Below are 41,988 nucleotides of genomic sequence, written 5' to 3' on the forward strand. Positions count from 1 at the left end.
AGCGACTCTGTCTGGAGGTGAGAAACAAAGAATATCAATAGCGAGAGCAATTTTAAAGGATTCCCCGATAATACTACTTGATGAAGCAACATCTTCACTTGATCCTGAAAATGAACTTATTATACAAGAGGCAATATCAAATTTAATTAAAAATAAAACAGTTGTGGTTGTAGCTCATAAATTAAGAAACGTAATGGGAGCTGATAAAATTGTTGTTTTAAACAAAGGAAAGGTAGAGGAAGTTGGGAAGCATGAAGAACTTATTAAAAATGAAGGACTATATAAAGACCTATGGAATTATCAAGAAAAGTCAAGAGAATGGAAGATTGTAGAGTAAGAATTATTTTAAAGGAGGAAAATAAAATAAAAGATTAAAAAGTGTGGAAGTTAAGAGCTTTTAGGATATTATAATAAATCTTGAAAGCTCTTTTGTTTTGAGATTACCCTAATAATTCTAAAGAGTTTTTATTAACTTTATAAGTATAAGATTAGTCTATTAAAATCAGACAGGCTAGCAAGTTTTCATGACAATCTTAAGTGTTGGAATCTTTAAAAACTTTCTTAATGCCTTTTCAAATAAGCATCTAATTTTTATTGATCGTGTTCATTATAAAATTTAAAAATAATGAATTGAATATTCAAACAATAATTGAATAGAAGAAGATTTTTGAATAGAAAAGATTAAAAAGATATGCTACCATATAAATGATAAAAAATATCAATAACAATTAGCAATAAACGCAATATTTATCTATTTATTTTAAGGAGGTTTAAATTTGAAATTATACAAGAAATTATTTTCTTATATGCCAGAGAGAAAAATGCATGGATTTTTATCTGTAATTTTAACTATGGCAGGGATTATAATGCAATTTACAGCTTATTATTTAATATGGCTGCTACTTAAAGATGTTTTTTTAGGAGAAAGTCTTGAGGAAGCTTTAAAAATTGCTACGATTATTTTACTTTTGTTTGTTTCTCATGGACTTTTATATCTTGCAGGAACGTGGATGAGTCATCTTGCGGGATTTAGACTGGAAACAAGATTAAGAGAAAAGGGTATAAGACATCTTTTAGAGGCTTCAAATACTTTTTTTGATGTACATAACTCGGGAAAAGTCAGAAAAATAATAGACAATAATGTGGAACAGACTCACATGATTGTCGCCCATCTGATTCCAGATCAAACGGCTGCTATTTTAACACCATTATTGATGCTGGCTTTGGTATTTACACTTGATATATATCTTGGAATATTTTTTGTGATTATTGTTTTTATATCTCTAATTATAATGAAAAAGATGATGGGAGAAACCCAATTTATGGATGCTTACATGAAGAAACTTGATGAGTTAAACGCAGGAGCAGTTGAATATGTGCGCAGTATGCCCGTAGTGAAGATTTTCAATGCACCAGTCATCGGATTTAAAAAACTATATGATTCAATAATTGAGTACAAAGAAATGGTATACAAATATTCCATGTCTTGCAGAATTCCCTATGTGGCTTTTCAGTGGATTTTAAATATTTTTATAGTAAGCCCTGTTTTCATAGCTTTATTTATGGTTTCACGAGGGGATAGTCCGGCGTTGTGGAGTGCCAAGGTTTTATTTTTCACTCTTTTTATGGGACTGTTTTTTTCAAATACTATGAAGATAATGTATGTATCCATGTACCAATTTCAGGCAAATATGGCAGTTGATAATCTTGAGAATTTATTTAAAGAGATGGAGCAAAAGAAGATAAACTTCGGACAAGATAGGGAAATGAAAACTACGGATATAGAATTTAGGAATGTAGATTTTTCTTATGACGGAGAAAATAAAATACTCGAAAACTTTTCTCTTAAATTATCGGAAAACAAGGTCTATGCTTTGGTAGGCTCATCGGGAAGCGGTAAATCGACGATTGCTAAACTAATCTCCGGACTTTATCCGGTGGACTCCGGTGAAATTAGGATAGGAGATAAAAATATTTCTTCTTACGAGAAAGAGTATCTCATGAACAAAATAGGAATCGTTTTTCAAAACCCAAAACTCTTTAATGGCGTTACAATCTTTGACAATGTAAAACTTGCAAGAGAAAATGCATCGGACGAAGAAGTTTATGATGCTCTTAAAAAGGCAAGATGCAATGAATTTATTGATAAATTTAAAGATGGCTACAAAGCTGTTATAGGAGCGGAAGGGATAAATCTATCAGGTGGTGAAATTCAAAGAGTTTCAATTGCTAGAATCTTTTTAAAAAATCCAAAAATTATCATATTGGACGAGGCCTCAGCTGCAGCAGACCCTGAAAATGAATACGAACTTTTACTTGTTTTTTCAGAGCTAATAAAAAATAGAACAACTATTATGATAGCCCACCGACTTTCATCTGTGCGTGGAGTAGATGAAATACTTGTTGTAGAAAAGGGAAAAGTCATTGAAAGAGGAAATCACAAGGAACTCATGGAAAGGGAAACTCGATACAGAGCTTTTGTCGATTTATACGAATCTGCAAATGAATGGGAGGTTAGTGTATGAAAAATTATATAAAAAATAGATTTGCATTGACTGAAATAGGTGCTAAAGGAACAATTGTTGCGATAAAATACTCTGCCTTGAAGAGCCTATCCTATATGATGCCCATTATGTTTTTAATGTATGTCATTCAGGGACTTCTCGGATTAGGAAATTTTGACTTTAAAATATCAATTATTGTTTTTGTCGCAATCGGACTTTTTATGATTTATGTAATTAACAAGGATTATATAACGACATATAACGAAACTTATAAAGAATCGGCAAATCTTAGGATAGAAATATCCGAGAGAATAAAGGATCTTCCACTATCTTTTTATTCAAGGCATAGTCTAACAGACCTGTCGCAAACTATAATGAAGGATGTGGAAACTGTTGAACATGCCATGAGTCATGCCATTCCGGGATTTTACGGTTTTATGATAAACTTCGCCATTATAGGAATTTTGCTTCTAGTGGGAAATATAAAACTTGGACTTGCGGTGATGTTTCCAATTTTGGTGTCCATGCTTTTAAGTTTTCTTTCAAAAAAAAGGCAGACGAGGGCAACTGAAATATATTATAAAGAGCAAAGAAAATCGTCTAAAATGTTTCAGGAATTAATAGATTTATCCACAGAAATAAAATCCTATAATTTATCTGAAAAGAAGAAAAAAGATGCACTGGAATTTGTAAGAGAACTTGAGAAATATCATATTTCTTCAGAAATCGGACAAGTTGTGCCAATAACTTTAACCGGAATTGTAGGGAATTTTGCTCTCGGATTTGTGGTATATTTTGGACTTACTGAATTAATCTCAGGTAATATTAACATACTTTATTTTGCAGGATATTTATTTGCGGCAGCAAGACTTATTGACGGTATCGCAGCATTTAATCAATATTATGCGGAAATGATGTATATCGACTCTCCTGTTGAAAAAATAAGGAAACTTAAAGAGGCTCCAACTCAATTAGGAAGTGCTAGTGAGTTAAATCAATTCGATATTTCAGGAGAAAATGTGAAATTTTCTTATCTTGACGGGAAAAAAGTAATAGATGATATTTCTTTTAAAGCACTTCAAGGAAAGACAACAGCTCTTGTAGGGCCTTCTGGGTGTGGAAAGACCACTCTTTTAAGATTGGTGTCCAGACTTTATGATTATGACAGCGGAAAAATAATTATTGATGGCAAAGAAATACAAAAAATAAGGACAGAAGATTTATTTAAGCATATATCAATAGTATTTCAAGAGGTATTATTATTTAACGGCTCGGTAATGGACAATATTAGAATAGGCAATTTGTCCGCATCTGATGAAGAGGTAATAGAAGCGGCAAGACTTGCCAATTGTGATGAATTTGTAGAAAAACTGCCTCAAGGGTATGACACATTTATAGGAGAAAATGGTTCAAATCTATCAGGAGGCGAAAGACAAAGGATTTCTATTGCAAGAGCATTTCTAAAAGATGCAGAGATTATTTTACTTGATGAAATTGCGGCAAGTCTTGATGTAGAAAATGAAAAATATATTCAGCAGTCATTAAATAAACTTACAAAAAATAAAACCGTCATGATAATTTCTCACAGAATGAAATCAATAGAAAAGGTAAATCAAATCATTGTGATGAATAATGGGAAAATTGAAGAGTCAGGTGTGCATGAAGAACTACTGAAATCAAGCAGGACATATAAAAAGATGATAGACTCTTCAAGAAAATCGGAAGAATTTGTATTTTAAGGAGGAAAAATGAAAAAATTTACAGTCCGTGATTTAGTAAATGCAGGAGTATTTTCATTGCTAATAATGGCAGCCACATGGATCGGAGGTATGATTGGTTTTATTCCCGTTGCCATGCCAATTGTACCATTTTGTTGCGGCATAATATCAGGTCCTGTATTTATGCTTTACTCAACGAAGATAAATAAATTTGGGATGATTTTGATTATGGGAATAATTTTTGGGCTGGTGTTTTCAATGTCAGGTCATGGAGCCATTGTATTTCCACTTATTATAGTATTTTCACTTATCTCCGAATATATTATGAAAAAGGGAGACTATAAATCTATAAAACACGCAAGACTTTCTTATCTAGTATTTATGTTATTTGCGGCGGCAAATCTTATTCCGCTATATTTTGCAAGAGATGCCTATATACAGTCTTTAATTGCACAGGGTTATGGAAAAGAATACGTAAATAAATTAATGAGCGTCATGCCGATGTGGTCCTTTTTACCGATTGTTATTCTTGGAATGATAGGAGGCTACTTGGGTTGCACTATCGGGATTAAAATTTTGAATAAGCATTTTAAAAAAGCGGGAATGGCTTAATGAAACTGGATTTCAGGACAAAGTTCATATTAACCATAGTACTTGGAATTGTTGTGGTAGAAGGTTCCGTAAGTCAAAAATATCCTTTCCTTGGTATTTTATTAGTTGTATTTCCTTATATCTTAGCACTTTTTGACAGAGAAAAGTCCCTATTTTTCAAGGGACTTTTCTATACAGTAATTGCTTTATTGGGGCAAAAGTTTTTGCCACATTTTCAGGGGAATTTTCTTGCTATGGTACTTACTCTCTATTGTGGAATAATACTTAGAATTATTCCGGGCGTGATGATGGGGTATTATGGAGTGACAACCACAAAGATGAGCGACCTTGTATATTCTCTAACAAGGATGAAATTTCCCGATTTTATTATAATTCCGATTTCTGTTATGTTTCGATTTTTCTACTCCATTAAAGAAGACTATAAGGTGATTAACGAGGCGATGTATATGCACGGGCTTACATTAAAAAATTTTTTTAAAAATCCGGCAAGAATTATAGAATACAAATTTGTTCCACTTCTTATGATAACTTCTCAAACAGCCGATAATGTATCAATATCTGCCATGACAAGAGGTATGAGAGTAGGGGAAGAAAGAAGTAGTATTTCAAATGCAAGCCTAAAGTTTTATGATTATATACTAATTTTATTTTCTTTGTTTTTGACGATTTTGTTTATTAAGGTGAAGCTATGTTAGAATTTAAAAATTTGACTCTGGAATATGAAAATGATGAGGGTAAAAATTTAAAAATCCTAGACGATATCAATTTAAAATTTGAAAAAGGTAGCATAAATGTAATAACGGGAGAATCAGGTTGCGGTAAATCTTCTCTTATAAAATTAATAAACGGCATAATCCCAGAGATAACAAGTGCAAAAATATGTGGGGAAATAAAATTAAATGGCGAGAATTTACTGGAAAGTGATATTACAAAAAGAAGCGAGAAAATATCGACAGTATTTCAAAATCCAAAAAATCAATTTTATGCAATAAATTCCCTTGATGAAATAGCCTTTGCCTTGGAAAATAGAAAAATGGAAAAAGAGGAAATTTTTAATAGGATAGAATACTATACCAAACTGCTTTCGACAGAAAAACTTCTGAATAAAGATTTACTTAAATTATCAGGGGGAGAAAAACAATTAGTTGCCATAACTTCTGTTTCTGTCATGGATAACGAGATTTACCTATTTGACGAACCTTCCGCATCACTGGATAGGGAGTCTATAAACAGGCTTTCTGAAGATATAAAGATTTTAAAAAAACAGGGCAAAATTATAATAATTGCAGAGCATAGGCTTTATTATTTAAGGGATATTTTGGATAAAATTTTTGTAATTGAGAACAACAAAATTTTTTCATATGACAAAAATAATGTAGATGATGTTTTGATAAAAAAGCATCATCTCAGGATTTTACAAAATATAGAAGAAAGGGATTTTAAAAATGATAATTATACTGAAAAAAACCTATTTGACAAATCATATAACGAGGAAGATGAATTAATTTGCAAAGATTTTTATTGTAAATATAGCGGAGGAAAAGAAATATTTGATTTTTCAATATCTTTTAGCAAGGGAAGTCATTTTATAATTGGAGAAAATGGAATCGGAAAATCTTCTTTTATTAGAAATATTTGCGGACTGAATAAGGGGCAAAAAGGAGAAGTATACTATTGTAAAGAAAAAATAAAAAATCACGGCGACAATATATCCCTTGTGATGCAAGATGTAAATTATCAACTTTTTACAGAATCGGTATATAGCGAGATTTCCATTGTATCAAATGATGAAAAATTAAAAGAGGAAACTTTAAGAGAATTTGGACTTTGGGACAAAAAAGACTTTCACCCTCAGAGTTTATCGGGAGGAGAAAAACAAAGGCTTGCTCTTGCACTTGCAAAGGCAAGTCCAAAGGGTATTGTAATATTAGACGAGCCTACATCGGGGCTTTGTTTTAAAAATATGAGAAATTTGATAAAAGTAATAAAAGAAATGAAAGAAGATGGAAAAATCATTATTATAATAACTCATGACTATGAGTTTATAAAAATGGTGCAAGAAAATGTGGTGAAATTTGTAAGTGGATAAAAAAGGATATGAAAGTTGGGGGTTTAAAGTATCGCCAACAGAGGATAAAAATATTTTTGATTATGAGGGAATTGAATATCCAGAAAATAAAATGAGATCCTATGCCATATTTCCAGGCATTACTGTATTATTTATAGATTTTAAGCATAGATATATGGCTGAAAATTCGGAAAGCGAGGGCACATATGGATATAGAATTGGATATTCATATGAAGGCAATTATTATACTCATATAAATAACACAAGAGTTTTGATAACAAGGGAAATATTTGTGGGAAAATCCCTTCCCAAATCATTGGAGTCCTATTGTACAAGTAATAAGACTATTGCCTTTAATATAGCAATATCGCCAAAACATATAGATCACAAAGACAAGAGTTATAAAATAATCTCAAAATTTTTAAAAAATGTAGAAAATATTAAAGACTTTGGTTATACTTTCAATAGCAGGGAACTAATATTTCTTGCCAATCAATTAATAGAAGCCTTAAAAAATAGAGATGTGATTTTAATAACTCTAAAAATATTGGAACTTATGTATAGGATAGCAAATGAAAAAGTTACAGAAAACAGGACAAAATATTACAAAGAGGATGCGATGAAAGAAGAGATTTATCAGATAGAAAGCTACCTTAAAACTCATATGAAAGAAGACATCGATCTAAATAAAATTTGCAAAGAATTTAAAATTTCAAAATCATACCTAAACAATAGGTTTATGCGTATATTTCAGTATACTCCCATGAGATATTTAAATAATATGAGATTAATTAAAGCAGAGGAAATTTTAATATCAACAAATAAAAATATAATTGATGTGTGTGAAGAAGTGGGATTTAAAAACCCTTCTAATTTCGCAAGGTCCTTTAAAAAATTCACAGGTCTAAGCCCAAGTAAATATAGAAGACATAATAAAATTTGAAATATAAAATAAGACTTGGTGAAATTAAAGAAGGATTAAAAATTAGAGGCTTTAAAGTTAGCATATTTCATCCTATAAAAGCATTTGAATTGTATTTTGTACCACTCCTATACAAATCCCAACAATTAAAGGTGAGTGGAGTCATATTAATATGGCAATGAAGACTAGAGGAATCAATTTTAATTTAAAGAATTTATTGAAAAACCTCTTCTAATTATGGAATATTTTTTTATACCTCTTTTTGCAAGTGTTTTAGAAATAGGAGACGAATTGTCTCAATCAGCTATCGTGAGAGGTCTTGATGCTCCTGTTGAAAAAACAAGTAGACATCTTATTAAGTTTAGAAAAAATGATATTAGTGTTTTAATTCTTATGGTTTTAAATTTATTAATAGTAATATTTATGAAAGAATCAGGGTGGGATTTATGATTGAAAGGGATAAATGATAATTAGTATTGATTTTTTTGTAGATAAAAAGTATAATCAAGCTATATAACAAAGTTATCTGAATAAATTATGCTAATGGATGGTGTTTAGTTTGGAAGTATTAAATACGAAAGAAAAAATTATAGAAAGTGGTAAGAAACAGTTTTTAGAAATAGGATTTGAGAATGCAAATTTAAGAAGAATTTGTAAAGATGCAGGTGTAACAACGGGAGCGTTTTATAAATATTTTTCTAATAAAGAAGAATTATTTGAGTCAATGGTGGGACAACTTGCTTATGACATTCTTAATTTGTATAAAAAATATAAAGACAAGAGTTTTATTAAGTATAATTCAGATTGCCCTATTAGCGAGAAAATAATATTAGAAATCATAAAACTGAAAGAAGAAGCTTCAATTCGTTCTGTATCATATTTTTATGATAATAAAGAAAATTTTCAATTGTTAGTATTTTCATCTTACGGGACTAAATATGAAAATTTTATTGAAAAAATTGTAGGCTTTGAAGATGATAATCATAAAAAGATTTTAAATATGATTCATAAAGACGGTTATAAGAGCGTTATTACAGATGAAGGTCTGCATCTTATTAATCATGCTTATATTTATGCTCTTGCGGAATTAGTTGTTCATTCTAATACTAAAGAACAAGCCATGCAAAATGCAAAAATTATATCTAGTTTCTTCAATGATGGTTGGAAAAAAATGCGAGGTTTATAACCTCAAATTTTTTAAACAACAGATAACTTAGTTATCTACAAAAGGAGGTTTTTATGAAAAAAGAAAGTCCATTAAAAAGATTATGGAATTTAGCAGAAAATGAGCATAAAGAATTGCGACTCGCCATTTTGTTTGCAATTATAGGAGTAATTGGTGGAATTATACCCTTTATTTCTGCTGGCAAAATTATCGCTGCTTTAATAGGCGATGTAAGAAAAATTGATTTTTATATTAAGTGGTTTTTGATAGGATTTATAGGTTATTTAATTAAAGTTATTTTCTATAACATAGCCTTATCCAAATCACATAAGTCTGCTTATAGTTTGTTAGAGGAGATTAGATTAAAGATATTAAAAAAGTTGCCTAAGTTATCTCTTGGAAAAGTTGTAGATACGCCCAGCGGAAAAATAAAACAAATAATAGTTGACCAGGTAGAAAGTTTAGAAAGACCTGTTGCCCACTTAATACCTGAACTTACTGCCAATATAATCGGACCAATACTTATTTTAATTTATTTATTTATCCTTGACTGGAGAATGGCACTATTATCGCTTGTATCTTTTCCAATAGGTATGATTTTTATGAAGAAAATTATGAAAGGATATCCAAAGCAATTTGCTGGAGCTGTTCAAGTTGGAGGAGAGATGAACTCTTCTATTGTAGAGTACATTGAGGGAATCGAAGTAATAAAAGCTTTCAATCAAGGAGATGAACAGTATCGAAAGTTTTCTGAAAAAATAAAGGCAAATGCAAATTATTATTGCAAATGGATGAAAGATGTACAATTTTTAATGTCTATGTCAAAATCTGTTATGCCAACTACTTTACTAGCAGTGTTACCTGTAGGTTGGATATTTTTTAAAAATGGAAATTTACAAGCAGAAACATTTTTAATGGTCATAATTTTAGCCTTTAGCATTTCGGGTCTTTTAACAGAAGCAATGAATTTCGTAGATAGTTTAGCAAGAGTAGGAACTATTTTAGATTCAGTGGATAGTATTATCTTGGAAGAAGAACAAGATCATGCATCAAAGGAATTTATGTTAAAGAACTTAGATATAGAACTTAATGATTTGAGATTTTCTTATAATAATGAAGATGAAGTAATTAAAGGCATTAGTATGTATTTAAAAGAAGGCAGTTTTAATGCTTTTGTAGGTCCTTCTGGCGGCGGCAAATCAACACTTGCTAAACTCATTGGAGCTTATTATGATCCAAGTCAAGGAGAAATAAAACTTGGGAACGTGGAATATAAAAATATTCCTCTTAAACAAATTTATAATTATATATCTTATGTATCTCAGGACAATTTCTTATTTGATGAATCTATAAGAGAAAACATTCGAATGGGGAAATTAGGTGCAAGTGATGCAGAAGTTGAGAAAGTTGCAAAAGAATCAGGATGTCATGAATTTATTACAAACTTGGAAAAGGGATATGATACGAAAGTTGGCAGTGGTGGAGGGCACTTATCTAGTGGTGAAAGGCAGAGAATTGCAATTGCTAGAGCTATGTTAAAAAATGCACCAATTGTAATTTTAGACGAGGCAACAGCGTATATCGATCCTGAGAATGAGAGATTGGTACAAAAAGCAATATTTAAACTATTAGATGGAAAAACTGTTATTGTAATTGCTCATAGACTATCTACAATTAAAGATTCTGATCAAATCTATGTTATTAAAGACGGAAAATTAGATAGCCAAGGAAGGCATAAAGAGCTTTTAGAAAAAAGTAGTTTATATAAAGATATGTGGCTGGCACACATTGGAGCAAAAGAGGTGATTGAAAATGATTAGTGCATTAAAAAAAATTTGGAACTTTGCAGGACAAGAAAAAAATAACATTAATAAGTCACTAGTAATTTCTTTTGTATATGCTATTTTTCATATATTTCAGATAAGTGCAGTATACTTTGTCCTTTTAGGAATTGTCGAAAAAAACAATTCTCTAAAACCAGGACTTTTGGCATTAATCTTTTTAATAGTAAGTATATTAGGAAGAGCTGTTACAAATTATTTTTCTCAATTAAAACAGACACACGCTTCCTATTATATGACAGCTGACAAGCGAATAGAAATAGGCAAAAAAGTTAAAAGCGTACCTATGGGATATTTTAATGAGAATAGCGAAGGGCAAGTTGTAGGAATTATGACTACAATTATGTCAGATATTGAAAATACAATTCCAATTGTTCTTATTAATATGATGAGTGGATTTTTAAATTCTATTGTATTCACACTAATTATATTAATTTATGACAAAAGAATAGGGATAGTTGTTATTTTGACAAGTCTTTTATATCTATATATTACATCGTTGATGGAAAGAAAATCTGCTCAGGTAGCTCCTAAACGACAAATTTCTCAAACAAAATTAGTTGAAACTATTTTAGAGCAGATCAAAGGTATGCATATCATAAAGTCTTTCAATTTAACTGGAAAAGGAGATAAAAAGGTTCAAAATGCTATTAGAGAAAATAAAGGAGCTAATTTAAATATAGAAAAGTCTTTTACACCATATAATATGGCACAGGAATTAGTGCTTCGCATAGGTTCTATTGCAATAGGATTTTTGGCTGTATATCTTTATTTTAACAATTCAATGAATTTAGTTGATACATTGATGTCTATTATTATTTCCTTTATGGTATTTGCACAAATTGAATCAGCAGGGTCATCAATGGCTGTTTTAAGAGTAGTAAGTTCATCCATAGATCAAGTAGAGGAGCTAAATAAAATGCCACAACTTGATATAAATGGAGAAAATATTGAAACAGAGCATATAAATATTGAATTTAAAAAGGTCAATTTTTCTTATGGAAATAAGAAAATTATAAAGGATTTAAGTTTGTTGATTAAGGAAAATACGACGACAGCAATTATTGGACCATCTGGGTCTGGAAAGACGACGCTATGTAATTTAATTGCTAGATTTTGGGATGTCAACTCTGGTCAAATTTTGCTAGGAGGAAGAAATATTAAGGATTATAGTTTAGAGTCTTTAATGAATAAAATTTCTATGGTATTTCAAAAGGTGTATTTATTCGAAGATACCATAGAAAACAATATTAAATTTGGTAATCAAGAAGCTAGTCACGATGAGGTTATAGAAGCAGCGAAGAAAGCTTGCTGTCATGATTTCATAATGAAATTGCCAGATGCTTATCAGACTATGGTTGGTGAAGGAGGAGCTAATTTGTCCGGTGGTGAAAAACAAAGGATTTCTATTGCCAGGGCAATGTTAAAAAATGCACCAATTGTAATTTTAGATGAAGCAACTGCAAATGTTGATCCAGAAAATGAGGACAAATTGCAAAAAGCAATTAATGCCTTAATGAAGGAAAAAACCGTAATTATGATAGCTCATAGATTAAAAACTGTACAAAATGCTGATCAAATTATTGTACTAGATAGAGGAGAGATTGTAGAAAAAGGAAATCATGAAGGATTATTAGAAAAAAAAGGGTTGTATTATGACTTTATAAAAATAAGAGAAGAAACAGAAAATTGGAAATTATAAGGAGGATTATAAAATGAAATTAAAAGATGTGGTAAAAATTATAGTATTTTCCATTATAGGATTTGTTTTAACAATGGGATTAGGTTATGCTACAGGAATGTTGGGAGTTGCACCAAGTTTGTATATATCATGTGCCTTTGCAACTATTATTGGAGCACCAGTATTTGTAATATTATCTAGATCAGTAGGTAAAAGAGGAGTTGCTTTTGTTTATTTCTTTCTAATTGGAGTGTACTATACTTTATTGATGGGAATGTGGCCAATCCTTATTATTAATATAGTAGCAGGCATATTAGCTGAACTTGTTATGGGAAGAGAAGTAAATTATAGAGCAGCAAATAAAAGAGCTGGTTATGCTTATGGAGTTGGTATGTTCATTTATTCATTTCATGCTATGGTTATAACTTATTTCTTTGGAACTAATCCTTCCATAGTAAAAATGATGACACCTGAATATATTTCATTTTTAAAAAATTTCTATACACCAATTAACATAGGTATATGTGATTTGATTTCAGTGATAGCATCTCTAATTGGAGCCAGCTTTGGGAATTACATTTATGAAAAATTTTTCGCAAGTAAAACCAAGAAAAGCAATTTGTAAAGTGAATAAAGAAACCAAAAAAAATGTTAGAATTAACCCAAAAACAATATTTGGGCTAATTCTCATTTTTTCAATAATTTTATTAATAGGATCTACAAATGTATATTATATATGTTTAATTGTAAGTTTTTTGTGCTTAGCTAGCACATCTATAAAGTACGCACTTAATTTTTTAATAGGCATAGCTACTATATATTTTTTGTCAAGAGGCTTAGAATACATTTCTGGTGGAATTTTTGTAGGGTCTATATACTCAATGCTAAAAATAGGATTAAGACTTTCACCTATATTTATTTTGGCTAAGATTATATCTTTTTATAGCACATCTTACCTTATCGCAGTATTAAGAAGCATGGGGATAAAAGGAAACTTAAATATTGCTGTGGCACTTTTGTTTAGATTGCTTCCAGAAATAAAAATAAGACTTGGTGAAATTAAAGAAGGACTAAAAATTAGAGGCTTTAAAGTAAGCATATTTCATCCTATAAAGGCATTTGAATTGTATTTTGTACCACTCCTATACAAATGTATGCATATTAGTGATACTTTAACCTGCTCAATACTCACAAAGGGAATTGAGTATGATGGCGAAAAATCAAGTTTTCATGAGATAAGTTTTAGTAAATTTGATTCTTTGCTTTGGATATTAGGAATTATTTTATTGGGAGTAACGATATGGGAACTATTTTAGAAGTTGATTTAAAATCTTTTGCCTATGATGAAGATAATATATTAGAAAACATAAATTTAAAGATAGAAAAGGGAGAGATTATATTATTAACAGGAAATTCTGGCTGTGGTAAATCAACTTTGTTACGTCTAATGAATGGTCTTATTCCAGAATTTTATGAGGGTAAATTAATAGGAGAGATTAAATTAAAGGGAAAACTGTTAAGCAAATACAAGAAGGGTGAACTGGCTAAATATATTGGCAATGTTTTTCAAAATCCAAAAGATCAATTCTTTTGTACAATAGTCGAAGATGAGATTGCCTTAGTTGGCGAAAATATGGGAATGCCTAGACATGAGTTAATAAAAAGAGTTGACGAAGTATTAGATTTATTAGAAATTGAGCATTTGAGATATAAATCTATTTTCGATTTATCGGGAGGAGAAAGGCAAAAAGTGGCAATAGCTTGTACTCTAGTTTATGATACAGACTTGATATTTTTTGATGAGCCATCATCTAGTTTAGATTATAAAAGTATTGAAAACTTAAAGGAAATTTTTTGTATTCTCAAAAATTTAGGAAAAACAATTGTTGTAGCAGACCATAGAATTTATTACTTAAAAAGCTTATATGACCGCCTTATACTTATGGAAAGAGGTGAGATAAAGTCAATTTATAAAAATGGAGAGTTAAGGCCTGAAATGTGTTCTGGTTTAGGATTAAGAGTCTTAGATGAAGGATTTTTAAAAGCAGAAAAAAATCCAATATATACCAAAAATGTCATAGAATTTAATAACATAAAAGTTATGCAAAACAAAGAAAAAATTATGAATGAAGTTTCCTTTTCACTACGAGAAGGGGAAGTAATGGGAATAATAGGAAAGAATGGAACTGGAAAAACAACTTTAGCTAGGACAATAACAGGGTTAACTGGAAAAAAACAAAATACAAATCTTGGTCTAAATGAAAAAGAAAGATTAAAAAATTCATATTATGTACAGCAAGATGTTGATTCACAAATATTTTTAGATACAGTTGAAAATGAACTATTAATAACAAGTAAAAATCAGGATAAGAATTTAATCAAAAGACTTCTGAAAACATTTGGGCTTTGGGAAGAAAGAATTTCTCATCCTCAAAAACTTTCAGGTGGACAAAAACAGAGACTAGCTGTTATTACTGCACTTTTATCAGGAAGAGAACTAATAATTTTAGATGAGCCTACAGCAGGGTTAGATTATAGAAATATGGAAGTTATGGCAAACTTACTAAATGAATTTTCAAAAAGATTTCCTATAATAATTATAACTCATGACACGGAACTTTTGTTTAAGTGTTGCCATTATGTTTTACTTCTTGACAAAAACACAAATAATAAAATAAAAGTTAAAGGTAATGAGTGTAAAATATTTGAATTTATAAAAGCTTAAAAGATATTTTATGATTTGCTTGTAATAAAAAATAATTTTGTTTGTGTATTTCCAAGGGAGTGTAAATTGGAAGAAAAAATATTATTTATGAATTCAATTCTTCAAATCCAGAATATTCAAATATCCAAGGATCACATCTTTATTTCTACTAATATTAGTGGAACATTGTTTTTCTATTTCTAACTTATCTTTGTTAAAGATTAGTATTGTAAAAGCTATTTTCATAGAAAAAAGTAATAATGACTTTAAACACAAAAAAATAGCAACAAATATGATTTTGTCAGTTTTTAATGGAAAATACAAGTATATTTGCAATCTATAAGGGAATACGTTATACTAATCTTGAATTAAGATAGGAAGGTTTAAAATGTTTTGAAAATGGAATAAAACAAATTATGAAAGAGAGGGGATTAACTTAACAACAAATAACTAATGAGCTTAGTGTAAGATAATACATTAGTATTTTATAAAGAAGAAAAGATCAAGCCACAATTCTAATAAAAGATTGGGAAAACTTTTTAAACTAAAGATAAATATTTTTCTAGGATTTGGGAATTGCAAAAAATTTTAATGTTGTTTTAAGAATATGAAATATTTGAAAAAACAATATCTAGCTATGATGTATTTGAAAAAAAGTGATAAAGGTGCAATGTCAGCTAAAATATTAAAACTACAAGAAATGAGACTAATGAAAGCAAAATAGCTTCTAGAAAGTCTAGCCAAAATACTAAATTTCAATACTAGAAGTTTAGTGGTTATTGCTTTGCAGTTAGTTCTAAATGATGAAAGAAACTATTTAAAAATAAGGCCTCTTTTAAATTAATTATAATTTTAGGAGGTCTTATTTCTTATAACGGGAGATGATTCTATGGAGGTTATTAAAGTAAAAAACCTTTACCACACTTTTGATGGAAAAAATTTTATTTTAAAAGACATATCTTTATCATTGAAAAAAGCTGAATCAATAGCGATTATGGGACCTTCTGGTTCAGGGAAGTCTACACTTCTTTATTGTTTATGTGGCATGATAAAGGCTAGTAGTGGAGAGATTTTATTTTTAAACAAAGATATTAGGACACTTTCCACGAAAAAGTTAAATGAACTGTATAGGAAAAATTTTGACTTTATCTTTCAAGATGTTAATTTAATTCCTGTTTTAAATGTAGAAGAAAATATTGAGCTAAAAAGCAGTCTTAACAAAAGAAAGTTAAATACAAATGAGTTAAAAGAAATTTTACATCTATTAAATTTAAGCGGTAAAGAGAAGTCTTATCCAGCAAAATTATCTGGTGGGCAACGACAAAAGGTTGCTATAGCTAGGGCTCTTTTATTTAAACCAGATCTCATTTTTGCAGACGAACCCACAGGATCACTAGACACCAATTCATCTTATAGTGCTTTGGAGGAAATGAAGAAATTAAATGATATAGGTACAAGCACTATAGTTGTAACTCATGACCCTAATGTAGCTATTCAAATGGATAGAGTATTATTTTTGCTTGACGGTCAGCTTCGCCAAGAAATTAACAAACCAACTATCAGCGAGATTTTAGAAATCTTTACCAAGCTTGAAGAAAACAAGAAAATAAGGGGGTAAGATTAAGATGAAAGTGAAAATTGCCATAAGGATGATTTGGAAAAACAAGATAGTTAACTTATGGATGTTTATAGCTATGACCTTAATCTCAATGGCTCTAAGTGTAACATCAGCGTGGTATTTAGCTACAATAAACCCAAATGATGACTTGATTTTTCTACATTTGGTGGGCAAAAAAATAATCTTATACTTGGGGATATAGTGAATGGCTCTCAACTTCAACTTTTAATGATTTTATTTTTTGGTTTTCTTCTTTTATTAGGGACAATTTATTTTTCAATAAAACAGGAAGATAAAGATTGGGCTCTTTTAAAACTCAATAGTCTAAATAATAAGGAAATTACTGGTATTCTTTTATTTAGGACTTTATTTTTAAATATTATAGCTTCAATTTTTGGAATATTTTTGTCTAGGTTTTTTATGGAGGCTTATGTAAAGTTTTTCTTTTATTTTATTTTTAAACCAGGATATGATAGTCTCCTAAAGGTTAATCTAAGACCAGGATTACAATCTAGCGCAATAAGCTTAGTAGCTATTTTTATTATGGTTATTATAGCGAGTCTAACAGCGAGTATAAATATTATAAAAGCAAGACCTTTAGACCTATTTATTGAATCAAGGGAAATAACAACTCTTAGCAAGAAAAATATAATTCTAAGATCTATTATTGGTTTGGCTTTATTTTTTGTTTTTTTATATTACACTTTAATTAAACCAGTAGAGACAGGGACTATAATAGATATTCAAGGAGTTGGAGTTTTAGCAGTAGCTCTTGTTATAGTTGTGTCCCCTTTATTGATTCCAAAGATTTCTAGTTTAATAACAAAAGTCTTAGTGTTAAAAAACTCAGCATTAGCTTCTTACGCTAGAGGTCAAGTTCTAATGAATGCACAAAAAAATCTCTCAGTGGCTATACCCATTCTTTTGGCAATCATAATACCTTCGATATTTGCCCTTTTTTCAGAGGCAAGTGTAGTAAGGATGAATAGAGAGTATAATGCTCAAAATAAAAAAATGGGAGAAGGAATATACGCCATTATAAATCCAACTAGCATAAATGCCAATATTCAAGAAAAGCTATTAGAGATTAAGGGGACACAAGATTTAATAATTACAAATACTTTAAGCTATTATGATGCAGCAGAAGATGATCATTATGTAGGAGTGAATTACATTAATGATAAGAGTCTTATGGTTAATTTAGATCTCGAGGCAGGAAGTATAGATAATATATCTAAAAACAAGATTGGTGCAAGTAATGATTATGAACTTGGAGATGAAATAAAAATAACTTATTATAATGGAGAAGAGAAAACATATGAGGTAGTAGCAATTTTTGGATCCGTACCTTATCTGTTATTACCAAAAATATATCTCGACTACAATTCTAATGATTTTTTGCCAGGACTTGAAAAGATAGATAATAAGATATATATAAATAACTCAAGCCTTGGAAAAGATGAATTAGAAAAGGAAATTGTAAAAATTTTACCTAATTCAAAAATTTTAACAGGTTCAGAAGATGTAAATGAATACTTGAAAAATTTTTCTAATCACGAATTTACAACAATAAAATTTCTTTATTTTCCTTGTATGATTTTAGCATTGGTAATTATTGCTCAAAACATAATATCTTTAATATCTTTTAAAGAAGATGATTTCAAATTATTATTTAGGCTGGGTTTTACTAGAAGGGAAATAATTTTAGAAAATTTGGTAGAAATCTTGGCTATTATTCTTTCTGCCAATATTATGATAATTATGGTACTTTCTATAATGTTGATTAAATTTATTAAGGAATTTAGTATGAATGAAATAACCATAGGTGCAAATCTACCAATTAAAGTGAGTCTATACCTAAATATATTCTTCATTTTGATATGCATTGTTATCACTACTATAGTTTGTCTGTTGAAAACAGAAAGAAATAAAATGTTGGATAGATAAATATAAATTAAGGATTAGTGGTTATATTTTCTTTTCTTGGAAGTAGAAAATTTGTAAAAAGTGATTTATAAAATTTTATTGGGATATATGTAATCGATAATAAGTCGATACATGTATCCCTTTTTTATTTTTAAAACATTTAAAATTTAACATAAAAAAAATTACATAAAAAATTTTAAATAATTGACAAAGTATAAGGAATGATATAAAATAATTAAGTAAAATTTTTTAACTAATTGGAGGAAGAAAATGAATTTAGAAAATTTAAAAGATATTATTGCTAGTAATTTTGGAATTAACAAGGATGAAATTAAGATGGAGTCAAATTTACGAGATGATCTTGGACTAGATTCTCTTGATGCAGTTGAATTGACTATGGCGATAGAAGAGGAAACAGGAAAGGAAATTCCTGATGATGTATTTGAAAAAATTGTAACCATAGAAGATCTAATTCAATATTTGGATAAATAAAATGGAAAAATATTTAGAGGTTACGGAAAAACTCATTAAGTCTTTGGAAGATTCTTCGCTTAATGTTCTTGAGTTTAAATTAGATAATTTTTCTTTAAAAATTGGAAAGAGTCCTTTTTATGAAAATAACTCACAAGTAATGGATCAACAAAACAAGAAAAATATTGAATCTAAGAATTTAATAATTGATAAAAAAATTGAAAATAAAGATGAATTAAAAGAAGAAACAAATATAAAGGTTTTAAAGGCTCCAGTTCTTGGAGTTTTTTACTCCTCTAAAGGTCCAAATGAAGATCCTTTTGTAAAAATTGGAGATAAAGTAAAAAAGGGAAGTACTTTGTGTATTATTGAGGCGATGAAGATGATGAATGAAATAAAAGCTCCTTATGATTGCAAGATTGTTGATTGCCTTGTATCCAATGAAGACTTTGTTGAATATGATGCTGAAATCTTTAAGTTGGAGCAATTATGATAAAAAAAGTTTTGATTGCAAATCGTGGCGAGTGTGCACTTTCTATTTTAAGAAGTGCTAGGGAATTAGGGATTGAAACTCTAGTTATTTATTCAAAAGCTGATGCAAATCAATCTTATATTTATTTAGCCGACGAGGCAATATGTATAGGAGATAAGTTCTCAAAGGATACTTATCTAAATATGGATGCCATTATAACTTGTGCTAAAGAAAAAAAATGTGATGCAATTCATCCAGGGTATGGATTTCTATCAGAATCTCACGAATTTGCTAAAAAAGTTACTGATGAAGGGATTATATTTATAGGACCAGATCCCGATGTAATAGAGTTAATGGGCGACAAAATTCAAGCTAAAAAACTTATGGAAAAGATTGGAGTACCTGTCGCAAAGGGAATTCCTATTGACAAGCAAAGAGATGAAGAAATTTTAAAAATTTGTGAAGATATTGGCTACCCAATTCTCCTGAAAGCTAGAAGTGGCGGAGGAGGAAAGGGAATGAGGAGAGTTGATTCTAAAGAAGAAATTTTTCATTCTATAAATTTAGCTAAGGCTGAAGCAAAGGCATCTTTTGGTGATGAAAAAATATTTATTGAAAAATTAATTGAACAACCAAGGCATATTGAAGTTCAAATTTTATCTGATGGAGATAAAGCTATACATTTGTTTGAAAGAGAATGTAGTTTGCAAAGAAACAACCAAAAACTTTTAGAAGAAGCTCCTTGTAATTTTATATCAGAGAAATTAAAAGAAAAGCTTTATAAAGCAAGTCTCGATTGTGTGAAAGCTACAAAATACACTGGTGCAGGAACTATTGAATTTTTAGTTGACAATGAGGAGAACTTTTACTTTTGCGAAATGAATACAAGACTTCAAGTGGAGCATGCAGTAACGGAGATGATCACTGGCATTGACATAATCAAGGAACAATTTAAAATTGCATCTGGTATTGGTCTTTTAATAAATCAAGAAGATGTAAAATGCTCTGGTCATTCAATTGAAGTTAGAATAAATTCAGTTGATCCATTAAATAATTTTATGCCATCAAGTGGAAGAATAGATTTTCTTTTTACTCCTGGTGGTATGGATACTAGATTTGATTCAGCTATTTATAAAGGATTTGATGTTCCTATTTTTTATGATTCTATGATAGGAAAAATAATCGTAAAAGATAATAAAAGGCTAAATGCAATAAAAAAACTTAGAAGATCTATTGAAGAAACAATGATTGAAGGAATAAAGACAAATCTAGGATTTATGTATGCACTTTTATTTGATGTAGATTTTTTAAAAGGCAGAATTCATACAAATTATATTAAAGACAAGGAAGAATACTTAATAAATAAGATGAAAGAGGTAGCTAAAAATGTCCATGAAAGATCTTAAAAATAGAAAAACTTTGCTTGGTACAATAAAAAATCTTAGCAAACTTGCAAAGGATTTTTCATTAAAGAAAAATAGTGAAAAGATCTTGGTTTGTAAAAAATGTGGAAGAGCAAATAGATTAGAAGATTTAAAAAAAGATTTATTTGTTTGTCCACATTGCTCTTCATATTTTCCGTTAACTGGGATAGATAGGTTTGATATGCTCATGGATAAGGGATATAAAGTAATTGATTATAATTCAAAAAAAATAAACCCTATAAGTTTTCCAAATTATAGAAATGAGGAAGAGGATAAAAAATCTGAAGCAGTTAAAATAGCAAGGGGTAAAATTTTAGGGAATCCAGTTTTAGTAGCTTCGTTAATTGACACTTATATGTTAGGAAGTCTTGGAACTTATGTTGGTGAAGAAATCACAAGTATGATAGAAGAAGCAGAAAGGAAAAAACTTCCTATTGTAATTATTTCATTAAGTGGTGGAGCCAGAATGCAGGAGGGGATTTTTTCTCTTATGCAAATGGCAAAGATTAGTTCAGCTATTTATTCCTTTGGAGAAAAGGGAGGACTTTACATAAGTCTTTTAACTAATCCTACTATGGGAGGAGTTAGTGCTAGTTTTGCTGCTCAAGGTGATTACAATATAGGAGAGCCGGGTGCTTTAATAGGATTTGCTGGTCAAAGAGTAATAAAAGAAACTCTTCGCGAAAAGATTCCAGAAAATTTTCAAAAGGCAGAAAATCTCGAAAATTTTGGATTTCTTGACATGATTGTAGAAAGAAAAAATCAAAGAGAAATGATTGGAAAAATTTTGAGGATGCATAGGAGGAAATATGGACGCTTATGAGAGAGTTATAAATGCAAGATCTAAAGATAGAAGTGTATCTAAAGAAATTATAGAGGATTTATTCGAAGATTTTTATTATGTAAAGGGAGATAGGGCTTTTGGAGACGCCAAATCAATAATAGGTGGAGTAGGAGAGCTTGATGATTATACAATAACTTTTATAGGCATACAAAAAGGTCGCAGCATGGAAGAAGCAATAGAAACAAATTTTGGAATGCCAGAACCTCATGCATATAGAAAAGCTATAAGGCTGATGAAATCAGCCGAAAAGTTTAAAAGACCAGTTATTACATTTATAGATACACCTGGTGCATATCCCGGAGTTAAAGCAGAGGAAATGGGACAACATCAACTTATTGCTGATTGTCTTATTACAATGGCTGGATTAAAAGTTCCTAGTCTTGCATTTATAATTGGTGAAGGTGGCTCAGGAGGAGCTTTAGCTCTTGCTCTTGCAAATAAAATTTATATGGGAGAAGGAGCAGTTTTTTCAATTTTGTCGCCTGAAGGTTTCTCGTCAATTTTATATAAAAGTAAATCTAGGGCAAGGGAGTCCTCTGAACTAATGCGACTAACTTCACACGACTTACTTGAAGATGGAATTATTAATGGTATTGTAAAGGAAAATAAGAATAAAACTTCAATTTTAGATTTAAAGAGGATTATTGTTGAAGATTTGAAATATTATTCAAAATTTTCTTCAAAGGAAATTGTTAGAGATAGACATAATAAGTTTAGAAAGATAGGTGTTAAGTGGGTTTAAAAATCTTAGAAGCTCATAAATTTGATATAGAAAAATTTATAGAAAATAAATATTTTGAACAAAATCTAGATACAAGTTCAGAATGGATTGAAAAAAGAACAGGAATTTTTACTAGACAATTTTCAGATTATGGAACTGATGTAATGGCATTAAATTTAACAAAGAAATTTAAAAATAATATGGAAAATCTAGACTTAATAATTTGTGCATCTTTTTCTTCTAAAAAAAGAATGCCATCAATTTCAAATTTAGTGAGAGAAGAACTTAATAATAATCCACACTGCCTTTGCTTAGACATTAATCTTGCATGTAGTGGATTTGTAGCAGCTTTACTTATTGCAGAGTCCTATCTTTTAGAAGGAAGAAAGGCTTATATTTTTGCAAGTGAAAAAATATCTGACTTTTTGGATATGAATGATAGAAAGACTGCTATACTTTTTGGAGATGGCGCTGGCGGAGTCTTGGTAGAGAAAAATGATAAGTTGTGGGAAACAGATGTAGCATCCTTTCCAAATGAAAATTCATTGAATTTAGATGAAGACTCCATGATAACAATGGATGGAAAAAAAGTTTATAGATTTGCGATTGAAGAGGTTTTAAATTCTATAAAAAGACTTTTTAACAAGAATAATTTTTCAGGAAAAGATATTGATAAAATGATTTTGCATCAGGCTAACAAAAGAATAATTGATCATGTGGTGGAAAAAATTGGAATGGATGGAAAAAATTGTCTTTCAAATTTACAAAAATATGGAAACACATCTGCTGCATCAATTCCTCTAGTCCTTGCAGAAAATTTTTCTTCGATAAAAAGTGGAGAAAAAATAATTTTATCTGGTTTCGGTGCAGGACTATCTGTTGTAAGTGTTTTGATGGAGTGGTGAGATGGATTTAAAAGAATTACTTGGTATAAAATATCCAATATTACAAGGCGGAATGGCACATATTGCAAAGGGTGAGTTTGCTGGAGCAGTTTCAAGTGCTGGTGGTTTAGGCATTATTGGATCTGGTGGAATGGATACTTATGCACTAAGGGAAAACATAAGAGCATTGAGGAAGGTAACAGATAATCCCTTTGGAGTAAATTTGATGATGCTTAGACCTGATATAGATGAGCTAGTCAAAGTGCTTATAGAAGAAGATGTAAAGATTATAACTGTTGGAGCAGGAACATACGAAAAATTTGCTGACAAATTTATAAGTAAAAATATTAAAGTCTTGCCAGTAGTATCATCTCCAATTCAAATAAAGAGATATGAAGCACTTGAACCTCTCGCATTTATAGCAGAAGGCTTAGAGGCTGGAGGACATATTGGTCAAATGACAACTATGACACTTATTCCTCAAGCTATAGCAGAGACTAAAAAACCTATTATAGCGGCAGGAGGTATAGCTTCAGGCAGAGAAGTTTTTGCAGCAGAAGTTTTAGGAGCAAGTGGAGTCCAAATTGGAACAGGGTTTTTATTCACAAAAGAATGTCCAGTTCATGAAAATTATAAAAATATATTATTAAAATCAAATTCCTCCAAGGTAACTGTAATTGGCAATATAAATGGAATACCAATGAGAGTATTAAAAAATAAAATGACAAGAGAATATCAAAAACTTGAAAGAAATAATTCTATTTTAGAACTTGAAAAATTCACTCTTGGCAGACTTAGGAAAGCTGTAATTGAAGGCGATGTAGAAAATGGATCTGTAATGACTGGCTTAACAGTAGGTTCCTTTAATTCAATAATATCTGTCAAAGAATATATTGAAAAGTTAATGAGTGAATATAAAGAGATAAAAAATGAGTATAAAAATAAAAAATAAAAATATAGAAATACCAATTATTCAGGGAGCTATGGCAATTGGTATGTCAAGTAAAAGCTTAGTAGGAGCAGTAGCAAGTAGAGGTGGAATAGGCACTTTATCAATGGTAAATCCTGGCTATGCACAGGAAGATTTTTTGAAAAATCCCTTTGAGGCAAACAAGAGAGCCTTTATAGAAGATTTAAAATTTGCAAGAGAAAAGTCCAAGGGAAGAGGTCTCATACTGACAAATTTAATGCATGTTGTAGAGAGATTTGATGAATATTTAGAGTTTTTAAACAGTACAAATGTTGATGGTGTAGTCGTAGGAGCAGGACTTCCCCTTGAATTGCCAAAATATATTTCAGAAGAAAAAATAATTGGTCCCATTGTATCGTCAGCAAGAGCATTAAGAATTGTCATGAAAAAATGGGAGAAATACAAAAGAAAACCTGATTTAATTATTTTAGAAGGACCTAAAGCTGGTGGTCATCTAGGGTTCAAAAGAGAAGATTTAGACATAAATATTCTTGATGAGTTGCAAAAAATCATTAATTTAGGTGAAGAAATTCCAGTTTTTGTTGGAGGAGGCTTTGGTACTCCACAAGCTATGAAAGAAGCTTTAAAAATGGGAGCTAGTGGAGCTCAAATAGGAACAGGATTTTTGTTTACAGAAGAATCAGGTATGCCAAAAGCTGCAAAAGAAAAAATTTTAAGTGAAAAAAATAAGGGAAACCTTAAAAATGTAATACTGGAAAGTCCTGTCGGTTTACTAGCAAGAGGTATGGAAAACAATCTTGTCAAACAAATGAAGTTGGAAAAAATTCCACCTAAGCATTGCTTTTCATGTATTAAAACTTGCAAAAGAAAAGATACAAATTATTGTATAAGCGAAGCTCTTATAAATGCTGTAAAAGGTGATATAAATAAAGGATTATTTTTTGCGGGAACTGATATCGAAAATATTGAAAAAGTTAGGTCTGTGGATGATTATATAGACTGGTTATTGGAGGAAAAATGACAAAGACAGGAGTTGTTTTTGGAGGTCAAGGCTCTCAATATGAAAATATGGGAAAAGTTTTTTTAAACCATCCAAAAACAAAATATATATATGAAAAAATTTCAGAATATGAAAAATTTATTTTAAATGGAAATTTAGAAGAATTATCAAGGACTAAAAATCTTCAACCTATAATGCTTGCTTTTCAAATTGCTGCACTGGAATTTTTAAAAAAGGATGAGAATATAGTTGCAACTTGCGGTTTAAGTCTTGGAGAATACGCAAGTCTAGTATTGGCGGGCTCTTTGTCATATAAAGATGCACTTTTTCTTGTTAAAATAAGGGGAAGCCTTATGCAAAATGAAAGTCAAAAATACGATACTAAGATGCTTGCAATTTTGAATAAAAATGAAAATGGAGTAAAGGAACTTATTGCAAATTTTTCTTGTCCTGATGAAATCCATATTTCAAATATAAATAGTCCAAAGCAAGTTGTAGTTGCTGGAGATAGTGGGAAAATATCTTTATTTAAAGAGTTTTTAAACGATAAAAAAATACGATCTATTGAAATGAAAGTAAGTGGAGCTTTTCATACAAATTATATGGAAAATGCTGGAAAAAAATATTTTGAAGAGCTAAAAGAAATAAAATTTGAAAAACCTAAGATAGATTATTATTTGAATCTAACAGGGAAAAAATATAATGGCGAAAATTTGAGAATAGTTTTATCAAAACATATATATAATCCTGTGAGACTTTTTGATGATATAAAAAATATGATAGATTCTGGAGTGGATAAGATTATAGAAATAGGTCCAGGAGATGTAATTTCTAAGATAATCAGAAAAAACTTCAAAGAAGTTCAAGTAATTTCTTTAAAAAACGAAGAAGAAATAATTAAGAGGTGAGTAATGGAAAATAAAAAATACGCATTAATAACAGGAGCTAGTGGAGGTATTGGAAGTGCAATTGCGAGAGCACTTGCTAATGATTATAACTTGATTCTCCATGCAAGAAGCAAAAAAGATAAGATAGATAAATTAAAAAATGAATTGAACACAGAAGTTATTTGTGTAAGTGCAGACCTATCTAAACTTGAAGATTGTGAGAAAGTTTTTAATTTATGCAAAGAAGGAAATCTTGAAGTAGAAGTTCTTGTAAATAATGCTGGCATGACTTCAGATAATTTAATATTTAGGATGAAGGAAGAAGAATTTATTAAAGTAATTGAAACAAACTTATATTCAGTTTTTTATCTTTCAAAATTATTTGCAAGACCAATGATGAAAAGGAAAAGTGGAAGAATAATAAATATTTCATCTATAAGTGGAATTAGAGGTAATGTTGGTCAAACTAATTATAGTGCATCAAAAGCTGGAATTATTGGCTTTACTAAATCACTTGCCAAAGAACTTGCAACAAAAAATATTTTAGTAAATGCAGTTGCACCAGGTTTTATAGATACAGAAATGACAAATAATTTAGACGATGCAGTTAAAGAAGAAATTTTAAGAGATATTCCCTTAAAAAGATATGGAAAAGCTGAAGATGTAGCTGACCTAGTTCATTTTTTATCCAGTAAAGAATCTTCATACATAACTGGTCAAGTTATTTCAGTTGACGGAGGAATGAATATATGAGAGTTGTAGTTACAGGTTTTGGTGCCTTAACACCAATAGGCTCAACGAAAGAAGAACTTATAAGTTCTATGCGCAATTGTAGATGTGCTATTGACGAAATTACACATTATCCCATAGAAAATAGAGAAGTTACACTTGCAGCTGAACTTAAAGATTATGATGCAGAAAAAGAATTTACTAGAAAAGAAATAAATAGGCTAGATAGAGTAAACCAATATGCCCTAATTGCTGCTAAAAATGCCATGGTGGATTCAAAACTTTCAAAAGAAGAAATTGAAAATAAGCGAGTTGGAGTTTATATAACTTCAGGAATTGGCGGACTTAGAACAATTGAAGAAGATTATTTAAGAGGAATGAATAGGAGTTTTGATAAGTTAAGTCCTTACTTCATACCAAAGGCAATAATAAATTCAGTTGGTGCAAATGTTGCAATAGAACTGGGAGCACATGGTTCTTGCATATCTATGGTAACTGCTTGTGCGTCTTCTACAAATGCAATTGGAGAAGCTTACAGAGCAATAAAAGCGGGTTACGAAGAAATTATATTCGCTGGAGGAAGCGAAGCATCAATTACTGAACTTGGAATTGGTGGATTTACATCAATGAAAGCTCTTAGCACATCTAAAGATAAAAATAGAGCATCAATTCCTTTTGATAAGGATAGAAACGGTTTTGTAATGGGAGAAGGAGCAGGTGTTTTAGTTCTAGAAAGTTTGGACTCAGCTTTAGGAAGAGGAGCAAATATAATTGCGGAACTTGTGGGATATGGAGTTAATTGTGATGCCTATCATATAACATCACCATCACCTGACGGAAAATTTGCAACAAAAGCAATAGCCGATGCTATAAAAGATGCTGGGGTAAGTGCAGATGAAATTGACTATATAAATGCTCACGGAACTTCCACATTTTTAAATGATAAACTTGAAACACTTGCGATAAAAAATGTATTTGGAGATAGAAAAATTAAAGTATCTTCATCAAAATCTCAAATGGGACATTTGCTTGGCGGCTCTGGTGCTGTTGAATCAATACTTTCAATTTTAGCGATGAATGAAAACTTTTTACCACCATTAATAAATTTAAAAAATAGAGATCCAGAATGTGATCTTAATTTTGTTCTAGATGCTGAAGAATATCCTATAAATTATTTTCTCAAGAACTCACTTGGTTTTGGTGGTCATAATGCAGCACTAATTTTTAAGAGGTATTAATATGGAAATAAATTTTAATCAACTAAAAGAAATCTTACCACATTCCTATCCCTTTATAATGATTGACAAGATAATTGAAATAGACAATAATAAATATGCAAAGGGAATTAAATCAGTATCAGGTGGAGAATACTATTTTCAAGGGCATTTCCAACAAGAAGCTATAATGCCAGGAGTTCTTCAAATAGAAGCAGTTGCCCAAGTTGGAGCAGTAGCACTTTTAAGAGAAAATCCAAAAAGACTTGCTTTACTTGGTGGAATAAAGAATGCACGATTTTATAAGCCAGTAAGACCAGGAGATTATTTAGAAATAACTTGCGAAATGGTAAAAGTAGTAAAAAACCTTGGTATTGGTAAGGGTAATATTATAAGAGATGGAGAAAAGGTGATGAGTTGTGAAATATCCTTTGCATTAATATAGGAGGAAAAATGTATAATAATTTGGAAAAAATATTTGATGAGGTATATGAAAAATTTAAGTTGAATTTATATAAAAATATGTTTGCCAACTTACAGGATAGGGAGGCAACATTGACAGCAACTGAAACTTTTACCATTGAAGTTATACATGCACTAAATAGACCAAGGGTAAGTGATGTTACTGAATTTCTTGAATGCTCTCATCCAAATATAGCTTATAAAATATCTGCACTAATAAAAAAGGGCTATCTTAAAAAAATTCAATCTGAAGAAGACAGAAGAGAATATTATCTAGAATGCACAGAAAAATTTTATGAGTATTATAATATGAAAAATTCTTATATAGAAGTGGTTTTAGATAGGCTGAGAAAAAGAGTTGATAAAAAAGACATAGAAACCATGGAAAAAATTCTTGAAATTATGAGTGATGAACTTATGCCAGAAGTAACTAAATTTATAAATTCTAGAAAAGATGACAATACTCCAATTGATGAAAAATAGTTAAATAAATTAGATTAATATATTTTAATTCAAAGGTCAAAACATGATATCATATATATGATAAAAAATATCAATCGGAGGATATCATGTTTAAAAGTTTCTTTGAAAATGTTATTAAACCAAAAGATAGTTTTGCTGGCAGATTTATGTTAAAAAGCATGAACAAAGGTCATGAAAGATTGGCAAAATGGGGAAGAAGTTTTTTACAAATTGATAAAGAGGATATCATCTTAGATTTAGGATGCGGCGGAGGCCGCAACATAGAGTATTTTTTGACAAGGGCATATAAAGTTTATGGAATAGATTATTCAAAAGCAAGTGTAGAAATGGCAAGTTTTCTAAATAAAGATGCAATAAAAACTGGAAGATGCAAAATCATTGAAGGAAATGTACAAAAAATCCCTTTTAAAGAAAAGTCCATAGATATAGTTACTGCTTTTGAAACCATATATTTTTGGAATAACATTGAGGATTGTTTCAAAGAAATCTACCGTGTATTAAAAGATGATGGGCAATTTTTAATTTGCAATGAAGGTGCATTTAGAGAACAAAAAAATATCAAAAAATGGGCGAATATGTTAAATTTTGAAGTGTATTCACCTGAATATTTAACAAGAATTTTATCGCAAATAGGATTTATTTGTGAATATCATTTGGACAAGAAAAGGCAATTAGCTTTTATAGCAAAAAAATAAATATCCTTAATATTCATTAGCATCTACAAAAGTAGTTGCTATTTTTTTATTTTGTAATAATAAATGTAATTTAAAGATATTAAATTTATAGAAATTTAAGAAAAGATCAATGCAAAAATTTTTATTGGATTTAAGTGAAAAGTACAATAAAAAATAAATAAAATAATTTTTTAAAAACATTTTAAATTAAAATAAATTTTACGAGGCTAATTTTTCTATATAGAGTCTGTTTATAATATAAGTTATAATTAATATTATTCAAGGATTGTAGAATAAATGAACAAGCACAATTTATATTATATAGATAGAATTAATTCCTAAAGTAAGAGGAGTAAGTAGTGAAACGTATTTTAATTATAGAAGATAATAGAGAAATTGCTTTACAAATGAAAAAATATTTAACAAATGAGGGCTATGCTGTGAATATCGCATCTTCATATTACGAAGCAATCTATAATATGAATGTTGATGTAGATGTAGCTCTTTTAGATATTAATCTTCCAGATAAAGATGGTCATCATTTAATAAAAAAACTAAAGAAAAAGGATATAAGAGTAATAGTTACTACAGTAAAAAATGATGAAGACTTTATTATTGCCTCGCTAGATCAAGGGGCGGATGATTATTTAGTCAAGCCCTTTTCTTTAGCTATTCTTAGAGCAAGAATTGATGCTGTACTTAGAACCATTGTCTTAGCTGAAGATGAATCTATTACATATAAAGACATAAAAATAGATTTAATTAAATCAGAGGTCTACTTTAAAAAAGAACTAGTAGAATTAACAGCCCTTGAATATGAGATTCTTTTATTATTTATCAAAAATCCTCACAGAGTCTATACTAGAAGTCAACTTTTAGAAATGTTTTGGGAAGACAGGGATAAGTTTGTCAATGACAATACTCTAACATCAACTATCAAAAGAATAAGGGAAAAGTTGGATAAGGAAGTAATAACAACTGTTAGGGGAATAGGATATAGAATGGATTGAAATTTATAATTTTAATAGATAATTTTTTACAGTATATATTATAGGAGAACTTATGAAATTAATTAGACCACATAGGAAATTTATCCAAAGTTATATTGAAGCAATTGAAGAAGATGAGTTATTTAGACCAAATGCTGAAATGATTTTTAGTGAACCCGAGACAATCATAGAGCGTTCTTATAATTTTGAACATGGTATAAATTTGCCTATAAATTATGTTAGAGCAACTGCATTTTGGCTGATAGACAAAGAAAAATTTATTGGTGAAATTAATATTAGACATGAATTAAATTCTTTTTTAATTAATTATGGTGGAAATATAGGATATGAAATTCGACATTCTGAATGTTTTAAGGGATATGGAACAAAAATGCTCTCTATGGCACTTATCTATTGCAAAGAAACATTGAATCTAAATAAGGTTTTGATTACATGTGATGATGATAATATTGGATCAATAAAAATTATAGAAACTAATGGTGGAATTTTGGAAAATAAAGTGAAAAATAGTTTATTGAGAGGAAATGTTATAACAAGAAGATATTGGATTAATATTTAAGAAAAAATCTATTTTAGTCTGTGACAATATTTAGAGAAATTGGATATAGGAGATATTAAGATGGTATATTTATTTTGGGCAATTAGTCTTTTATTTCTTTATTATATCTTAGAAAATAAAAAGAAAAAGAGAATTAATGAAATTATAAACTTAATTGACAAGATGAAAAATCAGGACTATAAAATTCCAATGAAGCAAGATGATTTTTCGATTTTAGAAGATAAAATTTACAAGATATTTATAGAAATAGTAGAGGCAAAAGAGACAATTAATAAAAATAGCGAAAAACAAATTGAATATTTAGAAGATATTGCTCACCAAATAAAAACTCCTATCACATCAATGCTTTTTTCCATAGAAAACTTGGAAATGGACTATCCTAAAAATGAAGATATAAGGATCTTAAAAAGACAAATTCTAAGATTAAACTCTCTTGCTGATATTTTACTAAAACTTTCGAGTTTAGATGCAAATAAGGATATGATGAAAAACGAGAAATTTAGCTTGCAGGAATTAGTTGACTATGCTTTGGATAGTTTTACTTTAAAGAAAAATATTACATTAGAAATTGATGAAACATTAAAGGAAAATATAATTTGTGGCGATTTTTATTGGTTAGCAGAAGCTCTTATAAATATCTTAAAAAATGCTAATAATAGAATGGCTTGTAATAAAATTGTTTTAAGCTCATCAAAAAATCCTCTTTATACAAGTTTTGTAATTTCAGATAATGGTGGAGGAATAGAAAAAGAAAATATGACGAAAATATTTAAAAGATTTTATAAAACACCAGACTCTAATGGATTTGGGATAGGACTTGCCATGGTAAAAACTATTGTAGAAAAAAACAATGGAGAAATTTCTGCAAGAAATACTGAAAATGGTGCAAGTTTTGAAATTAAATTTTATAATGTCACCTAAAAATCACTTTAATTTTATACACTTGCCACAAGTTTACAGAAGGAGGCAAGTATGGAAATATTAAAAGTTGAAAATTTAAGAAAAGAATATGGAGAGGAAAATAATAAGGTCGTAGCCTTAGATTGTATTGACTTAACAATTGAAAGAGGAGAATTTGTCGCAATCGTAGGACCAAGCGGGTCGGGTAAATCCACACTTTTACATATCATAGGTGGAGTAGATAGTCCTGATGATGGCAAAGTATATATTGATGGAAATGATATTTCAAAGTATTCATCAAAAGAATTAGCTTATTTTAGGAGAAGAAAAGTAGGCTTAATTTATCAATTTTATAATTTGATACCAAATTTAACAGTTAGACATAATATAGAACTTCCGCTAAAGCTTGATAAAAGAAAAATAAATCAAGATGAATTCCTAGATATTGTCAGAAAACTGGGAATAGAAAATAAGTTAGAAAGCTTTCCAAGTGAACTATCAGGAGGTCAACAACAAAGAGTAGCCATTGCTAGAAGTTTAATATATAGTCCATCAATAATTTTAGCAGACGAACCCACAGGAAATTTAGATAGGAAAAATTCTAAAGAAATAATAGAGATTTTTAAATATTTTAATAAAACTTTAAAACAAACTATTATCCTAATCACTCATGACGAAGAAATAGCCTTACAAACAAATCGTATTATTACAATAGTCGATGGAAAAATTATAGGAGATGAGAGAAATGAATAAGAAGAATTTTCCTATTTTTATTTCCTTATTTATTGTAAGTCTGTTCTTCACTGTAATTTTTTACTATGGATATACAAATATGAGGGCTAACTATGGTTATTACATGGCTTCAAGTTTTTATCATGGGGAGATCAAAGAAGAACTCTCAAATGAAGATATTGAAAAACTAAAGTCCATTGAAGATATAGATTTGGTCGGAAAAATGTCTCTTAATCCTGACAACGGAAAACTTGCAGACGATTTAGTCGTTATCAACTACCAAGACCAAGCAATCAATAAGATGAGGGAGTATTCAAGATTAATTGAAGGCAGATTTGCTACAAAGGAAGACGAAATTGTTTTATCTGAAAGCCTCGTAGAGAAAAATAAACTTAAAATAGGCGACAAGCTAGAACTTGATTTGGGCAAAAGGTTTCTGAATGGCGAAGAGATAGGTCCCACAAGTGCAAATACTGACAGGGAAAAATTTGAGAGTCAAGGCTCTAAAAGCTTTACTTTAGTTGGTGTTTACGGAGATGTCTACAACAAGTACAGTAAACTAAGTTTTGCTCTAGGGCTACAAGATAAAATGGTCACCTTCAGAACCTTTGTAAAATTTCATTCATTTGAAGAAGCTTACAAAAATAGAGATAAAATTCAAGCAGAAATCAACCAGACTTTGGACAAAAATGTTACTTTAGAATTTTCTGAAAGTCTTATGAACTATTATGGAGTAGAAAATGAACCCTTACAAAATATAATGAGCAAGGCAGTTCTTGTTCTATCAGTTATTGGATGCATAGCAATATTTGTGTTTTTTATAAAAAACATATTTTGGGTTTGGGGGCTAAGGAAGATTAGAGAGCTTTCCATCTATAAATCTATTGGATCTACCAATGGACAAATTTATCTCTTACTTCTAAAGGAAGGACTTGTTACAACTGCAATTCCAATACTCTTAGGACACATTGCAGGATTTTTCTTTATGTATTGTTTGTATAAAAACATAACAAAAGGTGAAGGAGTAAGTGCCTTTGAAGTGATGAAATTTAATCCCTTATTAAGTTTGGCAATACTTGTAGTTTCCTTTGTGATTGTAGCATTAGCTATTAAATCCCCTGCGAAAAAGATTTCTAAAATAAATATTATAGACGGCATAAGAGGGAATATAGATTTTTCAAAATCAAAGAAGAAAAGAGCCAAAGATTTTTGGAAGGAATTAAAACTCAACAACTTAGCTTCAATAAAATCACAGAGATATATTTCTGCCATAGGAATAATAATTATTTCAGTGTTTATAATCATCATAGGTATCTCAAGTTACTACAGAGATTTTTTGTTTTACGATGATGGCTATAATTTCTCTGTTTATTATTTTAGTGAAAAGAATCAAGTACCAAAAATATTAAAAGAAATTGTAGATAAAATTCCTAACGAGAAGTCTTATATTTCAAAAGATAAGTATGTTCAAGTGGAAAACACAAATGAATTTTCAAAAGAAGCAAAGGCAGCTGGTTTAGATGAGGAAGCGAAAAAGAATATAGAAAAATATAAGGCAGAGGGTATGGATGGATTTATTATCGCCTTGGAAGAAAGTGACTTTAAAGAACTTGGAGGAAAGAAGGGTGAATTTGTCCTCTACAATACAATTCAAGAAGATTCTTCTATTCCAATAGCCAAGGCAAAGAGGATTCCCTATTTCGAAAACCCACAGACTTTAGATATTAACTTAAATGATTATAAGAAGACGATTAAAATTTCAAAGACTATAACAGATTTGGGGAAATTTAAGTCGAAAACAAGACCATTCGATGTAAAAGTTTATACAGATTTTGACACTTATTTTAAACTTATGGAAGAGTCCGGAGATGAAAAATATACAAACTATGCTTATACATTAAATATGAAGGTAAAAGATTCGGATACCAAAGATGTAAAAGAATATGTAGAAGCCATGATCAGGGAACAAATTTCACCTGAAGATAGATTTAATATTATTGCTGGTGATGAGCTAGAAGAAAAAGAGTTTAAAAGCTTACAAGCTCTAATTAAAATAGTGGTAAGTATTGGATTTATAATTTTTGTACTAAATATTACCAACGGCTACTCTTCAATTAATTTAAGTCTAATGAGCAGAAAAAAAGAAATCGGAAGTCTTTACTCTTGTGGTATGGACGTAGATGAGTTAAAGAACATCTATCAAAAAGAATTTATTGGAGAACAGGTAAAATCCTTTATAATTTCTATTATGGTGAGTTTAGCTGTAATGCTTATAATATCATTAGTAGCCCCTAGTTTAAGGATGAGTACTTTAATAAAATATTATGACTATAAAAGTTTCTTAGGATTTTCATTAGTCGTCTATGGTATTAATCTAATTATCTATCATTTCTCCTTAAAGAGAATACTAGAAAGACCAACCATTGATTTAATTAGAACAATTTAATTTTGAAAAGTATTGGTAGCTATTAGAAAAAGATGAACCTGTGAATCTAAACTTATGATGTTATATTAATGTTGACGAGTTTATTGTTTTAATATTTGGGTATAAAATTATAGAATGAATTTAAAAAACTTTTGAAGTTATATTTAGATTTATTTTAAAGGAGGATTTTATGAAGCTTTATTATGCACCGGGTACATGTGCTGTATCCATTTGGATTGCTCTTCATTGGTTAGGAGCAGATTTTGAGACAGAAAGAGTTAAGTTGGGATCTTATGAATACAAGAAGATCAATCCCTCTGGAGCGGTCCCTGCTCTTGATACGGGAGATGGAAATATAAAAACCCAAGCAGGTGCAATATTATCATATATTGCAGATAAGTACAAAGAAAAAGATTTAGGACCAGACGAAGGTCTTGAAGATGAATTTTTATTTAATCAGATTTCAGCATTTTTGTCTGCAGACTATCATCCAGCTTTTTGGCCAATGTTTGGCCCTAAAAATTACACAACAAGTAGAGATGAGAAAGATTTAGAGAAGGTTGTTGAAGCTGCATATAAAAAAATTGATAGCGTTGCAATAATTTTGGACAATATGCTTGAGGGAAAAACTCATATTTACAAGAATAAAAGAACAGTTCTTGATGCCTATGCTTATATTTTAAGCCGTTGGCTTTCAAAGACACCAAAGTCTTGGACTGAATATCCAAATTTAAAGAAGTTTATGGAAACTATGGAAAATGACGAGGAAGTTCAAAATATTATAGAACTTTCTACAAAAGAAATTTAATAGGTCTTTAAAAGACTTTTTACTAGGTTTTAGCATGATCTTTTAAAAAATTAAACTTAAATTCATGCTAAAAATTTTTACAAAAAATAAACATCTAATTAGATGTATTTAAGGATGGTTTTATGAAAATTGGATTAATTGTAGGTTCTTTAAGAAAAGAATCGTGGAATAAGTTGGTAGCATTAACAGCAAAGGAATTATTTCCAGAGGATGTGGAAGCAAATATTATTGATATTTCAAATGTTCCACTATATAATCAAGATTTGGACGAAGACGAGCCAAATGAAAATTTTAAAAAAATAAGAGAAGAGGTAAAAAAATATGATGGTTTTATTTTCTTCACACCAGAATACAACAGAAGTTACACACCTGCAATAAAAAATGTAATTGATGTAGTATCAAGAGATCCAGAAGGCAGTGGATTTAAGAAAAAGCCGGCAGCAGTTTTTAGTGCATCCATTGGTGGATTTGGAGCGATGGCAGCAAATCACGCACTTCGTCAATCCTTTATTTATGTGGATTTGATTCCTATGCAACAACCAGAAGTTTATCTATCAAAGGTTCAAGATCTTTTTGATGAAGACAAAAAAATGGTAGAAGGAACTAGAGAGTTTTTAGAGAAGGCTGTTCTTAGTTTTGTTGAGCACGCAAAATTAATAAATAGAAAATAATTATATTAATAAAAGTATCAATTTATTTAAATTAATTAAAAAGCTTTAGCAAAAGTTATTAAAAAAGCAATTTATGCTTTAAATGATAAATATTTAAATTAGTGAAATTCAAGGAGGATATTATGAATTCAAAAAAAATTAGAGATCAAAAAGTCGATCATTTACTAACACCAGAAAACGCAGCTTTTATAGCAATAGACTATCAACCTATTCAAGTTAGTTCTATAAAAAGTATGGATCAAGAAGAACTTGTAAAAAATATTACAAAGACTGCAAAGCTTGCGAAACTTTTTAAACTTCCAACAGTTTTAAGCACAGTTAATGTAAAAAATGGTGAAAATGAACCTCAAATAAAAGAAATTGGAGAAGTTTTCCCAGATATTGAACCAGTTGATAGAACTACAATAAATTCTTGGGAAGATGAGGAGTTTTATGATGCTGTAAAGAAAACTGGAAGAAAGAAGCTTATTATGACAGCACTTTGGACAGAGGCATGCCTTAGCTTTCCAGCACTTGATGCTTTAAAGGAAGGGTATGAGGTCTATGTTGTAGTAGATGCCGTTGGAGGAACAAGTGAAGTTGCACACAAAGCTGCACTTAGACGTATGGAACAAGCTGGAGCAAAACTTATTAGTTTCGCACAACTTGCTTGTGAACTTCAAAGAGATTGGAATAGGGAAGAAACAAAAGAAGAATTTGCAAAAATTTTGTTTAGTAAATAAGAGGCTAATTTAATAAAGCTCACTTTGTAAGAAAAGGATATTTGTTTTAAATTATTTTTGATGGCAATATATCCAGTTAGATTATTGAGGGAGTATATGGATATTTCGTTAAAATTAATAGTAGCACTTCATAGATGCATTGATAAGATCGATAAGAAAACCATGAAACTTGCTCAGGAGGAAGGTTTGACCTTTGGACAGTTTGAAGTTTTGGAAGTTCTTTATAGTAAGGGAGATATGAGCATTGGAAATGTAATGAGAAAGATTTTAAGCAGTGTTGGAACTATTTCTGTTATTGTAAACAATTTGGTAAAACTTGATTATATCGAAAAAATTCCTTGTGAAAGCGACAAGAGAGTTTGCATTTTACACCTAAAGGACAAGGGAAGAGATGTCATTGAAAGGGTTGTTGTTAGAAATACAGAAATGTTAGAAGAGTCTTTTTTAATGTTAACAGAAGAAGAAAAAGAAAATTTGCTCATAATTTTAAAGAAAATTGGAGGTATATATGGAAAGAAAAGTAATTAAAAAAGTACAAGGTTTTAGAACGAAAGACGGTGCAGGAGTAAGCCTGGTAAGAGTTTTGGGGCATGAAACTGTAGAGGATTTCGATCCAATCTTAATGCTTGACTCCTTTGACAGTACAAATCCAGAGGAATATACTGCAGGTTTTCCAATGCATCCACATAGAGGAATTGAAACAGTTAGCTATCTTTACAAGGGAAAAATGGTTCACAAAGACACTCTTGGCAATGAAGATGGAATTGGCGATGGAGAGGTTCAATGGATGAATTCAGGATCTGGGATTGAACATGAGGAAATGGTTCCAGCATCCGATAGACTTCTTGGTGTTCAACTTTGGCTAAATCTACCACAAAAGGAAAAGATGAGTAAGCCAACTTATAATAAGATTCATAGAGATGAGATTGAAGAAATTGATATTGATAGTGGCATGATTCGCTTGCTTGCTGGAACTTACAAAGAACATCGTGGTTTTGAGGGAGAACACTTGCCACTTGATTATTATGATATTCACTTGGAGCCAAACAAAGAATTTACAATTGAAACAGATCACAATAAATCTGTCATGATTTTCACACTTATTGGAGATGTTTATGTTGGAGATGAACATATAGAAGAAAAAACAGCTGCAAAACTATCAGAAGGCGACAAGTTAACAATTAAAAATGGAGACAATAAGGCACAAGTATTGTTCATGAGTTCTGACAAACTTAATGAAGAAGTTGCATGGGCAGGTCCTATTGTAATGAACACTTCAAAAGAAATCAGACAAGCTTATGAAGATCTTAGAAATGGAACATTTATAAAGGAAAAAATTGAATTTAATGCCGATTAAATTATAGAAGTGAGTTTTAAGCTCACTTTTATAATTTAAAAAGAGTTTAAAATTTTTAAGATTAGGATGTTTTTTATTAGTATAAAGGAGAAATAATGAGAGTAGAATTTGAAAAAAATAGAAATAGAGCGGCACTTTACGATGAGAAAGACAACCTTGTTGGAGAGTCTACATTTTCACCTTCAGATGCGAAATGGATTATAGATCACACATATGTGGATGAAAGTTTAAGAGGCAAAGGATATGCTTCAAAACTTGTAGAAAAGATAGTTGAAAATGCAAGAAAAGAAAATGTAAAAATTATTCCGCTATGTCCATATGCAAAAAAAGAATTTGAAAAAAAACTTGAATATAATGACGTTCTTTTTTAATCAGGAGGTAGATTATGAAGGTAAAAAACTATGTAGAACTACAAAGGGCTTTAAATTCAAAGGAAGATTTAATTGAAATTTATAATTCATTTACAATTCCAAATTCAATCACATTGAAAAAAGGAAAGAAACTTGTTGGTAAAAATAAAGATGTTCTTATAAGTTTTATGAATGGTGAAGGAATTGGACTTGAAGGCGATAATGAGATTAAGAATCTTGCAATTCAAACATCACATAAGGAAAGAGCCATCTTTATAAATTCAGAATTAGAAGATTTAAAAGATATATCCCTAAAAGATCTTACAGTTACAGGTGTAGTTCAAATTCTTACAAGAGGGAACAATAAGTTTTTAAACTTAAATGTTGAAAACCTTGATATTGTTGCTGCTGATGCAAGAGGATTTGTAGAAAGACCTATGAAATATGGCGTAATTGTATACCAAGGAGCATTTACAATTTATAACTTTAATCCATCTAAAGATAGCGAAATAACAGCAAATATTAAGGGATTAAAAATAGGAAGAGAACTTTCACCTGTCTTTGGAAGTGGAGTTTTTATATCAGGCTTTAATGACGAAGGTGGAAAAGTTACAGTAAAGGAACTTGAAACAAAAGAGATATATTCAAATGGAATGATTCCAACGGGTCAACCTAATTTAATTACAGGTGCTATATTTATTGTCTATGGTGCTCATGCAAATAAAATTGTTTCAAATGGAGTTGTTAAAACATATGGAAACAACGATATGGTTCTTGATGTATGGGGAGTTGTGGATGATTGGACAACAAATGAAAAAGTAATTAGCTATGGCTCAAGTGGTATCGGATTTGTAAATTTTGGAACAGTTAAAAAGTTCCTTGCAAACAAAGCAATTGAAACTTATGGTAAAGGCGCCAGAGGATTTAACCAATACGACGGTACTATAAATAATGCCACATTTTATTCAATAAAAACTGTTGGAGACGGATCCATTGGTATGCAATTTTCAAAACCAGTAGGGGAAATCACTATTACTAAATCAGTTGAAACCTTTGGTGGAGAAGGAGAAACACTTGTAAAAGGCGTTATAAAAACTTTAAAAGCAGATGGAATAAGCGTGCTTGAAGGTGCAATAATAGAAAAATTATTTGTCGGAGAAAATATTGAAACAAGGGGCGATGGAGTTATAAGTTTTAATATTGATGGTGGCGAAGTTAAAGAATTTGAAATAAAGGGAGAAATTATTGCAAAAGGAAAGGGTTCAAAAGAAAGAAATATATAGTAAATAAAATGTAAATTATATAATGTAAAAAGTTTTGTGTCAGCTCCTCCTAATAGGTTGGGCTGATATTTTTTAAGATCAAAAAATCGGCAAACTTATATAAGTAAGTCGATTTTTTCTTTGAAATATAATTAATTTTTATTAAAAAGTTTCTAATCTTTGAATTTAAAGCATAAATAAATTTTTTATTACAAGCTTTGACTTGCCTTAATGCCTGCTATTGTTCCATCACATACAGCTGTAGATACTTGTCTTACAGACTTTACTCTGATATCTCCGGCAAAGAAAAGGCCATCAATAGTACTTTCTATATCAGTCTTTACAAAACTATTTTCTAAATCAAAGTTTTCTAAGTTTTTTAAAATATCTGAGTTTCCACTTTGACCAATTTGAACAAAGACTAAGATTTCATCTTTATCTTTAATTGTTTTTCCTGAAGATAATTTTATTTCAGAATTTGAAACTTTACTTACAATCTTTTCACTAGTATGAACTATAATATTTGAACTATCTTCAATTTTCTTTTTAAATTCGTCGATGCAAAGTAACTTATCTTTATCTTGGACTATATGAACTTCTCTTGCAAATTTTGAAATATATAGACCCTCCTTAGCTGCTCCATCGGAACCTCCATTAATAATTACTAGCTTATCTTTTAGCAAATCTTCTTTCCCAAAAGGCCAGTGATAAGATTTAATTTCATCTACCTCAAGTTCTTTAAGTTTAGAGCCTGCTGCATAAATAACTTTTTTAGCTTCATAAGTATCTTTGTCAGTGGCAATAATGAATTTATCAGTTTCCTTTTTTATAGATATAGCCTTTTCATAAACCACTTCTATATTAGAATATTTAAGTTGAGCTTCCAATTTTTTTCTAAAGCTTTCGCCTGTTTCATTTTTATCAACAGATGCGTAATGACTTACTTTAGACACATGACCAATTATTCCACCAATTTGCTCTTTTTCTAAAATTAAGATGTCCTTTCCTCTTGCTTTTGCATAAAGGGCAGCACTTACACCACTAGGACCAGCTCCTATAATAATTATATCTTTCATATTACCTCCTATATCCTAGGGAATCCCTAGGTTTAACAAAATTATAAATCATCAAAAATTTAATTGCAAATAATGTAAAATTTAAATTTATAGTCTAGAGAAAAATGAGTGTCATATAATATATTAAAAGAAAAATAAATTTATCTTCTTGTATTTAAAAA

43 protein-coding genes are annotated in these 41,988 nt (G+C 29.9%); 42 read left to right on the forward strand and 1 reads right to left on the reverse strand.

Annotated elements, in window-relative coordinates:
- The 42 genes from ACQRC6_RS07265 to ACQRC6_RS07470 form a co-directional block, all read left to right on the forward strand.
- On the forward strand, window positions 1–337 hold a 337-nt coding region (locus ACQRC6_RS07265), incomplete at its 5' end, for an ATP-binding cassette domain-containing protein (protein ID WP_427848372.1).
- Window positions 338–776: 439 nt separating this feature from the next.
- Window positions 777–2,525: an ABC transporter ATP-binding protein gene (locus tag ACQRC6_RS07270; RefSeq protein WP_427848373.1), complete on the forward strand. Its 1,749-nt coding sequence runs from the start codon at window positions 777–779 to the stop codon at window positions 2,523–2,525.
- Complete coding sequence (locus tag ACQRC6_RS07275) at window positions 2,522–4,243, forward strand: ABC transporter ATP-binding protein (RefSeq protein ID WP_427848374.1); 1,722 nt, start codon at window positions 2,522–2,524, stop codon at window positions 4,241–4,243. Before ACQRC6_RS07270 ends, ACQRC6_RS07275 begins: the two co-directional genes overlap by 4 nt.
- A 9-nt stretch (window positions 4,244–4,252) precedes the next feature.
- Window positions 4,253–4,834 (forward strand): MptD family putative ECF transporter S component, encoded by a 582-nt coding sequence (locus tag ACQRC6_RS07280; RefSeq protein WP_427848375.1) that lies wholly within the window; start codon window positions 4,253–4,255, stop codon window positions 4,832–4,834.
- Entirely contained in the window at window positions 4,834–5,529 is a 696-nt protein-coding gene (locus ACQRC6_RS07285) for an energy-coupling factor transporter transmembrane component T (RefSeq protein ID WP_075660013.1), read from the forward strand. The genes ACQRC6_RS07280 and ACQRC6_RS07285 overlap by 1 nt, the downstream gene beginning before the upstream one ends.
- Window positions 5,523–6,923, forward strand: a complete 1,401-nt coding sequence (locus tag ACQRC6_RS07290; protein WP_427848376.1) for an ATP-binding cassette domain-containing protein — start codon at window positions 5,523–5,525, stop codon at window positions 6,921–6,923. The genes ACQRC6_RS07285 and ACQRC6_RS07290 overlap by 7 nt, the downstream gene beginning before the upstream one ends.
- Entirely contained in the window at window positions 6,916–7,845 is a 930-nt protein-coding gene (locus ACQRC6_RS07295; RefSeq protein ID WP_427848377.1) for a helix-turn-helix domain-containing protein, read from the forward strand. Before ACQRC6_RS07290 ends, ACQRC6_RS07295 begins: the two co-directional genes overlap by 8 nt.
- A gap of 216 nt (window positions 7,846–8,061) precedes the next feature.
- Window positions 8,062–8,274, forward strand: a complete 213-nt coding sequence (locus tag ACQRC6_RS07300; RefSeq protein WP_427848378.1) for a hypothetical protein — start codon at window positions 8,062–8,064, stop codon at window positions 8,272–8,274.
- A gap of 109 nt (window positions 8,275–8,383) precedes the next feature.
- Window positions 8,384–9,010: a TetR/AcrR family transcriptional regulator gene (locus ACQRC6_RS07305; RefSeq protein WP_427848379.1), complete on the forward strand. Its 627-nt coding sequence runs from the start codon at window positions 8,384–8,386 to the stop codon at window positions 9,008–9,010.
- A gap of 53 nt (window positions 9,011–9,063) precedes the next feature.
- Window positions 9,064–10,809 carry an ABC transporter ATP-binding protein gene (locus ACQRC6_RS07310; RefSeq protein ID WP_427848380.1) on the forward strand — a complete coding sequence of 582 codons (1,746 nt, stop codon included), beginning with the start codon at window positions 9,064–9,066 and terminating at the stop codon, window positions 10,807–10,809.
- On the forward strand, window positions 10,802–12,532 hold the full coding sequence (locus tag ACQRC6_RS07315) for an ABC transporter ATP-binding protein (RefSeq protein WP_427848381.1): 1,731 nt from the start codon (window positions 10,802–10,804) through the stop codon (window positions 12,530–12,532). Before ACQRC6_RS07310 ends, ACQRC6_RS07315 begins: the two co-directional genes overlap by 8 nt.
- A 13-nt stretch (window positions 12,533–12,545) precedes the next feature.
- Window positions 12,546–13,136 (forward strand): MptD family putative ECF transporter S component, encoded by a 591-nt coding sequence (locus ACQRC6_RS07320; protein ID WP_427848382.1) that lies wholly within the window; start codon window positions 12,546–12,548, stop codon window positions 13,134–13,136.
- Window positions 13,093–13,827: an energy-coupling factor transporter transmembrane component T gene (locus tag ACQRC6_RS07325; RefSeq protein WP_427848383.1), complete on the forward strand. Its 735-nt coding sequence runs from the start codon at window positions 13,093–13,095 to the stop codon at window positions 13,825–13,827. The genes ACQRC6_RS07320 and ACQRC6_RS07325 overlap by 44 nt, the downstream gene beginning before the upstream one ends.
- Window positions 13,812–15,236 carry an ABC transporter ATP-binding protein gene (locus ACQRC6_RS07330; protein WP_427848384.1) on the forward strand — a complete coding sequence of 475 codons (1,425 nt, stop codon included), beginning with the start codon at window positions 13,812–13,814 and terminating at the stop codon, window positions 15,234–15,236. Before ACQRC6_RS07325 ends, ACQRC6_RS07330 begins: the two co-directional genes overlap by 16 nt.
- A gap of 868 nt (window positions 15,237–16,104) precedes the next feature.
- Window positions 16,105–16,833 carry an ABC transporter ATP-binding protein gene (locus ACQRC6_RS07335; RefSeq protein ID WP_427848385.1) on the forward strand — a complete coding sequence of 243 codons (729 nt, stop codon included), beginning with the start codon at window positions 16,105–16,107 and terminating at the stop codon, window positions 16,831–16,833.
- 201 nt (window positions 16,834–17,034) lie between these two features.
- Window positions 17,035–18,780 carry an FtsX-like permease family protein gene (locus ACQRC6_RS07340; RefSeq protein WP_427848386.1) on the forward strand — a complete coding sequence of 582 codons (1,746 nt, stop codon included), beginning with the start codon at window positions 17,035–17,037 and terminating at the stop codon, window positions 18,778–18,780.
- Window positions 18,781–19,029: 249 nt separating this feature from the next.
- On the forward strand, window positions 19,030–19,251 hold the full coding sequence (locus ACQRC6_RS07345; protein WP_427848387.1) for an acyl carrier protein: 222 nt from the start codon (window positions 19,030–19,032) through the stop codon (window positions 19,249–19,251).
- A 1-nt stretch (window position 19,252) separates the two neighbouring features.
- Entirely contained in the window at window positions 19,253–19,723 is a 471-nt protein-coding gene (locus ACQRC6_RS07350) for an acetyl-CoA carboxylase biotin carboxyl carrier protein (RefSeq protein WP_427848388.1), read from the forward strand.
- Entirely contained in the window at window positions 19,720–21,108 is a 1,389-nt protein-coding gene (locus ACQRC6_RS07355; protein WP_427848389.1) for an acetyl-CoA carboxylase biotin carboxylase subunit, read from the forward strand. Before ACQRC6_RS07350 ends, ACQRC6_RS07355 begins: the two co-directional genes overlap by 4 nt.
- Window positions 21,095–21,949, forward strand: a complete 855-nt coding sequence (locus tag ACQRC6_RS07360) for an acetyl-CoA carboxylase carboxyltransferase subunit beta (protein WP_427848390.1) — start codon at window positions 21,095–21,097, stop codon at window positions 21,947–21,949. Before ACQRC6_RS07355 ends, ACQRC6_RS07360 begins: the two co-directional genes overlap by 14 nt.
- Window positions 21,936–22,712, forward strand: a complete 777-nt coding sequence (locus ACQRC6_RS07365) for a carboxyl transferase domain-containing protein (RefSeq protein WP_427848391.1) — start codon at window positions 21,936–21,938, stop codon at window positions 22,710–22,712. Before ACQRC6_RS07360 ends, ACQRC6_RS07365 begins: the two co-directional genes overlap by 14 nt.
- Window positions 22,703–23,596, forward strand: a complete 894-nt coding sequence (locus ACQRC6_RS07370; RefSeq protein ID WP_427848392.1) for a 3-oxoacyl-ACP synthase III family protein — start codon at window positions 22,703–22,705, stop codon at window positions 23,594–23,596. Before ACQRC6_RS07365 ends, ACQRC6_RS07370 begins: the two co-directional genes overlap by 10 nt.
- 1 nt (window position 23,597) lies before the next feature.
- Complete coding sequence (locus tag ACQRC6_RS07375) at window positions 23,598–24,527, forward strand: nitronate monooxygenase (protein ID WP_427848393.1); 930 nt, start codon at window positions 23,598–23,600, stop codon at window positions 24,525–24,527.
- Complete coding sequence (locus ACQRC6_RS07380; protein WP_427848394.1) at window positions 24,505–25,527, forward strand: NAD(P)H-dependent flavin oxidoreductase; 1,023 nt, start codon at window positions 24,505–24,507, stop codon at window positions 25,525–25,527. Before ACQRC6_RS07375 ends, ACQRC6_RS07380 begins: the two co-directional genes overlap by 23 nt.
- Entirely contained in the window at window positions 25,524–26,414 is an 891-nt protein-coding gene (locus ACQRC6_RS07385) for an ACP S-malonyltransferase (RefSeq protein ID WP_427848395.1), read from the forward strand. Before ACQRC6_RS07380 ends, ACQRC6_RS07385 begins: the two co-directional genes overlap by 4 nt.
- A gap of 3 nt (window positions 26,415–26,417) precedes the next feature.
- Complete coding sequence (fabG, locus tag ACQRC6_RS07390) at window positions 26,418–27,146, forward strand: 3-oxoacyl-[acyl-carrier-protein] reductase (RefSeq protein WP_427848396.1); 729 nt, start codon at window positions 26,418–26,420, stop codon at window positions 27,144–27,146.
- Window positions 27,143–28,360 carry a beta-ketoacyl-ACP synthase II gene (fabF, locus tag ACQRC6_RS07395; RefSeq protein WP_427848397.1) on the forward strand — a complete coding sequence of 406 codons (1,218 nt, stop codon included), beginning with the start codon at window positions 27,143–27,145 and terminating at the stop codon, window positions 28,358–28,360. The genes fabG and fabF overlap by 4 nt, the downstream gene beginning before the upstream one ends.
- A 1-nt stretch (window position 28,361) precedes the next feature.
- The gene (gene fabZ / locus ACQRC6_RS07400) at window positions 28,362–28,781 is read left to right on the forward strand and encodes a 3-hydroxyacyl-ACP dehydratase FabZ (protein WP_427848398.1); all 420 of its coding nucleotides are present in this window, start codon (window positions 28,362–28,364) and stop codon (window positions 28,779–28,781) included.
- Window positions 28,782–28,789: 8 nt separating this feature from the next.
- A complete protein-coding gene (locus tag ACQRC6_RS07405; RefSeq protein ID WP_427848399.1) occupies window positions 28,790–29,281 on the forward strand; it encodes a MarR family winged helix-turn-helix transcriptional regulator in 492 nt (163 codons plus the stop codon).
- Between the two features lie 86 nt (window positions 29,282–29,367).
- A complete protein-coding gene (locus ACQRC6_RS07410) occupies window positions 29,368–29,976 on the forward strand; it encodes a class I SAM-dependent methyltransferase (RefSeq protein WP_427848400.1) in 609 nt (202 codons plus the stop codon).
- A gap of 338 nt (window positions 29,977–30,314) precedes the next feature.
- Window positions 30,315–30,965 (forward strand): response regulator transcription factor, encoded by a 651-nt coding sequence (locus ACQRC6_RS07415; protein ID WP_427848401.1) that lies wholly within the window; start codon window positions 30,315–30,317, stop codon window positions 30,963–30,965.
- Window positions 30,966–31,017: 52 nt separating this feature from the next.
- Entirely contained in the window at window positions 31,018–31,524 is a 507-nt protein-coding gene (locus ACQRC6_RS07420; RefSeq protein WP_293558287.1) for a GNAT family N-acetyltransferase, read from the forward strand.
- Between the two features lie 60 nt (window positions 31,525–31,584).
- Entirely contained in the window at window positions 31,585–32,445 is an 861-nt protein-coding gene (locus ACQRC6_RS07425) for a sensor histidine kinase (protein ID WP_427848402.1), read from the forward strand.
- 51 nt (window positions 32,446–32,496) lie between these two features.
- Window positions 32,497–33,177, forward strand: a complete 681-nt coding sequence (locus ACQRC6_RS07430) for an ABC transporter ATP-binding protein (protein ID WP_427848403.1) — start codon at window positions 32,497–32,499, stop codon at window positions 33,175–33,177.
- Window positions 33,170–35,602 (forward strand): ABC transporter permease, encoded by a 2,433-nt coding sequence (locus ACQRC6_RS07435; protein ID WP_169967616.1) that lies wholly within the window; start codon window positions 33,170–33,172, stop codon window positions 35,600–35,602. Before ACQRC6_RS07430 ends, ACQRC6_RS07435 begins: the two co-directional genes overlap by 8 nt.
- Before the next feature lie 169 nt (window positions 35,603–35,771).
- On the forward strand, window positions 35,772–36,389 hold the full coding sequence (locus tag ACQRC6_RS07440) for a glutathione S-transferase family protein (RefSeq protein ID WP_169967614.1): 618 nt from the start codon (window positions 35,772–35,774) through the stop codon (window positions 36,387–36,389).
- Between the two features lie 122 nt (window positions 36,390–36,511).
- A complete protein-coding gene (locus ACQRC6_RS07445) occupies window positions 36,512–37,060 on the forward strand; it encodes an NADPH-dependent FMN reductase (protein ID WP_078756584.1) in 549 nt (182 codons plus the stop codon).
- Between the two features lie 122 nt (window positions 37,061–37,182).
- Window positions 37,183–37,782 carry a hydrolase gene (locus ACQRC6_RS07450; protein ID WP_075658852.1) on the forward strand — a complete coding sequence of 200 codons (600 nt, stop codon included), beginning with the start codon at window positions 37,183–37,185 and terminating at the stop codon, window positions 37,780–37,782.
- A gap of 60 nt (window positions 37,783–37,842) precedes the next feature.
- Complete coding sequence (locus tag ACQRC6_RS07455) at window positions 37,843–38,310, forward strand: MarR family winged helix-turn-helix transcriptional regulator (RefSeq protein WP_427848404.1); 468 nt, start codon at window positions 37,843–37,845, stop codon at window positions 38,308–38,310.
- A complete protein-coding gene (locus ACQRC6_RS07460) occupies window positions 38,291–39,139 on the forward strand; it encodes a pirin family protein (RefSeq protein ID WP_169967612.1) in 849 nt (282 codons plus the stop codon). Before ACQRC6_RS07455 ends, ACQRC6_RS07460 begins: the two co-directional genes overlap by 20 nt.
- 95 nt (window positions 39,140–39,234) lie before the next feature.
- On the forward strand, window positions 39,235–39,510 hold the full coding sequence (locus tag ACQRC6_RS07465) for a GNAT family N-acetyltransferase (RefSeq protein WP_075658846.1): 276 nt from the start codon (window positions 39,235–39,237) through the stop codon (window positions 39,508–39,510).
- Between the two features lie 14 nt (window positions 39,511–39,524).
- Window positions 39,525–40,772 carry a hypothetical protein gene (locus ACQRC6_RS07470; RefSeq protein ID WP_083635512.1) on the forward strand — a complete coding sequence of 416 codons (1,248 nt, stop codon included), beginning with the start codon at window positions 39,525–39,527 and terminating at the stop codon, window positions 40,770–40,772.
- Window positions 40,773–40,960: 188 nt separating this feature from the next.
- On the opposite strand, the gene ACQRC6_RS07475 is transcribed toward ACQRC6_RS07470, so the two are convergent.
- The gene (locus ACQRC6_RS07475; protein ID WP_169967610.1) at window positions 40,961–41,827 is read right to left on the reverse strand and encodes an NAD(P)/FAD-dependent oxidoreductase; all 867 of its coding nucleotides are present in this window, start codon (window positions 41,825–41,827) and stop codon (window positions 40,961–40,963) included.
- Window positions 41,828–41,988 lie beyond the last annotated feature (161 nt).

It is taken from the genome of Peptoniphilus sp. SGI.035 (assembly GCF_050315115.1).
Lineage (GTDB): Bacteria > Bacillota > Clostridia > Tissierellales > Peptoniphilaceae > Peptoniphilus_A.

What these genes read in the sequence shown, in the direction of transcription:
- ACQRC6_RS07275 (WP_427848374.1), top strand. Translation starts at nt 2,522, where the DNA reads ATGAAAAATTATATAAAAAATAGATTTGCATTGACTGAAATAGGTGCT.
- ACQRC6_RS07280 (WP_427848375.1), top strand. Translation starts at nt 4,253, where the DNA reads ATGAAAAAATTTACAGTCCGTGATTTAGTAAATGCAGGAGTATTTTCA.
- ACQRC6_RS07285 (WP_075660013.1), top strand. Translation starts at nt 4,834, where the DNA reads ATGAAACTGGATTTCAGGACAAAGTTCATATTAACCATAGTACTTGGA.
- ACQRC6_RS07290 (WP_427848376.1), top strand. Translation starts at nt 5,523, where the DNA reads ATGTTAGAATTTAAAAATTTGACTCTGGAATATGAAAATGATGAGGGT.
- ACQRC6_RS07300 (WP_427848378.1), top strand. Translation starts at nt 8,062, where the DNA reads ATGGAATATTTTTTTATACCTCTTTTTGCAAGTGTTTTAGAAATAGGA.
- ACQRC6_RS07310 (WP_427848380.1), top strand. Translation starts at nt 9,064, where the DNA reads ATGAAAAAAGAAAGTCCATTAAAAAGATTATGGAATTTAGCAGAAAAT.
- ACQRC6_RS07315 (WP_427848381.1), top strand. Translation starts at nt 10,802, where the DNA reads ATGATTAGTGCATTAAAAAAAATTTGGAACTTTGCAGGACAAGAAAAA.
- ACQRC6_RS07320 (WP_427848382.1), top strand. Translation starts at nt 12,546, where the DNA reads ATGAAATTAAAAGATGTGGTAAAAATTATAGTATTTTCCATTATAGGA.
- ACQRC6_RS07325 (WP_427848383.1), top strand. Translation starts at nt 13,093, where the DNA reads ATGAAAAATTTTTCGCAAGTAAAACCAAGAAAAGCAATTTGTAAAGTG.
- ACQRC6_RS07330 (WP_427848384.1), top strand. Translation starts at nt 13,812, where the DNA reads ATGGGAACTATTTTAGAAGTTGATTTAAAATCTTTTGCCTATGATGAA.
- ACQRC6_RS07335 (WP_427848385.1), top strand. Translation starts at nt 16,105, where the DNA reads ATGGAGGTTATTAAAGTAAAAAACCTTTACCACACTTTTGATGGAAAA.
- ACQRC6_RS07345 (WP_427848387.1), top strand. Translation starts at nt 19,030, where the DNA reads ATGAATTTAGAAAATTTAAAAGATATTATTGCTAGTAATTTTGGAATT.
- ACQRC6_RS07350 (WP_427848388.1), top strand. Translation starts at nt 19,253, where the DNA reads ATGGAAAAATATTTAGAGGTTACGGAAAAACTCATTAAGTCTTTGGAA.
- ACQRC6_RS07355 (WP_427848389.1), top strand. Translation starts at nt 19,720, where the DNA reads ATGATAAAAAAAGTTTTGATTGCAAATCGTGGCGAGTGTGCACTTTCT.
- ACQRC6_RS07360 (WP_427848390.1), top strand. Translation starts at nt 21,095, where the DNA reads ATGAAAGATCTTAAAAATAGAAAAACTTTGCTTGGTACAATAAAAAAT.
- ACQRC6_RS07365 (WP_427848391.1), top strand. Translation starts at nt 21,936, where the DNA reads ATGGACGCTTATGAGAGAGTTATAAATGCAAGATCTAAAGATAGAAGT.
- ACQRC6_RS07375 (WP_427848393.1), top strand. Translation starts at nt 23,598, where the DNA reads ATGGATTTAAAAGAATTACTTGGTATAAAATATCCAATATTACAAGGC.
- ACQRC6_RS07380 (WP_427848394.1), top strand. Translation starts at nt 24,505, where the DNA reads ATGAGTATAAAAATAAAAAATAAAAATATAGAAATACCAATTATTCAG.
- ACQRC6_RS07385 (WP_427848395.1), top strand. Translation starts at nt 25,524, where the DNA reads ATGACAAAGACAGGAGTTGTTTTTGGAGGTCAAGGCTCTCAATATGAA.
- fabG (WP_427848396.1), top strand. Translation starts at nt 26,418, where the DNA reads ATGGAAAATAAAAAATACGCATTAATAACAGGAGCTAGTGGAGGTATT.
- fabF (WP_427848397.1), top strand. Translation starts at nt 27,143, where the DNA reads ATGAGAGTTGTAGTTACAGGTTTTGGTGCCTTAACACCAATAGGCTCA.
- fabZ (WP_427848398.1), top strand. Translation starts at nt 28,362, where the DNA reads ATGGAAATAAATTTTAATCAACTAAAAGAAATCTTACCACATTCCTAT.
- ACQRC6_RS07405 (WP_427848399.1), top strand. Translation starts at nt 28,790, where the DNA reads ATGTATAATAATTTGGAAAAAATATTTGATGAGGTATATGAAAAATTT.
- ACQRC6_RS07410 (WP_427848400.1), top strand. Translation starts at nt 29,368, where the DNA reads ATGTTTAAAAGTTTCTTTGAAAATGTTATTAAACCAAAAGATAGTTTT.
- ACQRC6_RS07420 (WP_293558287.1), top strand. Translation starts at nt 31,018, where the DNA reads ATGAAATTAATTAGACCACATAGGAAATTTATCCAAAGTTATATTGAA.
- ACQRC6_RS07425 (WP_427848402.1), top strand. Translation starts at nt 31,585, where the DNA reads ATGGTATATTTATTTTGGGCAATTAGTCTTTTATTTCTTTATTATATC.
- ACQRC6_RS07430 (WP_427848403.1), top strand. Translation starts at nt 32,497, where the DNA reads ATGGAAATATTAAAAGTTGAAAATTTAAGAAAAGAATATGGAGAGGAA.
- ACQRC6_RS07435 (WP_169967616.1), top strand. Translation starts at nt 33,170, where the DNA reads ATGAATAAGAAGAATTTTCCTATTTTTATTTCCTTATTTATTGTAAGT.
- ACQRC6_RS07440 (WP_169967614.1), top strand. Translation starts at nt 35,772, where the DNA reads ATGAAGCTTTATTATGCACCGGGTACATGTGCTGTATCCATTTGGATT.
- ACQRC6_RS07445 (WP_078756584.1), top strand. Translation starts at nt 36,512, where the DNA reads ATGAAAATTGGATTAATTGTAGGTTCTTTAAGAAAAGAATCGTGGAAT.
- ACQRC6_RS07450 (WP_075658852.1), top strand. Translation starts at nt 37,183, where the DNA reads ATGAATTCAAAAAAAATTAGAGATCAAAAAGTCGATCATTTACTAACA.
- ACQRC6_RS07455 (WP_427848404.1), top strand. Translation starts at nt 37,843, where the DNA reads ATGGCAATATATCCAGTTAGATTATTGAGGGAGTATATGGATATTTCG.
- ACQRC6_RS07460 (WP_169967612.1), top strand. Translation starts at nt 38,291, where the DNA reads ATGGAAAGAAAAGTAATTAAAAAAGTACAAGGTTTTAGAACGAAAGAC.
- ACQRC6_RS07465 (WP_075658846.1), top strand. Translation starts at nt 39,235, where the DNA reads ATGAGAGTAGAATTTGAAAAAAATAGAAATAGAGCGGCACTTTACGAT.
- ACQRC6_RS07470 (WP_083635512.1), top strand. Translation starts at nt 39,525, where the DNA reads ATGAAGGTAAAAAACTATGTAGAACTACAAAGGGCTTTAAATTCAAAG.
- ACQRC6_RS07475 (WP_169967610.1), bottom strand. Translation starts at nt 41,827, where the DNA reads ATGAAAGATATAATTATTATAGGAGCTGGTCCTAGTGGTGTAAGTGCT.